The 57,222-nt window shown below is 67.9% G+C and carries 47 protein-coding genes; 22 read left to right on the top strand and 25 right to left on the bottom strand.

Annotated features, from left to right (window positions below; translation table 11 throughout):
- Positions 1–499: 499 nt before the first annotated feature.
- From ABD116_RS11020 to ABD116_RS11005, 4 genes are all read right to left on the bottom strand, one after another.
- Entirely contained in the window at positions 500–943 is a 444-nt protein-coding gene (locus ABD116_RS11020; RefSeq protein WP_343967673.1) for a Fur family transcriptional regulator, read from the bottom strand.
- A complete protein-coding gene (gene topA, locus ABD116_RS11015; RefSeq protein WP_425552072.1) occupies positions 943–3,717 on the bottom strand; it encodes a type I DNA topoisomerase in 2,775 nt (924 codons plus the stop codon). The genes ABD116_RS11020 and topA overlap by 1 nt, the downstream gene beginning before the upstream one ends.
- 158 nt (positions 3,718–3,875) lie before the next feature.
- On the bottom strand, positions 3,876–5,009 hold the full coding sequence (locus ABD116_RS11010) for an alpha/beta hydrolase family protein (protein ID WP_343967671.1): 1,134 nt from the start codon (positions 5,007–5,009) through the stop codon (positions 3,876–3,878).
- Positions 5,010–5,096: 87 nt separating this feature from the next.
- Positions 5,097–6,431, bottom strand: coding sequence for an alpha/beta hydrolase family protein (locus ABD116_RS11005; protein ID WP_343967669.1), 1,335 nt, complete (start codon positions 6,429–6,431; stop codon positions 5,097–5,099).
- Positions 6,432–6,666: 235 nt separating this feature from the next.
- Between ABD116_RS11005 and ABD116_RS11000 the strand changes: the two genes are divergently transcribed.
- The 4 genes from ABD116_RS11000 (at position 6,667) to ABD116_RS10985 (ending at position 15,215) form a co-directional block, all read left to right on the top strand.
- A complete protein-coding gene (locus ABD116_RS11000; protein WP_343967667.1) occupies positions 6,667–10,353 on the top strand; it encodes an NPCBM/NEW2 domain-containing protein in 3,687 nt (1,228 codons plus the stop codon).
- Between the two features lie 387 nt (positions 10,354–10,740).
- Positions 10,741–11,961, top strand: coding sequence for a cytochrome P450 (locus tag ABD116_RS10995; protein ID WP_343967665.1), 1,221 nt, complete (start codon positions 10,741–10,743; stop codon positions 11,959–11,961).
- 79 nt (positions 11,962–12,040) lie between these two features.
- The gene (locus tag ABD116_RS10990; protein ID WP_343967663.1) at positions 12,041–13,618 is read left to right on the top strand and encodes a GGDEF domain-containing protein; all 1,578 of its coding nucleotides are present in this window, start codon (positions 12,041–12,043) and stop codon (positions 13,616–13,618) included.
- 28 nt (positions 13,619–13,646) lie between these two features.
- Positions 13,647–15,215 (top strand): GGDEF domain-containing protein, encoded by a 1,569-nt coding sequence (locus tag ABD116_RS10985; protein ID WP_343967661.1) that lies wholly within the window; start codon positions 13,647–13,649, stop codon positions 15,213–15,215.
- A 1-nt stretch (position 15,216) separates the two neighbouring features.
- Here ABD116_RS10985 and ABD116_RS10980 read toward each other — a convergent pair whose 3' ends face one another.
- Positions 15,217–16,671: a DUF7059 domain-containing protein gene (locus tag ABD116_RS10980; RefSeq protein WP_343967659.1), complete on the bottom strand. Its 1,455-nt coding sequence runs from the start codon at positions 16,669–16,671 to the stop codon at positions 15,217–15,219.
- A gap of 146 nt (positions 16,672–16,817) precedes the next feature.
- Here ABD116_RS10980 and ABD116_RS10975 point away from each other — a divergent pair, with 146 nt between their 5' ends.
- Positions 16,818–18,188 carry a hypothetical protein gene (locus ABD116_RS10975; protein WP_343967657.1) on the top strand — a complete coding sequence of 457 codons (1,371 nt, stop codon included), beginning with the start codon at positions 16,818–16,820 and terminating at the stop codon, positions 18,186–18,188.
- A gap of 37 nt (positions 18,189–18,225) precedes the next feature.
- Here ABD116_RS10975 and ABD116_RS10970 read toward each other — a convergent pair whose 3' ends face one another.
- Positions 18,226–19,167 (bottom strand): class I SAM-dependent methyltransferase, encoded by a 942-nt coding sequence (locus ABD116_RS10970; protein ID WP_343967653.1) that lies wholly within the window; start codon positions 19,165–19,167, stop codon positions 18,226–18,228.
- A gap of 10 nt (positions 19,168–19,177) precedes the next feature.
- Positions 19,178–19,972, bottom strand: a complete 795-nt coding sequence (locus tag ABD116_RS10965) for a DUF2785 domain-containing protein (protein ID WP_343967651.1) — start codon at positions 19,970–19,972, stop codon at positions 19,178–19,180.
- A gap of 202 nt (positions 19,973–20,174) precedes the next feature.
- On the opposite strand from ABD116_RS10965, the gene ABD116_RS10960 reads away from it, so the two are divergent.
- Complete coding sequence (locus ABD116_RS10960) at positions 20,175–21,008, top strand: hypothetical protein (protein ID WP_343967649.1); 834 nt, start codon at positions 20,175–20,177, stop codon at positions 21,006–21,008.
- A gap of 166 nt (positions 21,009–21,174) precedes the next feature.
- Here ABD116_RS10960 and ABD116_RS10955 read toward each other — a convergent pair whose 3' ends face one another.
- The 4 genes from ABD116_RS10955 to ABD116_RS10940 all read right to left on the bottom strand — a co-directional run bounded on the left by ABD116_RS10955 (position 21,175) and on the right by ABD116_RS10940 (position 26,149).
- Positions 21,175–21,918 carry an ABC transporter permease gene (locus ABD116_RS10955; RefSeq protein WP_343967647.1) on the bottom strand — a complete coding sequence of 248 codons (744 nt, stop codon included), beginning with the start codon at positions 21,916–21,918 and terminating at the stop codon, positions 21,175–21,177.
- The gene (locus tag ABD116_RS10950) at positions 21,918–22,898 is read right to left on the bottom strand and encodes an ABC transporter ATP-binding protein (RefSeq protein ID WP_343967645.1); all 981 of its coding nucleotides are present in this window, start codon (positions 22,896–22,898) and stop codon (positions 21,918–21,920) included. The genes ABD116_RS10955 and ABD116_RS10950 overlap by 1 nt, the downstream gene beginning before the upstream one ends.
- A 379-nt stretch (positions 22,899–23,277) precedes the next feature.
- A complete protein-coding gene (locus tag ABD116_RS10945) occupies positions 23,278–25,581 on the bottom strand; it encodes a sodium-translocating pyrophosphatase (protein WP_343967643.1) in 2,304 nt (767 codons plus the stop codon).
- Between the two features lie 238 nt (positions 25,582–25,819).
- Entirely contained in the window at positions 25,820–26,149 is a 330-nt protein-coding gene (locus tag ABD116_RS10940; protein ID WP_343967641.1) for an STAS domain-containing protein, read from the bottom strand.
- A 207-nt stretch (positions 26,150–26,356) separates the two neighbouring features.
- On the opposite strand from ABD116_RS10940, the gene ABD116_RS10935 reads away from it, so the two are divergent.
- From ABD116_RS10935 to ABD116_RS10895, 9 genes are all read left to right on the top strand, one after another.
- Positions 26,357–28,663 (top strand): DEAD/DEAH box helicase, encoded by a 2,307-nt coding sequence (locus ABD116_RS10935; protein ID WP_343967639.1) that lies wholly within the window; start codon positions 26,357–26,359, stop codon positions 28,661–28,663.
- 39 nt (positions 28,664–28,702) lie between these two features.
- On the top strand, positions 28,703–29,161 hold the full coding sequence (locus ABD116_RS10930) for a hypothetical protein (protein ID WP_343967636.1): 459 nt from the start codon (positions 28,703–28,705) through the stop codon (positions 29,159–29,161).
- Positions 29,162–29,619: 458 nt separating this feature from the next.
- Positions 29,620–30,363, top strand: a complete 744-nt coding sequence (locus ABD116_RS10925) for a ricin-type beta-trefoil lectin domain protein (RefSeq protein WP_343967634.1) — start codon at positions 29,620–29,622, stop codon at positions 30,361–30,363.
- A gap of 537 nt (positions 30,364–30,900) precedes the next feature.
- Complete coding sequence (locus tag ABD116_RS10920) at positions 30,901–32,328, top strand: extracellular solute-binding protein (RefSeq protein ID WP_343967632.1); 1,428 nt, start codon at positions 30,901–30,903, stop codon at positions 32,326–32,328.
- On the top strand, positions 32,328–33,251 hold the full coding sequence (locus tag ABD116_RS10915) for a carbohydrate ABC transporter permease (RefSeq protein WP_343967630.1): 924 nt from the start codon (positions 32,328–32,330) through the stop codon (positions 33,249–33,251). Before ABD116_RS10920 ends, ABD116_RS10915 begins: the two co-directional genes overlap by 1 nt.
- Positions 33,248–34,069 carry a carbohydrate ABC transporter permease gene (locus ABD116_RS10910; protein WP_343967627.1) on the top strand — a complete coding sequence of 274 codons (822 nt, stop codon included), beginning with the start codon at positions 33,248–33,250 and terminating at the stop codon, positions 34,067–34,069. The genes ABD116_RS10915 and ABD116_RS10910 overlap by 4 nt, the downstream gene beginning before the upstream one ends.
- Positions 34,069–35,238 (top strand): ABC transporter ATP-binding protein, encoded by a 1,170-nt coding sequence (locus ABD116_RS10905; protein ID WP_343967625.1) that lies wholly within the window; start codon positions 34,069–34,071, stop codon positions 35,236–35,238. Before ABD116_RS10910 ends, ABD116_RS10905 begins: the two co-directional genes overlap by 1 nt.
- On the top strand, positions 35,238–36,485 hold the full coding sequence (locus tag ABD116_RS10900) for a CehA/McbA family metallohydrolase (protein ID WP_343967623.1): 1,248 nt from the start codon (positions 35,238–35,240) through the stop codon (positions 36,483–36,485). Before ABD116_RS10905 ends, ABD116_RS10900 begins: the two co-directional genes overlap by 1 nt.
- A gap of 218 nt (positions 36,486–36,703) precedes the next feature.
- Complete coding sequence (locus tag ABD116_RS10895; protein WP_343967621.1) at positions 36,704–37,324, top strand: response regulator; 621 nt, start codon at positions 36,704–36,706, stop codon at positions 37,322–37,324.
- A gap of 88 nt (positions 37,325–37,412) precedes the next feature.
- Here ABD116_RS10895 and ABD116_RS10890 read toward each other — a convergent pair whose 3' ends face one another.
- Entirely contained in the window at positions 37,413–38,264 is an 852-nt protein-coding gene (locus ABD116_RS10890) for a helix-turn-helix transcriptional regulator (protein WP_343967619.1), read from the bottom strand.
- Between the two features lie 85 nt (positions 38,265–38,349).
- Between ABD116_RS10890 and ABD116_RS10885 the strand changes: the two genes are divergently transcribed.
- Positions 38,350–39,135 carry an SDR family NAD(P)-dependent oxidoreductase gene (locus ABD116_RS10885; RefSeq protein ID WP_343967617.1) on the top strand — a complete coding sequence of 262 codons (786 nt, stop codon included), beginning with the start codon at positions 38,350–38,352 and terminating at the stop codon, positions 39,133–39,135.
- 191 nt (positions 39,136–39,326) lie between these two features.
- Here the strand turns inward: ABD116_RS10885 and ABD116_RS10880 are convergent, their stop codons facing one another.
- From ABD116_RS10880 to ABD116_RS10860, 5 genes are all read right to left on the bottom strand, one after another.
- Entirely contained in the window at positions 39,327–39,737 is a 411-nt protein-coding gene (locus ABD116_RS10880) for a hypothetical protein (RefSeq protein WP_343967615.1), read from the bottom strand.
- A complete protein-coding gene (locus ABD116_RS10875; RefSeq protein WP_343967613.1) occupies positions 39,727–40,122 on the bottom strand; it encodes an Rv3654c family TadE-like protein in 396 nt (131 codons plus the stop codon). Before ABD116_RS10875 ends, ABD116_RS10880 begins: the two co-directional genes overlap by 11 nt.
- Positions 40,115–40,483 (bottom strand): TadE family type IV pilus minor pilin, encoded by a 369-nt coding sequence (locus tag ABD116_RS10870; protein WP_343967611.1) that lies wholly within the window; start codon positions 40,481–40,483, stop codon positions 40,115–40,117. The genes ABD116_RS10875 and ABD116_RS10870 overlap by 8 nt, the downstream gene beginning before the upstream one ends.
- Positions 40,484–40,562: 79 nt before the next feature.
- The gene (locus ABD116_RS10865) at positions 40,563–40,772 is read right to left on the bottom strand and encodes a DUF4244 domain-containing protein (RefSeq protein ID WP_343967609.1); all 210 of its coding nucleotides are present in this window, start codon (positions 40,770–40,772) and stop codon (positions 40,563–40,565) included.
- A 102-nt stretch (positions 40,773–40,874) separates the two neighbouring features.
- The gene (locus ABD116_RS10860; RefSeq protein WP_343967607.1) at positions 40,875–41,729 is read right to left on the bottom strand and encodes an aldo/keto reductase; all 855 of its coding nucleotides are present in this window, start codon (positions 41,727–41,729) and stop codon (positions 40,875–40,877) included.
- Between the two features lie 73 nt (positions 41,730–41,802).
- Between ABD116_RS10860 and ABD116_RS10855 the strand changes: the two genes are divergently transcribed.
- Positions 41,803–42,942 carry an ArsR/SmtB family transcription factor gene (locus ABD116_RS10855; RefSeq protein ID WP_343967606.1) on the top strand — a complete coding sequence of 380 codons (1,140 nt, stop codon included), beginning with the start codon at positions 41,803–41,805 and terminating at the stop codon, positions 42,940–42,942.
- A gap of 34 nt (positions 42,943–42,976) precedes the next feature.
- Positions 42,977–43,276, top strand: a complete 300-nt coding sequence (locus ABD116_RS10850; protein WP_343967604.1) for a YciI family protein — start codon at positions 42,977–42,979, stop codon at positions 43,274–43,276.
- Here ABD116_RS10850 and ABD116_RS10845 read toward each other — a convergent pair.
- From ABD116_RS10845 to ssd, 4 genes are all read right to left on the bottom strand, one after another.
- A complete protein-coding gene (locus tag ABD116_RS10845; RefSeq protein ID WP_343967603.1) occupies positions 43,268–43,888 on the bottom strand; it encodes a type II secretion system F family protein in 621 nt (206 codons plus the stop codon). The genes ABD116_RS10850 and ABD116_RS10845 overlap by 9 nt on opposite strands.
- Before the next feature lie 131 nt (positions 43,889–44,019).
- On the bottom strand, positions 44,020–44,862 hold the full coding sequence (locus ABD116_RS10840; protein ID WP_343967602.1) for a type II secretion system F family protein: 843 nt from the start codon (positions 44,860–44,862) through the stop codon (positions 44,020–44,022).
- Positions 44,862–46,019: a TadA family conjugal transfer-associated ATPase gene (locus ABD116_RS10835; RefSeq protein ID WP_343967601.1), complete on the bottom strand. Its 1,158-nt coding sequence runs from the start codon at positions 46,017–46,019 to the stop codon at positions 44,862–44,864. Before ABD116_RS10835 ends, ABD116_RS10840 begins: the two co-directional genes overlap by 1 nt.
- Positions 46,016–47,155: a septum site-determining protein Ssd gene (gene ssd / locus ABD116_RS10830; protein ID WP_343967600.1), complete on the bottom strand. Its 1,140-nt coding sequence runs from the start codon at positions 47,153–47,155 to the stop codon at positions 46,016–46,018. The genes ABD116_RS10835 and ssd overlap by 4 nt, the downstream gene beginning before the upstream one ends.
- A 249-nt stretch (positions 47,156–47,404) precedes the next feature.
- Between ssd and ABD116_RS10825 the strand changes: the two genes are divergently transcribed.
- Complete coding sequence (locus ABD116_RS10825) at positions 47,405–49,144, top strand: glycosyl hydrolase family 18 protein (RefSeq protein WP_343967599.1); 1,740 nt, start codon at positions 47,405–47,407, stop codon at positions 49,142–49,144.
- 28 nt (positions 49,145–49,172) lie between these two features.
- A complete protein-coding gene (locus ABD116_RS10820; RefSeq protein WP_343967597.1) occupies positions 49,173–50,723 on the top strand; it encodes a glycoside hydrolase family 18 protein in 1,551 nt (516 codons plus the stop codon).
- A 51-nt stretch (positions 50,724–50,774) separates the two neighbouring features.
- On the opposite strand, the gene ABD116_RS10815 is transcribed toward ABD116_RS10820, so the two are convergent.
- Positions 50,775–51,473: an SGNH/GDSL hydrolase family protein gene (locus ABD116_RS10815; RefSeq protein WP_343967595.1), complete on the bottom strand. Its 699-nt coding sequence runs from the start codon at positions 51,471–51,473 to the stop codon at positions 50,775–50,777.
- A gap of 78 nt (positions 51,474–51,551) precedes the next feature.
- A complete protein-coding gene (locus tag ABD116_RS10810; RefSeq protein ID WP_343967593.1) occupies positions 51,552–52,442 on the bottom strand; it encodes a LysR family transcriptional regulator in 891 nt (296 codons plus the stop codon).
- Positions 52,443–52,513: 71 nt separating this feature from the next.
- Between ABD116_RS10810 and ABD116_RS10805 the strand changes: the two genes are divergently transcribed.
- Complete coding sequence (locus ABD116_RS10805) at positions 52,514–53,713, top strand: MFS transporter (RefSeq protein WP_343967591.1); 1,200 nt, start codon at positions 52,514–52,516, stop codon at positions 53,711–53,713.
- Complete coding sequence (locus ABD116_RS10800) at positions 53,710–54,159, top strand: aminoacyl-tRNA deacylase (RefSeq protein WP_343967589.1); 450 nt, start codon at positions 53,710–53,712, stop codon at positions 54,157–54,159. The genes ABD116_RS10805 and ABD116_RS10800 overlap by 4 nt, the downstream gene beginning before the upstream one ends.
- On the opposite strand, the gene ABD116_RS10795 is transcribed toward ABD116_RS10800, so the two are convergent.
- A complete protein-coding gene (locus tag ABD116_RS10795) occupies positions 54,156–55,082 on the bottom strand; it encodes a helix-turn-helix domain-containing protein (RefSeq protein WP_343967587.1) in 927 nt (308 codons plus the stop codon). The genes ABD116_RS10800 and ABD116_RS10795 overlap by 4 nt on opposite strands.
- Positions 55,082–56,785 (bottom strand): chitinase, encoded by a 1,704-nt coding sequence (locus tag ABD116_RS10790; protein ID WP_343967585.1) that lies wholly within the window; start codon positions 56,783–56,785, stop codon positions 55,082–55,084. The genes ABD116_RS10795 and ABD116_RS10790 overlap by 1 nt, the downstream gene beginning before the upstream one ends.
- Positions 56,786–57,222: the final 437 nt, after the last annotated feature.

Below are 57,222 nucleotides of genomic sequence, written 5' to 3'. Positions count from 1 at the left end.
TCCGCCCCGCGCATCACCAGGATCTCGCCGTACACCACTCTGCTGGACTCAACTGCCGAAGGGCCCCGTTGAGTCGCGGGGCTAGCCGCAGCTTGGCTCGTGGCCGCGGCAAGTCGATCCGTTGTCGGTCGAACGTCGACCTGTCCGGCGCCTCGATGCAACGCGCCACTCAACGGCGGCTGCCTCGCCATCCCATCTGCGGGCGCGAGCTGACCCTAACCGTCACAAGCCGGCCCGCCGACCCCCAGCCAACGCAGCCGCCACGCCATCCATCCGCAGGCGCGAGCTGACCCTAACCGTCACAAGCCGGCCCGCCGACCCCCAGCCAACGCAGCCGCCACGCCATCATCCACAGGTGCGAGGTGACGCGAAGCGTCACGAGCCGGGGGCGAAGCTGCTGCCACGCGGGAATCGCAGGTGCGAGGTGACGCCATGCGTCACGAGCCGACTAGTTGGCGGCGGTGCTGCGCCGTTCCGTCGAGAGGGCGAGGTGACTGGGTCAGCTGCTGCAGTCTTTGCAGAGGCCGACTAGGGCGACCTGTTCGGGGGCCAGGTGGAAGCCCAGTTCTCGGAGGAGTTTTCGGCGGACTGGGTCGAGGATGTCGCCGGCTACGTCCAGGACTGTGCCGCATTCGCTGCAGCGGAGGTGTAGGTGGCGGGGTGCCAGATCCCCGGCCAGGTGGTACGTGGTGCCGGCTCGGCCAAGGTGTACGTGGGTTACCAGGCCGAACTCGCCAAGGGCGTCCAGAGCGCGATAGACCGTGGCGCGGTGGATGCCGGGACGCAGTTGTTCGGCACGTTCGCCGATCTGTTCGGCGCTCAGGTGTTCGTCGGTGCCCGCCAGTACCTCGACGACCGCGAGCCTGGCCGGGGTCACGCGTTCGCCTCGTTCTCGGAGGCGTTGCGCGGTGACCTCGGCCGGACCCTTCGCGGTACTGGGCATCAGGCCTTCTTGGCAGCCGTCTTCTTGGCAGCAGTGGTCTTCTTCGCAGCCGTGGTCTTCTTGGTGGCCGTCTTCTTGGCCGCCGTCTTCTTGGCAGCGGTCTTCTTGGCGGCAGTCTTCTTGGCCGGCGCCTTCTTGGCCGTCTTCTTCACCGGTCCACGCGCCCGCTTGTCCGCCAGCAGTTCAGCCGCCCGCAGCAGCGAGATCGTGTCGACCGAGTCGTCCTTGCGCAGGGTCGCGTTGGTCTCGCCGTCGGTCACGTACGGACCGAAGCGACCCTCCTTGACCACCACCGGCTGACCGGACGCCGGGTCCTCGCCCAGCTCCTTCAGCGGCGGCGCGGCAGCACGCCGGCCACGCTGCTTCGGCTCGGCGTAGATCTTCAGCGCTTCCTCGAGGGTGATGTCGAACATCTGGTCCTCGGTCTGCAGCGACCGCGAGTCCGTGCCCTTCTTCAGGTACGGCCCGTAGCGCCCGTTCTGCGCCGTGATCTCGTCCCCGGACTCCGGGTCCTTGCCGACCACCCGAGGCAGCGACAGCAGCTTCAGCGCATCGGCCAGCGTCACCGTGTCCAGCGCCATCGTCGACAGCAGCGACCCGGTCCGCGGCTTCGCGCTCTTCGGCGCGTCCTCCGGCAGTACCTCGGTCACGTACGGCCCGAACCGCCCGGCCTTGGCCACAACCTTCAGCCCGGTGTCCGGCGTAGTACCGAGCTCCAGCTCGACACCCGAAGGCTGCGACAACAACTCACGAGCCTTCTCGACCGTCAGCTCATCCGGCGGCAGGTCCTCAGGCACGTTCGCCCGAGTCTCGTCCGGCCCCTCGACATACGGCCCGTACCGACCGACCCGTACGACGATCCCGCTGTCCGCATCGCCGACCGGGAAGGTCGACATCTCTCTGGCATCGATGTCGCCCAGATCGCTGACCATGGACTGCAGGCCTTCGATCCCGTCGTCACCGAAGTAGAACCGCCCGAGCACGCCCTCGCGCTGCAGGTTCCCGGCGGCGACGTCGTCCAGCACGTCCTCCATCGAGGCCGTGAACGCATAGTCGACCAGCCGGGTGAAGTGCTGCTCGAGCAGCCGCACCACCGCAAAGGCCAGCCAGGCCGGCACCAGCGCCGTGCCCTTCTTGTACACGTAACCCCGCGCCTGGATCGTCCCCAGGATCGACGCGTACGTCGACGGCCGACCGATCTCGCGGTCTTCCAGCTGCGCGATCAGCGTCGCTTCCGTGAACCGTGCCGGCGGCTTCGTCTCGTGCCCCGAGGCGACAACCTCGGTGGCCGGCAGCACATCGCCCTCGGACACGTCCGGGATCTGCGTCTCACGGTCATCGGTCTCCGCGGACGGATCATCCGCGCCCTCGACATAAGCCTTCAGGAACCCATGGAACGTGATCACCCGCCCGGACGAGGTGAACTCGCAGTTCTCCCCCGACGACGCCCGGGCATCGATCTTGATCGAGACGCTGTTGCCGGCCGCGTCCTTCATCTGCGACGCGATCGTCCGCATCCAGATCAGTTCGTACAGCCGGTACTCCGCGCCGCTCAGCCCCGTCTGGGCCGGCGTCTGGAAGTGCTCGCCGGCCGGCCGGATCGCCTCGTGCGCCTCCTGCGCGTTCTTCACCTTGGAGGTGTAGACGCGCGGCTTGTCCGGCAGGTACGACGCGCCGTACAGCTCGCGGACCTGGGCCCGGGCCGCCGTGATCGCGGTGTCCGACAGCGTCACGCTGTCGGTACGCATATAGGTGATGTTGCCGTTCTCGTACAGCCGCTGCGCGATCTGCATCGTCTGCGAGGCCGACATGTTGAGCTTGCGCCCGGCCTCCTGCTGCAGCGTGGTGGTCCGGAACGGCGCGTACGGCTTGCGGGTGTACGGCTTGGACTCGATCGAGCGGACCGTGAAGGTCGACTCCCGCAGCGCCGCGGCCAGCGCGGTGGCGGTCGCCTCGTCCAGGTGGACCGTGTTGCCGCTCTTCAGCTCACCCGTCGACGCGAAGTCGCGGCCCTGCGCCACCCGCCGGCTGTCCACCGAGACGAGCCGGGACGGGAAGATCCGCGGGGTCTTGCCCTCGCCCGCGTCGAGCTTGGCGTCCAGGTCCCAGTACGACGCGCTGCGGAACGCGATCCGCTCCCGCTCGCGGTCGACCACCATCCGGATCGCCACCGACTGCACGCGGCCCGCCGACAGCTTCGGCATGACCTTCTTCCAGAGCACCGGCGAGACCTCGTAGCCGTACAGCCGGTCCAGGATCCGCCGGGCCTCCTGGGCGTCGACGAGCGCGTCGTTGATGTCGCGGGCGCTGCCGACCGCGTCCTGGATCGCCTTCGGCGTGATCTCGTGGAAGACCATCCGCTTGACCGGGATCTTCGGCTTCAGCTCGTCCAGCAGGTGCCACGCGATGGCCTCGCCCTCGCGGTCCTCATCTGTGGCCAGGTAGAGCTCGTCGGCGTCCTTGAGCAGGTCCTTCAGCTTGCGGATCTGCGCCTTCTTGTCGGCCGGTACGACGTACAGCGGGTCGAAGTGGTCCTCGATGTTGACCCCGAGGCGCGCCCAGGGCAGGCCCTTGTACTTCGCCGGGATCTCGTCGGCACCCTTGGGCAGGTCGCGGATGTGGCCGAAGCTCGACTCCACCACGTATCCGGCGCCCAGGAAGCCGGCGATCATCCGCGCCTTCTTCGGCGACTCGACGATCACCAGGCGGCGCTGACCACCGGCAGCCGTCGACGACTTGCCGGACGATGTCTTCGTGCCTGTTGCCCCTGCCACTGCGCTCCTTGCCTGTCAACGCTCCACTGTGCCCAAACGCCTGCGGTCGGACAGCTTGTTCCCCCGAACACAAAACCGACCCGTCCCACGGACAGAGTACGGCCGACAGCAACGCATTTCTCAACGCACGGTAACCGCTCGGGGCGCCATCGGCCTCATCAGGGTTTCAGAAACCGGCCGAAAAACTCGCCCAGCGCATGTCGCGTGAAGGCGACGGACACCTCGGGAGAGACCGTACCGAGGCCCTCCGACAGCCCCGCGGGGTCGATACCTGACGCGCGCGCGAGGCCGGGCAGGGTGAACTGATAGTCACCGAACGACCCGTGCCCGCCGTTCGGCAGCAGCAGCTCGTCCTTCCACCCGCGCTGAACCGTCCAGAAGCTGGACCAGGTCGGGTCCGTACTGCGGGAATGCGCCCCGCCGCCGACCAGAAGGAACGGCCGGTCGAGCCCGCGCCGGCTCACTTCGCTCGGCTCCTCCCCGTCCCGCATGCCGCCGTCCAGGTTCACTCCGGCGTCGATCCGCCGATCCAGCAGCATCGCCGAGGCGGCCGTCGAGCCGCCCATCGAGTACCCGTACATCCCTATCCGGCTCAGGTCCATCGCGTGGCTCAGCCGACGCGGCAGCCCGGGCAGCGAGTCGAGGACGAATCTCACATCCGCCACCCGCGTGTCCGTGGCCTTCTTCACAGCTCCCGGCGCGGTCCACGGCAGCAGTGCGCCCACCACCCGGCCGCCCGGGAACTCGACCGGCGCCTCCCCCGTGTGGTCAATGGTCACCACTACGTAGCCCCGGCTGGCCAGCTCCTCAGCCTGGTTCGTACCGATCACCCGGGAGACGGCGGACGGGGGTGAGTAGAGCAGTACCGGGTGCCTGCGGCAGGGCTTGGCATGGCGCCGGGCGTGCGTAGTACTGGCGCCCAGGTCGACGGTCTCGCCGGGCAGCCGCAGAAGAGAGGCCATGTCGGCGCCAAGCGCCGGGGCGACGGCCGGCCCGGCGTACGGGGCGAACTGCCGGTGAATACCTCGCGTCGGGTACCAGACGCTGACCATCAGCTCCCGCCGCTTCCCCGGCTGCCACGGATCCGCGCGCCGGGAGTCCGTCAGGTGCACCTCGGTCATCCCGATCCCGTACGGCCCTGTCGGCTCCGGCAGTACCACCCTGTACGGCGTACTGGCGGCCGCAACCGGGGCTGCCGTGGCCACCGGAGGGCTGACGCGGGTGGCGACGGGTACTGCGAGCGCTGCGAAGGCGGTCGCAAGGGCGGCTGCGATGATTCGGCGCTGGATCATCCCTCCAGCCAATCCCAGCAGCCGCCCCGGCGAATCGTCCTAAGGCGTGATCTCCAGGTCATCCCTAGGTATCACCCGGCTGCCCGATCAGGACACGAACTGGACCTCCGGGAAGGCCTGGGACTGCTTCTGCAGCAAGGGCTGCTGCTGGCCGCGCAGGAACTGGTCGAAGAAGGCCGTCAGGTACGTCCGCTGGGACAGCAGCATCCGGTGCCGGTCGAGGATGCCGCCGACGTTCGCCTGGACCTGGACGGCGCCGTCGTCATCCCCGGTGAGCCCGTAGAAGATGTCGTAGAAGAAGAACTGGTAGTCCGAGAAGCCGAGGTGATTCGTCCCCGGCAGCTGCAGGTTGACCTTCCACCCCTTCTGCGTCTGCCAGAAGGTCGCCCACGACAGGTCGAAGGTATCCGTGTTGCTGGGATCCACCCGCTGGCTCCCGTCCGACCCGAAGAGCATGAACGGCCGGTCCAGGCCGTGCAGAGCGGCCGGCCCGACCGGGCCCTTCTGCATGTCGTAGGCCAGCGTCCCGTCGAGGTCCACCCCAGCCTTGATCCGCGGGTCGGCCAGCATCGCGTTCGCCGTCGTGTGCCCGCCCGCCGAGAAGCCGAACATCCCCACCCGGTTGATGTCGATCGCCTGCCGCAGACCACGCGGCAACTGACGTCGCTCGGCGTCCGGGTTGAGCCCGAAGGCCAGCAACGAGATCTTGTCGAGCACGAACCGCGCGTCAGCCACCCGGGCGTCGACCGCAGCCTTGGTCTCGTCCGCAGTCGGCAGCAGGACGTCCGTACCCGGTACGAACCGCCCGCCCGGGAACTCGACCGGACCCTCGTGCGTGTGGTCCATCGTCACCACGATGTACCCGCGGCTGACCAGCTCCTCCACCTGCGCGGTCCCGTAGAACCGGCTGAGCGGATAGCCCGGTGAATACAGCACGACCGGATGCCGGCCGAACTGCGCCGGTACGCCGACCTGGGCGTGCGTGTCGCTGCCCGCGAAGTCGAAGACCGGGTCCTTGAGGCCGAAGGCGGCCATGGCCAGGCTGTGGCTCAGCACGTCCGCGGTCTTCGGCGGCATGTACTTGGCCGGCGGACCCTCTGCGCGAGGCCGCGCCGGGTACCAGACGCTGACCATCAGCTCGCGCTTGCCACCCGGCGCGCTCGCGTCGTCGCGGACCTGGTCGATCAGGTGCAGCTCGACCGTGCCGATCTTGTCCGGCCCGGTCGGAGCGGGCACGTGGATCTTCGTCGGCGGGTACGTCGTCGTGGTGCCGGTCGCCGCGAGGGCGCCGCTGACCGACGGTCCGCTGTCACGCTCGCCGATCGGGTACGCCTGAGCCAGCGCGGGGACCGACAGGAAGACGCTCGCCGCCAGGCCGGCACCAAGGACCCGGCGGCGGCTGAAGCTTCGATAGTTCGTCATGCGAATCATCAAAGCCCTCGGGACCCTCGGCGCGAGCCCACCACCCGATGGAGTCCCCATCTCAACTTCATGACAACAGCGGCGGCCGAACTAGTGACAACCGGTGCGCCGGTGGGTTATCAATAGCGCAATCCTGTTCATAGATGCGTGAAGTGAGGCACTCGTGAGCATCTTTGTCCGCGTTAAACGTTCAGCAGTCATCGCCGGGACATCCCTGGCCTTAGTAGCGGGTGCCATGGCCAACGCGGTCGGCCCCGCCAGCGCAGAACCGGCCGCAGCCGCAGCGGGTACGTCGCTGGGCGCAGTGACCGGCTTCGCCGCCGACGGCGCGCAGTACACGCTGACTGCCGGTACTGCGAAGGTGCGGGTCGTCTTCGTCAAGGACGACGTCTTCCGGATCTGGCTGGCCCCGGACGGTACGTTCACCGACCCGGCGAACACCCCACCGACCGACCCGACGGCCCCGGCGTCGAACATCGTCACCAAGACCGACTACGCCAAGCCCGCGACGGGCTGGACCGACCAGGGCAGCTACTACTCGCTGACCACCGGCAAGATCGAAGTACGGGCGAACAAGTCGCCGCTGCGCTTCTCGCTCTACCGGGCGGGCGGCCAGCAGGTCTGGTCCGAGACGGCACCCCTGTCCTGGACCGACAGCTCCACCACCCAGTCGCTGAGCCGTGGCGCCAACGAGCAGTTCTTCGGCGGCGGCATGCAGAACGGCCGCTTCTCCCACCGCGACCAGACCATCACGGTCGCCAGGGACTTCAACTGGGAGGACGGCGGCAACCCCAACGCCTCTCCGTACTACATGAGCACTGCCGGATACGGCGTACTGCGGAACACCTTCGCCCCTGGTAGCTACAGCTTCACCGACCCCGTCGTCACCAAGCACGACGAGAAGCGGTTCGACGCGTACTACTTCGTCGGCGACCTCAAGACCTCGCTCAACCGCTACACCGAGCTCACCGGCCGGCCGTTCATGCCGCCGATCTACGGGCTCGAGTACGGCGACTCCGACTGCTACAACCGCGGCCACTACGCGACCGATCCGGACCCCAGCAACGACTGGAAGGTCAACCCGGAGAAGACGACCACGCTGGACGCCGTCAAGGTCGCGCAGAAGTTCCACGACAACGACATGCCCGGCGGCTGGATGCTCGTCAACGACGACTACGGCTGCGGCTACTCGGCCAACACCGACTCCGAGCAGGTCGACGGCACCTGGTGGGGCAAACGGGACATCCCCGCGCTCAAGCAGACCGGCGACGAACTGCGCAAGCGGAACATCCAGATGGGCCTGTGGACCCAGTCCTCGCTCGACCGCCAGCCTGCCGAGGTAGGCGACGCAGGAGTTCGCGTACGCAAGCTGGACGTCGCATGGGTCGGCCCTGGCTACCGGTACGCGCTGAGCGCCTGCGACACCGCGCACGACGGCATTGAGCAGTACAGCAACGCCCGTGGCTACGCCTGGATGGTTGAGGGCTGGGCAGGTGCGCAGCGGTGTGCAGTGCAGTGGACCGGCGACCACAGCGGCTCGCTGGACGCCATCAAGTGGCAGATTCCGGCTATCACCGGCTCCGGCAACTCCGGAATCGCCTACAGCGCAGGGGATGTCGATGGCATCTTCGGCGGCTCCCCGGTCAGCTACACGCGAGACCTGCAGTGGAAGACCTTCAACCCGGCCTTCATGACGATGTCGGGCTGGGCGACCCCGGCATTCAAGCAGCCGTGGACGTACGGCGAGCCCTACACCTCGATCAACCGCAAGTACCTGAAGCTGCGCGAACGTCTGCTCCCCTACTTCTACTCGTACGCCGCTGAGGCCCACGCGACCGGTGCTCCGCTGGACCGTTCGCTGGTGCTCGAGTACCCGGATGACCCGAACACCTGGGGTGACGCCGCGAAGTACGAGTTCCTGGCCGGTAAGGAGTTCCTGGTCGCACCGTCCTGGAGCGCCGACGACGTCAAGAGCGGCATCTACCTGCCCAAGGGCAACTGGGTCGACTACTGGACCGGCGAGGTCTACACAGGCCCGACCACGGTCAACGGCTACCACGCACCGCTCGACACCTTGCCGCTATTCGTCAAGGCAGGCGCCGTAGTACCGATGTGGAAGAGCGGCATCAACAGCGCCGCCGAGCAGGGCTTCGGCGACCGGCTCACGGTCGACGTCTACCCCGAGGGCAAGTCGTCCTTCAGCCTCTACGAGGACGACCGCGTCACCCGCGACTACAAGCAGGACAAGTCGGCCTCGCAGCTCCTGGAGGTCACCGCCCCCGTCGCGGCCCGCGGCGACGTCACCGTCAAGATCGGCGCCAGCAAGGGCTCGTACGCCGGTAAGCCGAGCACACGTCCGTACGAATTGACCGTCCACACCGGCACCGCCCCGCGCGATGTCTCCGTGGACAACGTCCAACTCACCAAGCAGGCCAGCAAGGACGCGTACCTCGCAGCCGCCACCGGCTGGTACTACGAGAACGGCGTCGTCCTCGTGAAGACCGCGTCCATCTCTACAGCTGCCACCGCAACTGTCCGTCTGGCCGGCACCACCTCCGTCGGCGGCGGCAAGGCCGTCCTGGAGTCCACCGGTACGCCGGAACTCTCCTCGCCGGCCCTGTGGAACGCACCCGGCCAGGCCACCGAACTGACGGCCGGCTTCACCAACCCGACCGCCTCGACGATGCGTGACGTCAAGCTCGCGCTGGACCTGCCGGCCGGCTGGACCGCAACAGGCACGAGCACCTTCGCCAAGGTCGACCCGGGCAAGACCGTCACCACCAAGCTCGCGGTGACGCCCGCGGCCTCGGTCAAGCCGGCGAGCTTCACCCTGCGGCTAGACGCGACGTACCAGGTACACGAGGACACCTACAGCAACAGCGCGGTGGCGACCGCACAGTTGCCCTATGCATCGTTGTCGCAGGCCGCGACCGTGGTCGGCGTCAGCGACGCGAAGAGCTTTGGCCAAGGCAACTTCGACGGCTCGGGCAACAGCTTCAACGGTGAAGCGCTGGCCGCGGCCGGCTACTCCCCGGGCGCCAAGGTCACCGTGCAGGGCGCCGACTTCACCTGGCCGACCGGAGCGCCCGGTACGCCGAACCTGGTGAAGAACCAGTCCGCGCCGATCCTCGTCTCCGGCACCGGATCGTCGCTGGCCCTGCTGGGCGCGGGCGCGAGCCTCAACGCCAAGGGCGACGTGACGATCATCTACTCCGACGGCAGCGAGTCGAAGTCCGCGCTGCAACTGCCGAACTGGTGCTGCCAGGACCCGACGACCGGTGGCGCGAAACTCGCCGTCTCGGTGAAGGGCCGGTATACACAATCCGGTCTGGCCAACACCACCACGGACTACCGGGTCTTCTACACCGCCGTACCGGTCACCCCGGGCAAGACGGTGAAGGCGATCAAGCTGCCCGGCGGCGGACTCGGCTTCTTCGCGGCGACCCTGGCGGACAAGCCGTTGCCTCCGGCTCCGACCGGGCAGCCTTGGGTGAGCGATCTGGAGTTCGTCGACTCGAGTAACGGCTGGGGTCCGGTCGAGCGGGACAAGAGCAACGGCGAGGACGCGGCCGGTGACGGCGCCACCCTGACGCTCGACGGAACGCAGTACGCGAAGGGACTGGGTACGCACGCGCCGTCGTCGGTGACGGTACGGCTGGGCGGCAACTGCACCGGGTTCACCGCGAAGGTCGGGGTCGACGACGAGATGGAGGACCGGGGCAAGGTCAGCTTCAAGGTGCTCGTCGACGGTGTGGCGAAGTACACATCGGACCTGCTCACCGGAACCTCGCCCACGGTGCCCGTCAGCGTCGACACGACCGGTGGCCAATTACTCACGCTGCAGGTGACCGATGCGGGTGACGGCGTCACCAGCGACCATGCAGACTGGGCGGAGGCGCGGTTGACCTGCAAGAACGCCTGAGCCTGCAGCCGGCCCGAGTCCGCGCAACCGACTTTCGGCTGGACTTTCCCTGAGCTACCCCGGAACCCACCTGTCACTCGTCCCAGGGGACGGTACAGGTGGGTTCCGGTGGTATCTCGGCCCTCGTCCATGACAAGGTCTGAGCTGGCATCACGTAGCAGCGCCATGGCCCCCTCCCATGGTGGTGCCAACGCCACTGCACAAGTAGTGCCAACACCATCAGATTCGGTCCTCGATACGGCTAACTTCGAAGTAGACGAAAGCCGTCGGGGGCAGTGGTTTCAGAGAGGGCGCGTGGGAGTCATGGTTGCGACATACCTGAAGAGATGGGTCGGCAGCCGAGTCTTGAGCCGGACCACTCGCAAGGGTGGTCTGAACTTGTCCAAGATGCGGGTCTTTCCCCGCCAGGTCTCGATGCCGCTGCGGCGGGTCGGCCTCGACCCGGTGCCCGAGATGGCCGCGATCCGCGAGATCGAGCCGATGCACAAGCTCGCCAACCTGTTCGGGCTGAACGTCTGGATGGTCTCCGGCCACGCCGAGGCCAAGGTCGTGCTGGCCGACTCGATCAACTTCAGCAACGACATCCGGCCGATGATCGGCTCGGACCCGAACAAGCCGTCCGAGGGCATCGGCGGCCTGGGCTTCACCGACCCGCCGGACCACACCCGGCTGCGCAAGCTGCTCACGCCCGAGTTCACCAAGCGCCGGCTGGCCCGGCTGGAGCCGATGATCGAGAAGATCGTCAACGACCAGCTCGACCTGATGGAGGCCAAGGGCCCGGTCGTCGACATCGTCACCGACTTCGCCTTCAACGTGCCGTTCCTGCTGATCGCCGACCTGCTCGGCGTCGAGGAGCAGGACCGCGATCGGTTCCGCGCGCTCGGCCCGGCCCGGTTCGACCTGTCCGGCGGCGGCATCGGCGTGTTCGGCTCGGCCAGCGAGTCGCGCGAGTTCCTCTTCGAGATCGTCGGCAAGCAGCGCGCGAACCCCGGCGACGGCCTGATCGGCTCGATCATCCGCGAGCACGGCGACGGGATCGACGACATCGAGCTCGGTGGGCTCGCTGACGGCGTCTTCCTCGGCGGCTACGAGACCTCGGCCAGCATGCTCGCGCTCGGCACCCTGGTACTGCTCCGCGATCCGGAGATCTTCGCCCAGCTGCGGACCGAGCCGGAGTCGGTCGACGCGATCGTCGAGGAGCTGTTGCGTTACCTGACAGTCGTCCAGGTCGCCTTCCCGCGGTTCGCCAAGCACGACCAGGAACTGTTCGGCCAGCAGGTCAAGAAGGGCGACCTGGTCGCCGTCTCGCTGTCCGGCGCCGACCGGGACAAGGCCGTTTTCGGCCCCGACGCCGAGGATTTCTGGCCTCGTCGGGCCCCCGCCGCCCACCTTGCCTTCGGCCACGGCATGCACCGCTGCGTCGGCGCCGAGCTGGCCCGGATGGAGCTCCGCGCTGCCTTCCTCGCGCTGGCCAACCGCTTCCCGGACCTGTCCCTGGCGGTCTCCGAGGACCAGCTCCGGTTCCGCGACTTCTCCATCGTCTACGGAGTCGAATCGCTGCCGGTCCAGCTGCACGCGGCGGCCAGTACACAGCAGGCGGCCGGCTGAACCGGACTGACCGGAACCTGCCAGCTCGTGACAGCGGCCCGCTGCGCCGCCACAATGGGCGGTCTCACCTGGACGGTGGGTGACGACGAGGGAAGGGCGGGCGATGAAGGCGGGGCGGTTGTCCGCACAGATCGCGGGAGCGATGACGCTTGCCCAGTCCGGCGGGCACGTCGTCGCCGCTGCCCAGATCGACGCCATCCGCGCCGAGCTCGCCGGCGTACCGAGTTATGAGCTGGCCGCGGCGGAGTATGTGCGCGGAGTGACCGCGCACCACGCCAGCGATGCCGACGAGTCCCTGGCGGCGGTGGAGGAGTGCCTCGCCGTCGCGCGGGCGATCGACGAGCCGGGCTGGGAGGCCAACGCGCTCGCGATCCGGATCATCACGCTGGCCCGGAGCGGTCGCGGCGGCGACACGATCAACGACCTGGTCGCCGCCGAACACGCGTTGGGCCGGACATCGGATCCTGGCCTTCGCGGCTGGGGGCACACCGGGCTCGGCTACGCGTACGACGTACTGCGGCTGTTCGAGCTCTGTATCCCGCACTACGAGATCGCCGTGGGGATCGAGGACGACGCGCTGCCACTGCCCGAGTCGCCGGCCATCGACCGGCTCAACCTGGCCGAGACGCAACTGCGCTGGGCGCACGAACTCGAGCGGCTCGGCGATCCGTCGTACCGGGCCGAGATCGAGGTGCGGCTCGCGTCGGCCGCGCATTGGGCCCGCGAGGCGGAGACGGTGATCGTCGACGACGAGAGCCAGGAGTTCTGGCGGCTGAGCGCGCGGCTCTGGCTGGCCGCGGCCGCCACCTCGACCGATCCGGCCACCGCGGTCAAGGACCTGACGGAGTGCCGCGACGAGATCAGCAAGCTCGGTGAGACCGAGCGGCTGTCGATCGCAGGCTCCTACCTGGCAAGGGCTTTCGCCCAGCAGGGCGATTTCGAGCAGGCGCGGATCGCGGCCGATCGCGCGATCGAGGATCTGATTCCGCTGTCCGATCCGTCGACCGAGCTGCTCGTCCTGCAGACCCGGTCCGAGCTCGCGGTCCGGCTCGGCGAACCCGGCGCGGCGGCTTCGCTCGACTACGCCCAGTCGGTGGCTCGCGCCTGGTGGAAAGAACGCCAGCGGGGGCTGAACGCAGTACGGCAGGCTCTGGTCGCGCACGACCTCTCGGCCCGCCACGATGCCGAGTGGCACGCCGCGCGGCAGGACGCGTTGACGGGGATCGGCAACCGGCGCGCGATGGACGAGCGGCTGACCGCGGCGCGCGACTCGCAGCGCGCGGTGACCCTGCTGGCCATCGACGTCGACGACCTCAAGATCGTGAACGACACCTTCGGGCATGCCTGCGGGGACGAATTACTGCAACTTGTGGCAGATCTGCTGGTAGAACAGGCACGTGCCACCGATGCCGTGATTCGATCGGGAGGGGACGAGTTCTTCGTGGTACTGGACCAGCCGGACGCCAAAGGCGGCGCGCAGCTGGCCGAGCGGATCCGCGCCGCGGTGGCCCTGGTGGCCGCCACGACGCCGAAGCCGTGGCTCAGCAAGCTGGGTCTGAGCATCGGGTACGCCGCGACCGCGGAAGGCGTGCCCGTCGAGCTGCTGATCCCGATGGCGGACAGCCGGCTGTACGAGGACAAGCGCCGTTCCAGGTAGCCAGAGCGGAATACAAGGGGGAAGCCGGGTGCGGGAGACGTCGGGGGTGACCGCGCGGATCGCGGCTGCGATGACGCGCGCCCAGTCGGGCAACCCGGCCGGAGCGGCCACCGAGATCCGCCTGCTGCTCACCGAGCTCGGTCCCGAGCCGAGTAGCGAGCGCGCGGCCGCGGAGTACGTCCGGGCCGTCGCTGCCCACTACACCGCCGACGCCGAGACCGCGCTGGACGCCGTCGACGGCTGCATCCGGGTGTCCCGCGCGATCGAAGAGCCCGGCTGGGAGGCCAACGCGCTGGCGGTACGGATCGTCACATTGATCCGCACCGGGCAGGGCGGTGACTCGGTGGCCGACCTGGTCGCGGCCGAGAACGCCCTGGCGAGGACGAAGGATCCGGGGCTGGCGAGCTGGGCGCATACGGGACTGGGTTATGCCTATGACCTGCTGCGGTTGTTCGAGTTGTGCATCCCGCATTTCGAGTTCGCCGCCGCTGCCGGGGTGGATCCGCTCGGGCTGCCCGAGTCGCCGGCGATCAACCGGATGAACCTGGCCGAGTCGAACATGCGGTGGGCGCACGAGATGGAGCGGCTGGGCGATCCGGAGTACGACGCCGAGATCGTCCGCCGGCGCCAGGCGGCCAAGCACTGGGCGGCGGAGGCGAACGAGATGATCGTCCGCGCCAACCTGATCGGCTACTGGCCGATCGCCGGGCGGATGTGGCTCGCGGCCAGCGATTTCGAGGCGGATCCGGCGGAGGCCGCGGTCATCCTCAAGGACTGTCGCGACCAGTTGGTGAAGCTGGGTTCGCCCGAAATGGCCGCGATCGCGGGTGCGTATCTGGCGCAGGCCTACGCGGCGACGGGCCGGTTCGACGAGGCGACGGAGGCGGCCGAGCGGGCTGCGACGGATCTGCCGCCGACCTCTGACCCGCCAGTCGAGGCGCTGGTGCGGCATACCGCCGTACGGATCGTCGCCGACTCCGGTGATGACGGCGCGTCGTCAGGTCTGCAGTACGCGCGAGCGATCACGCGCGGCTGGTGGGCCGAACGGTTGCGCGGCCTGTACGCCGTACGCAGCGCGCTCGAGACGCATGAGCTCTCCAAGCGGCACGACGCCGAGTGGCGGGCTGCGCGCGAGGATCCACTGACCGGCGTCGGCAACCGCCGGGCGCTGGACGAGCGGATGGGCGCCGCACTCGAATCCGGCCGCTCGATCGCCGTCCTCGCGATCGACGTCGACAACCTCAAGGTCATCAACGACAGCCACGGCCACGCCTGCGGCGACGAGGTCCTCCGCCGAGTAGCCCAGCTCCTCACCGAACAATGCCGAGCCGACGACGTAGTCGCCCGAGCCGGCGGCGACGAGTTCGTCATTGTCCTCGACAACCCCGACGACCGAGGCGCCGGCGAACTGGTAGAACGCATCAAGGCCGCCGCAGACCTGGTAGCCCGAGGCGCCGCCCACCCCTGGTTCGCCATGCTCCGCCTATCCATCGGCCAGGCAAGCAGCACAGACGGCACCTCGATCACCGAACTCCTGACCATCGCCGACCGCCGAATGTACGAAGAGAAACGCCATCGCCGAACCTCCCTGAGCTGAACTACGCCGTCAGGAAGCCTTCGGTGATCAGGTTTGCGATCTTTGGCAGGTAGTCGGCGTGGAGGTCTTCGCGTTCCAGGAGGCTGGCTAGGGCGTCGAGGATTTGGCCTACGGTGAGTTCGCCGTCGCAGGCGCCGACGAAGCCGGCCAGGACGGTGTCGACCTGCTCGGCGCGGCGCATGCCGCGTTGGCGGCGGAGGACGATCGTCGCGGGGTCCTCGGCGCCCGGCTGGCCTGCCGTCTCCTGCACGAGGTCGTCGGCCATCGTCAGGTACAGGCCGGTCAGATCGGCCGGCAGCCCTTCGATCCGCTCGAACCGATCCAGCACATGCGGACCGATCGGCTGCTCGATCTCGTACGGCCACTCCTCCGCATCCAGGCTGCCCGCGACGTTGTGCAGGTTGATCCAGCCCATCCCGATCGCCTCGACCTGTTGCTCGTCGAGCCATCGCAGCCAGGCGTCGTACCGGCTTGTGTACTCCGGACGCCCCTGCAGACCCGCATCGCGCAACCACAACTCCACGTACTCCGCTGGGTCGAGCTGCTCGCGCTGCACCGCCCAGCTGGACCGATCGCCGGTCCAGCCGGCGATCCGCTCCTGCCAGTCCTGCCCCCGGACGCAAGTCCAGTTGGCAAGCAACTGACACCAACCGCCGTCCGTCAGATGCTGCGGAGCCTGCCGAACCAACTGCTCGACAACGGCATCCCCCGCAAACCCCGTCTCGCGATAAGTCAGCCGCGCATCGGCCGCCGGCGGCGCGATCACGTACGGCGGGTTGCTCACGATCAGATCGAACTGCTCCCCCGCGACCGGCTCGTAAAGACTGCCATCGCGCACGTCAAGGTCGACCCGATTGAGCGCTGCCGTCCATCGAGTCAGTCGAAGCGCCCGCGGATTCACATCGGTGGCAACGATGTGGCCGACCCGGTCAGCCAGATGCAGCGCCTGGATGCCACACCCCGTCCCGATGTCGAGCGCCTTCTCCGCCTTGATCGGCACGGTCAGCTTGACCAGGCTCAGGCTCGCCGGCGCGATCCCCAGCACATAGTCCGGCCGCATCGGCTCACGCCGGCCGTCCAGCCCCGGCGTCAGATCCGCGATCACCCACCAGTGCCGATCGTCCTCGGCATACGGCCGGACATCGAGCGCCGCCGCGACCTGATGCCCCGCTTCCCGTAAGATGCCCAAGGCAAGCAGCTGGGTCGTATCACCCGGGAATGCTTTCTCCACAAGGTCTCTGGGCACGGCCCGTTGCAGCAGGAACAGCCTGATCATCGTGTCGAGCGAGTCACCGGCAGCCGTCCGCTGGAAAGCGAGGGTGGTTTCATTGCGCGCCAATGCATTGTTGGCCGACACGCCCAGCCGCGCCGCAACCCCTTCCACCGTGTACGCCGCCGCCTCGAAGGCGGCACGCAGCCGATCGACCAGACCCGCAGCCAGCTCTTGCTCTTCCATGTCGCTATCCTCGCAGGCCGTCGCCGACACGTCGGCGCGGTTATCCACAGGTTTGCGAACGCCCGGTCCGGAGGCCCCGTGAACTGGCAGGATTTCAGGTGTCGGAGGTCGGCAAAATCAATGCTCGTCGAACGAGGGGAAACGCGATGAAGACGCGAGTGGGTGTCGCCCTGGCCGCGGGGCTGGTGGTCGTGGCAGGTTGCGGGGCGTCGGGTCTGGAGACAGGCGCCGGAACGGTCGAGAAAAAGACCGCCTCGGCATTCCTGACCACCACCGAGGGCGACTGGCACAAGGAGGTCGACGCCGAGTCCAACAAGAACCTCGACCAGTCGGCGCGCTGCTACTTCGTGACCGGTGCCGATGGCAAGCAATCGCTCGGCACGCTGGCCTGCGGCCCGATCCGCCGGCTCGGCACCCCCGAGCGCCAGGTGTGGGACGTGCTGGCTATCCAGACGACCGGCGGCGACAAGCCCGGCTTCGAGCCGGCCGATACCGATCAGTGGCAGAAGTCCCAGGTGCGCCCGGGCAACAGCGCCTTCTGGCGGCCGGACGACAAGAAGGCCGACGACAACGCGGACGCGCTCGCCGCGCCGCCGGCGCCGGCCGCCCAGGCCGGACTGACCACAGTCAGCGACAAGAGCGAGAAGCTCGACCTCAAGCCGGCCACCGGCAAGTTGATCGTCCCTGACGGCACCCTCACTCTCAAGGGGCTCGCGACGCCGGAGACCATCGGCACGGGCACCGAGGTGAAGGCACCCGCCAGCGGCGAGAAGTTCGTCGTCGCCGTCTTCAGCACCACGCCGACCATCGACCCGCTGATCGGGGCCTCGGCGGTCAACGCGGGCACCGCCAAGTCCTCCCTGACCAAGTGGACCGTCACGGTCGGCAGCGAGCAACGCCCGGTCGAGGTGCTCCCCGGCGTGGGGGCGGAAGCCTCCGCCGCCGAGCGGACCTTGCTGGTGTCTGTTCCGAAGGACACCTCCGACCTGACGCTGACAGCGACCAACGCCGGCGTCGTCCAGAAGCTCTCGCTCACCACCGGCGAGCGCACGACGACCGATGTCGCGGCGGCGTACTACCGCACCGGCGTCGTGGCCAACCTGAACAAGTCGTTCCCGCTCACCGTCCGGAACATCGGGGTCTACTACAAGAGCTCCTACCTGCTCTCACTCCAGAAGGCGGTCTTGACCCCCTGGGATCCGGACAAGGGCTGGGCCCCGGCCGGCAAGGCGTGGTTGCGGGTCCAGACCGAGTCGAAGCTGGACTACAACTACATCCTGTACAAGACCACCTGGGTGGCGCCCTTCCTCACGGTCACGGCCGACGGCGCCCCGATCCCACCGGTCCCGGGCGCCGAGACCCTCGACGTGATCCCGGTCCCCGTCCCGGCCACCACCAAGGTCGTCCAACTCACCGCGAAGAGCGTCCTCTCCTACACCGCCATCGACTCCGGTGCCACCCCGACCTCGGGCACGGTGACGTTCCCCACCCTGACCGCTACCGCAACGTTCCAGTGATCAGCACCATCCTGTGAGCAGCCCGCTCTGGCAGTGATCAGGTCGCTCTGGCGGTCGCGTAGAGGACTGTGCCGGACTCGATGAACGCATCGGGATCCAACCGGCCCAGCTCCTCCTCCGCGACCGCCAGGCACGCCGTACGCCGGTCCGGCGGGAGCTGCCCGATCCGCCGGGCCATCGCGCCGATCACCTGCGAGTGCGCGAGAAACTCGCTCGCTGTCGGCTGGTGCCGGAACCGTTCGACGGTGATCTCGACCTCGCCGAAACCCGCCGCCTGTAAGGCGTTCCGGAGCTTCGCCGGATCGGAGGTGATGTCGTTCGAAGGCATCTGCGGCGACGGATCCGGCGGAGCACCGTGCTCGTCGATCACCCGCACCCACACGTCGTACGCCGGATGCGGATCATGCCCTGCCCAGGTAACCGCCCCGAACGCCCCGCCGCTCACCAACACCCGCCGTACTTCAGAAAGCGCCACCGCCAACGCCGGCAGATGGAACAACACAAACGGCATCACCACGGCGTCAACCACCCCGCTCCCGAACGGCAACGTCTGGGCGTCCCCAACCACCCGCCCAAACCCCGCAGGAGCCTGCCGCAACATCTCCTCAGTCTCAACCCCCACCACCCGAGCCCCCGGATTCACTTCACCCAGGTGCCGAAGCACCAACCCCGGCCCACACCCCACCTCCACAACCCAAGGCCCACTCGCCCGCCCCACCACCCCTGAGCCCACCCCAGCCGTGGCTGCACCGGTAACGGCTTCACTGGCCGGGATTGCTGCAGCAACTGCGGCTGCCGCACCGGTTACGGCGCTGGGTGTTTGCCGATTGAGCGCTAGGCGGTCGGCCAGGGCTCGGCCGTGGGTTGCCAGGGTTTCTGCCCATTGGCCTGCATACGTCCCGGCGACCCGCGCGTAGTTCGCCCGGATCGCTGCCGTGGTTGAGTCGGGCGCTGGGGGTGGGGCCGGTTGCGGGGGCATGCCGGAGGGTTCAGAAGTAGTACGGGGTGGCGGTGCGGAAGAGGTCCAGGAGTTTGGATTTGACCTGGTCGCGGTGTGGGAGTTGGGCGTTCGGGTGATCGTCGTCGAGGCGGACGCCGTGGTCGGCCAGGAGGTAGACGACTCTCAGGGTGCGGAGGGTGTTCGTCTGCTCGGGGCGGAAGCCGGCCGCCGGTAGCGTGCCGAAGGCGCGGATCGCGGGATCGAGCCAGCCGACCGCGTCCTCTTCGGACAGGTCGTGCCGGGTCAGCGCCACGGCGAGGGCGAACCCCAGCCGGTCGTCCTCGAGATCGCGCAGCACATACTCGGTGGGCGTCAGGAGCCGTCCGATGCCCAGCCGGAGCATCTGCACCGGCTCGACGGCCGGGACCCGCGCCAGCGCCCCCAGGAGGTCGCTCCCGTGCGCCACGGCGTGCAGCCACCCGAGCTTGGGGTCGAAGCCGCGCAGATCCTCCTCAGCGACGTACCAGCGCTCGAACGGCGGCACCCAGGACGGCTCGAAGACGCCCTGGGAGACGATCGAGTCGAGGATCAGCGGCGCGAACGTCCGCGCCTGGATCTCCGAATCGGCGAACCGGCCGACCATGTCGTCCCCGAGCGCCCGCAACTCGGCCGGCCCGAGCACTCCGTTGCCGATCCAGGTGGCCAGCGTCGAGTACGCCTGCGCGTCCCGGATCAGCGGATCGGGCGACCGCAGCATCGCCGAAAGCTCGGTGACCAGCTCATCGACCGGACGACCAGCCGGTACGGCGAACCCGTCCGCGCGCACCTGCGCCCAATCGGTCATGCCCCGCAGGCTAACAAAGCCCGCGGCCGCCCGGCAGCCCAGTCAGGTGAACAGTCGTGACGACCGCAAGCCCGGCCACATTGCGGTTCCGGCTCGATCGGAGCATTCAACGCCGAATATCTGCAGCTTGCTGCAGAAAAGGTTGCCACCTCCCAAAGCATTCTCCTTAGTCTCCGAATATCACTTCGGCAAAGGAGCAGAAATGAAATTCATTCGGGGGATGGTTTCGATTGCGGTGACGTTCGGCGTCATTGTCGCCGGCAGCCAGGTGGCCAATGCGAGCCCGGACACCGAAGCGGTCGTCGGCAAGGCGCTGGCGGCCCGCGGCGCGGAAACGGCCGGACCGGCCCGGCCGGCCGTCGAGGTCCGCGACGCCACGAAGAGCGTGACGGTCTCGTCGGCCGGGGTCTCACACACGATCAGCGCCAAGGACCGGCGCAACTCGGTCGTCCGGCAGCTCCCGGACGGTGGCCAGGTCATCACCGTCCTGCGCAGCGGCGACACCGCACGGTACGAACTGGGCCTCGCGCCCGGCTGGCGGCTCGAGCAGGCCGGGCCGGGCTACCAGGTGACGAAGCCCGGAACAGACGTCGTAGGCGTGCTGGAGGCCCCCTGGGCGGTAGATGCCACCGGACGCGCCCTCAAGACCTGGTACGAGGCGTCCGCAGGCAATGAGCTCGTGCAACGCGTCGACACAGCCGGCGCCCAGTACCCGATCACGATGGACCCGAAGCTGACGTACGGCCGCGGCATCTACCTGAACATGCTGGGCGCCGAGATCCAGTTGACGCTCGGCGCGCTGATCGCCGCCGGTGGCGCGGCCGCCTACGTCACCTGCAAGGGCATCGCCAAGCTGCCCGGAGGGGTCCAGAAGATCGTCAAGGTGATCTGCGACATCGCGCCGGCGATCTCGCTGAAGGGCCTGTTCGACACGATCAAGAGCCTCGGCCAGATCCAGGCGAATTCCTGCTACCAGCACCGGATCGTGCCGAACACCGGAAACTGGAAGATCGTCGGCCAGAAGAACTGCCGCTGACCGACTGAATCCCGCCGGGCCGCAAAAGCAGAGCGGCCGGCGAAAAGGAACCGGCTCGTGAAATATCCGGATCACTCCGGATATTTCACGAGCCGTGGCGGCCAGGACCCCTCAGCCCGGCCGGGCCTCGCACCGCCGGGCGGGATACCCACCCGGCGGCCGTCTGTCAGGCGTCGCGCTTCTTCGCGACCGCCAGAGCGATCACCAGCAGTCCGACCGCCCAGCCGGCGAAGTAGACCAGCGACCAGCCCGGCGACATCAGCGCGTCGGCGGCGTCGGGCGCCTTCGGGTCGCCGGTGATGAACCAGCTGGCCCGGGAGAACGGACCCCAGTCGGCGATGAAGTCACCGACCTTGGGGATCGCCAGCCCGATGCCTTCCAGCAGCAGCGGCCAGCAGATCGCGATGGCGATCGCGCCCGCGCTCTGCCGGACCAGGATGCCGATCGCCACCGCGATCAGCGCGGCCAGGAAGTAGACCAGCCCGACGCCGGCCACTGCCCGCCAGTCCGCGCCGGTGCTCAACTGCAGGCCCGACGAGTCCTTGACCAGCACCTTGCCGAGCCCGAAGGCGCCGAAAGAGGTGACCAGGCCGACGACACCGGCCAGAGTGGCGGCCACGAGTGCCTTCGAGATCAGGATCGGCAGCCGCTTCGGCACCGAAAGGAAGCTGGTCCGGATGGTCCCGAACCGGTACTCCGTCGTGACGGCGAGCGCGGCCATCACCATCATCACCATCAACCCGAAGATGTAGGTGCCCTGGGTGTCGGTGGTCTTCCAGACGGTGTCGTCCGGGGCGAAGATGAAGCCGAGCGTGACGAACCCGTCGGCCAGCGCCAGCGCCAGCACCATGCACCACCAGGGCGACCGGGTACTGAAGAGCTTGATCCGCTCCACGGTGATCAGGGACATCAGTTCTTCTCCTCTTCGGCCACGACGACCTCGGCGGCCGCCAGCGGCGGAGCCAGCTCCGAGTCGTGCGCGTGGTACTGGACCGAGTCACCGGTCATCTGCATGAAGGCGGCCTCCAGCGAACCGCGCTGCAGGCTCAGCTCGTGCAGCACGATGCCCTGCTCGGCGGCTGCCTCACCGATCGAGTCGGTGGTCACCTCGCCGTCGACGAACAACACCTTGCCCTCGTCCTCGACGTCCTCGATCCGGGTGACCAGATCGCGTTGCTGCAGCAGGCTCTGCAGCTGGTCCAGCTGCGGGCTGCGGACCTTGATGCTGCTGCCGCTGGCGTTGTCGACGAAGTTCTTGGTGCTGGTCTGCGAGATCAGCCGTCCACGGCCGATCACCACCAGCTCCTCGGCGGTCAGCGCCATCTCGGACAGCAGGTGGCTGGAGACGAAGACCGTACGGCCCTCGTCGGCCAGCCGGTGCATGAACTTCCGGATCCAGACGATGCCCTCGGGGTCGAGGCCGTTGACCGGCTCGTCGAAGAGCAGGATCTCCGGGTCACCCAGCAGCGCTCCGGCGATGCCGAGCCGCTGGGACATACCGAGCGAGAAGGCACCGGCGCGCTTGCCGGCCACCTCGGTCAGGCCGACCGCCTCGAGCACCTGGTCGACTCGCGTCTTGGGCAGCTTGTTGGAGGCCGCCATCCAGGACAGGTGGGCACGTGCGGACCGGTTCGGGTGCACCCACTTGGCGTCCAGCAGCGCGCCGACCTTGCTCAGCGGCTGCTTGAGGTCGCTGTAGTGCTGGCCGTCGATCCGGACGTCGCCGGAGGTGGGGGTGTCCAGGCCCAGGATCATCCGCATGGTGGTCGACTTGCCGGCCCCGTTCGGGCCCAGGAAGCCGGTCACCTTCCCCGGCTTCACCTCGAATGAAAGGTTGTCAACGGCAACGGTATTGCCGTATCGCTTGGTGAGGCCTTTTGCCTCGATCATCCCGTACTCCTCGTTCGGTGGCGCGCCAGTGAGTTAATGGGCGGGCGGTTGTCCACCTCAGTATCGAGGCCCGGACGGGTCATCACATCGGACCCCGGGCGGATCCGGTGTGTCCACCCTTAGGTGGATTCTGCCGCTCGCCGGACCCGGGATGCCATCGGTTGACCCCCTGACCCGACCCCGACGATCCCGTACTCCGGCACCCGGCGCATCCGACGAAAGTCGACAGCCGATGGCCGAACGTCTTGTCTGCCGGCAAACGAACGTGACTTCCAGCTGATCGTCGATCCCACGACCACCGCCGGGCAGACGAAGAGGCCCGCCGGAGCGAACTCCGGCGGGCCTCTCGGCGTACTGCGTCAGTACTTGGTCAGAACAATCAGGCGGCGATGCTGGCCTCGGCCGGGGTGTCGGAGATGACCGACTCCCGGCGCTTGGAGACCACCACGGCCGCGACGATGATGACGAACGCGACCAGCGCGATGATGATCCGCAGCGCCGTGTTCTTGTCCTCACCGATCGACGACATCCCGACGACGGCCGGCGCGATCAGCACCGAGACCAGGTTCATCACCTTGATCAGCGGGTTGATGGCCGGGCCGGCGGTGTCCTTGAACGGGTCGCCCACGGTGTCACCGATGATGGTGGCCTCGTGTGCCGGCGAGCCCTTGCCGCCGTGGTTGCCGTCCTCGACCAGCTTCTTCGCGTTGTCCCAGGCGCCACCGGAGTTGGCCAGGAAGACGGCCATCAGGGTGCCGCTGGCGATCGCGCCGGCCAGGTAACCGGCCAGCGCCGAGGCGCCCAGCCCGAAGCCGACGGCGATCGGGGCCGCGATCGCGAGCAGACCAGGAGTGGCCAGCTCACGCAGCGAGTCGCGGGTGCAGATGTCGACGACCTTGCCGTACTCCGGCTTGCCGGTGCCTTCCATGATCCCGGGGATGTCGCGGAACTGGCGACGGACCTCGTAGACGACCGCACCGGCGGCGCGGCCGACGGCGTTGATCAGCAGTCCGGAGAACATGAACACGACCGCCGCGCCGATGATCAGGCCGACCAGCGTGGACGGGTCGAAGACGAGCGCGTCCATGTTGAACGCGGCGTCGCCGGCGTCGTTCAGCACGGCGTAGATCGAGTCCGTGTACGACCCGAACAGCGCGGTCGCCGCGAGTACCGCGGTGGCGATCGCGATGCCCTTGGTGATCGCCTTGGTGGTGTTGCCGACGGCGTCCAGCTCGGTCAGGATCTGGGCCGCCTCGCCGTCCACGTCGCCGGACATCTCGGCGATGCCCTGCGCGTTGTCGGAGACCGGGCCGAAGGTGTCCATCGCGACGATGACGCCGACGGTGGTCAGCAGACCGCCACCGGCCAGCGCGATCGCGAACAGCGCGAGCACACCGGAGCCGCCGACCAGGAAGGCGCCGTAGACAGCAGCGGCGATCACCAGGGCGGTGTAGACGGCCGACTCGAAGCCGACCGAGATACCGGACAGGATGACGGTGGCGGCACCGGTCAGCGAGGTCCGGCCGACGTCCTGCACCGGCTTGTCCTCGGTACCGGTGAAGTAGCCGGTCAGGGCCAGGATGATCGCGGCCAGCACGATGCCGATGATCACCGAGACGGTGGCGATGACCCGGGGGTCGCCGTCCTGCGCCGCGATCGCCGCGGTCGCGCCGGTCAGGTCGGCGAACTTGCTCGGCAGGTAGGCGAACGCCGCCACCGCGCACAGCACGGCCGAGATCGCCGCGGAGATGTAGAACGCCCGGTTGATCGTCCGCAGACCGTTCTCGCCGGCCCGCGGCTTGGTCAGGAAGACGCCGATGACCGCGGTGACGGCGCCGATGGCCGGCACGATCAGCGGGAAGATCAGGCCCTGCTCGCCGAAGGCGGCCTTGCCCAGGATCAGCGAGGCGACCAGCATGACGGCGTACGACTCGAACAGGTCGGCGGCCATACCGGCGCAGTCGCCGACGTTGTCGCCCACGTTGTCGGCGATCGTCGCGGCGTTGCGCGGGTCGTCCTCGGGGATGTTCTGCTCGACCTTGCCGACCAGGTCCGCGCCGACGTCGGCGGCCTTGGTGAAGATGCCACCGCCGACCCGCATGAACATGGCGAGCATGGCGGCACCGAAGCCGAAGCCCTCCAGCACGGTCGGGGCGTCACCCTTGAAGAGCAGCACCACCAGCGCGGCGCCGAACAGGCCGAGGCCCACGGTCGCCATGCCGACGGTTCCACCGGTCCGGAACGCGACCCGCATGGCGGGCTCGCGGCCTTCGTCGCGGGCTGCCGCGGCGACCCGGACGTTGGCGCGGGTCGCGAGCCACATCCCCAGGTAGCCGATGGCCGCCGAGAAACCGGCCCCGACCAGGAAGAAGACCGATCGGAAGATCTTCAGCGTGGTCTCGTTGCCGCCGTCACTGTGCACAGGCAACAGGAACAGCAGCAGGAACGCCACCACGGCGAAGATCGACAACGTCCTGAACTGCCGGGACAGGTAGGCTGCGGCGCCTTCCTGGACCGCCTGGGCGATGACCTTCATGTTCTCGGTGCCATCGTTCGCGGCAAGCACCTGACGACGGAACACCAAAGCGATGGCGACCGCGAGGATCGCGATCACTCCGACAACGGCGACCAGCGTGGTGTTGCTCGACGAAAGATCCACCGCTTGTACAGCAAGCGACGACATCCGTCCTCCTTGTAGGCAACCCCTCAGGGCTGAACGGCCCCCGTACTGCCGCACACCGAAGGGTTGAGAATTACGACACAGCGCCAAAGGCCTGGCGCGGTGGGTCACTCTAACGGGTCAACTACCAGACCTGATGACAGGGTGGTCTACGTCATACCCCGCCGCCGACGGCCGACAGCTCACCGTCTGTGATCGTGGGGACACCTTTTCCCTTGCCCCGCGATCGGACCGGGCCGCCTCAGATGGCCGAGGCGACGTCCGGATGGATCTCGAAAGCCTTGTCCAGATGCGTGATCCGGAAGATCTTCAGCAGCCGCTCGCGGGTGCAGACCAGCGACAGCGAGCCATCGTGGGCCTCCATCTTCCGCAGCGCGCCGACCAGCACGCCGAGCGCGGCGGAGTCCATGAACTCCACCCTTTCCAGGTCGACGACCAGCTGGTGGTTGCCCGCCTCGATCAGCTGGTCGAGTTTGTCGCGGAGCTTCGGCGCGGCGAACGCGTCGATCTCCCCACCCACCTCGACGACAATGCGCGCGCCTTCCGCGCGCGTCGCCAGCGACAGATCCACTTCGGCCTCCGATCCCGTGAACTGTTGCATTCAACCATGTACGGACCGTGAGTAGGGCCGTGTGCGAAAACTCTTTCATTTCGGTGCATCCCGCGTCGAGCCGCGTGTCCAAAGTGACGCGTGCATCCGCATTTGCACACGCGTTGCGCATTCGCCCGTGCACTCTCGGATCGCAACCTGTCCGTGGCTCTGACTAAGGTCGGCACCGTGAGTGAGGCAGCCGAGATCCTGAAGCGGCTCGCCGCGGGACCGGGCCGCGCCGAGCGGCTGACGCATGTGGAATCAGTGCCACCCCGACTGGGTCAAACGAGTGAATGGCCGCGCTGGTCCCCACCCGAAGTGATCAGCCAGCTGGCCGACGCCGGCATCACCGCGCCGTGGAGCCATCAGGTCGCGACGGCCGAAGCGGCGTACTCCGGCAAGCATGTGGTGGTCGCGACCGGTACTGCGTCCGGCAAATCGCTCGGCTATTTGTTGCCCGCCTTCGCCACCCTGAGCATCGCGCACGCGGCGTCACCACATCGGCGGACCGCGTCTGTTCTGTACTTGTCTCCCACCAAGGCCTTGGCCCATGACCAGTTGCGCGCAGTGTCGGCGTACTCCGTGCCCGGCTTGCGTGCGACAACTCTCGACGGCGACTCGGAGCGGACCGAGCGGGACTGGGCTCGCGACCACGCCACCTATGTACTGAGCAACCCGGACATGCTGCATCGGTCCGTCCTGCCGAACCACCAACGCTGGGCACGGTTCCTCGGATCGCTGCAGTACGTAGTGGTCGACGAGTGCCATCACTACCGAGGTGTGTTCGGCGCACATGTCGCCGGAGTCCTGCGCCGGCTGCGGCGGGTCTGCGCGCAGTACGGGGCGCACCCGATCTTCGTCTGCGCTTCGGCGACCGTGGCGGAGCCTGCGGTCTCCGGGGAGCGACTGACCGGCGTGCCGATGGTGGAGGTCGTCCAGGACGGCTCACCCCGAGGCGGCATCTCGTTCGGCCTCTGGGAGCCGCCCCTGACTTCCCTCCGAGGTGAGAACGGAGCGCCGGTACGCCGGTCCGCCCCGGCCGAGGTTGCCGACCTACTGACTGACCTGGTGGTGTCGGGCGTCCGGACCGTCGCATTCGTCAGGTCCCGCCGCGGAGCCGAGTCCGTCGCCATGACTGCTCGCCAGAACCTCGCGGAGGTCGACCCGGCGCTGAGCGAGCAGGTGTCGGCGTACCGGGCGGGCTATCTGCCCGAGGAGCGGCGGCGGCTCGAGAGCATGCTGCAGAGCGGTGAGCTGACCGGAGTGGCCGCGACCAACGCGTTGGAGCTCGGCATAGATATAGCCGGGCTGGACGCAGTATTACTGTCCGGCTGGCCCGGGACGCGCGCCTCGCTGTGGCAGCAAGCCGGTCGAGCAGGACGATCAGGTGGCGATGCCCTGGCACTCCTGGTGGCTCGGGACGACCCACTGGACACCTACTTGGTCCGGCACCCGGCCGCGATCTTCGGGAGGCCGGTCGAGGCGACTGTCTTCAACCCGGAGAACCCGTACATCCTCGGCCCGCAGCTCTGCGCCGCCGCACAGGAAGTGCCGCTGACTCCGGACGACTACGAGATCTTCGGCGCCACCACCGAGACCGTCATCAAGCAACTCGTCAAACAGGGCCTGCTCCGGGAACGGCCGCACGGCTGGTTCTGGACCCGGCGCGACCGGGCGGTCGACGCGATCGACATCCGCTCGGCCGGCGGTAAGACGGTGCAGATCGTGGAGGACCAGACCGGGCGGCTGCTCGGTACCGTCGACGGCGGCTCGGCCCACGCGAGCGTGCACGCCGGCGCGGTCTACGTGCACGCGGGCGAGTCGTACCTGGTCCGCACGCTCGACCTCGAGAACCACGCCGCGATCGTCGAGGCGGCGTCGCCGGACTACACGACGTTCGCTCGCGATGTCACCGAGATCAGCATCTTGGCCACGGAGGAGACCCGGCAGTGGGGTGCGGCCGAGTTGTCCCGGGGTTGGGTCCAGGTGACCAACCAGGTGATCTCGTTCCAGCGCAAGCAGCTCGTCACCGGCGATGTGCTCGACGAGCAACCTCTGGATCTGCCCGAGCGCACACTGCGGACCAAGGCGGTGTGGTGGACGATGCCCGACCAGCTCGTCGAGGAGCTCGGGCTGAGCGACGTACCGGGGGCTGCTCATGCCGCCGAGCACGCCTCGATCGGACTGCTGCCGCTGTTCGCCACCTGCGACCGCTGGGACATCGGCGGCGTCTCGACCGCCAAGCACGCCGACACCGGCCGGCTCACCGTCTTCGTCTACGACGGGCACCCGGGCGGGGCCGGTTTCGCCGAGCACGGGTACGCCGCGGCGCGCGAGTGGTTGACCGCGACACGGGAGGCGATTGCACACTGTGAGTGCGTGGACGGCTGCCCGTCGTGCGTACAGTCACCCAAATGTGGGAACGGGAACAACCCGCTCGACAAAGGTGGCGCAGTAGCGCTGCTTACCGCACTCCTTCGCAGTGAGGCCTGAAACCTCCAGCACCAGGCTGCTGGAAGAAAGGCAGCGATCATGCTGGCTCTCGGAATCGTCCTGATCGTCCTTGCCGTCCTCTTCGGCCTGGGCGTCTCGGTCTCGTCCGGCGACTCGACCACGATGTCGGTGTTCGGCGTCGACTTCGGACTCGCCGTCCCCACCCTGTTCTTCCTCGGTGCCGCCGCCGGCATCGCCATCACCCTCGGCCTGTGGCTGACGAAGAAGGGACTCGGCCGCGGTTACCGCCGGCACAAGGAAGTCCGTCAGCTCCGGCAGAAGGTCGCCGCGGTGGAACCTGACTCCTCAGCTTCCGACCGGGTCGACGAGCCGGTCGGGCGGCACGCCGCCGATCCGGCTGCGACCGGCTCCAGCACCTCGACGAACCTGCCCGACGACGACCCGGACAGCCGGACCGTCGACGTCGCCGACGGCGAGCGACTGGCCGCCGATCGGCACATCGTTGCCGATGGCACCGATTCGAAGCAGCCGCACTGAACCAGGCCGGATTGAGCCGGTTTCACCTTTTCCAGAAGGTGAAACCGGCTCAGCCAGGGAACGTGCCCCGAAACGGTTCTCGTTGTAATATCTCAGTCCAGGCACAGCCGCCGCTCAGCCGCGGCACGGCGATCACCCAGCCGTATATCGATGCCTAGCGCAACAATTCATCCGTGGCAGTTAGTTGCCATTGGCATCAAGTTCCCGCCGATCTCGATAGCCACTTCCGACGGTCCTGTGCACTACTGGTCGTGGCGTCAACGTCGCGTTGAGTCACCGCCGGCCTTCCGGGCCACACCGCCTCCTCATCGGGGGATCGACCCGCAGCTCGCCCCACGCGCAATGGGGTGTTCCTCGCGGTTCCCGGAACCAGGCTCGGCCGCTCTCGCCTCGGGGTCCCGACGACCTGACGCCGCGAGATAGCACGACCTCTGGAGGTTGTCTTGATCATCCGTAGAATGTTGAGTCGCACCGGCGTGGCAGTCCTCGCCGTCAGCGTCGCCCTGGCCACCGCGATCCCCGCTCAGGCGGCGCCGGTTCCGGCCGACCCACCGGGCGTCGAGGTCGGCGTGGTGAAGCAGATCGCGAACCGCGCGGACACGCGCTACTGCCTCACCTTCGTCACGTCCAACAAGGTCCCGATGGCGGTGATGATGGCTTGCGCTCCCGGCAAGGAGGGCAAGACCCAGCAATGGGTGCTCACCGACAAGGGCCAGCTGCAGGTCGCGATGAGCAAGAGCGTCGGTGGCGCCCTTGCGAAGACCGGCGCCTGCCTGGACACCGGTGCGGACCTGGTCACCACGCCGAAGAACGCACCGGTCCTGGTGCTGCCCTGCCGCAGTGGTGACGGCCAGAAGTGGAACTACGACGAGTCATCCGGCTCGTTCGTCAACGCGGCGAACGGAATGGCACTCAGTTCGCTGCTCGGCAAGGGCGTGAAGAAGCAGGCGCAGCCGACCGGTATCCAGTCGGCCAGCGGAGCGAAGTACCAGGGCTGGAGCGCGCTGCCGCTGCCGGGCCTGGACATCCTCGGCGCTGTCCTGGCACTCGTGAACGCACTACTGGCATCGCTGGGCCTGGCCCTGCCGCTGCCGATCGCGAACGCCGCGTCGAGCCTGTTCAGCCTGCTGCAGGCGAAGACTCCGGTACCGGCCCAGATGACGACTCTGCCCAAGCAGATGATGCAGCTGGCTCAGAAGTAACGAGGAGGATCCTCAGCCACACAGAGGAGGGCCGGTCCCGAGATCTCTCGGGACCGGCCCCTTCCTTTCGGTTCATGAACCGCGGTGGTCAGATCCTCAGTGTTCGCAGTGCTGGGCGATCCGCTGCTTGCGCGTCAGCGGAGCGGCCCGGTCGGCCGATCACCACCAGCAGTGGTGGTGCCAGTGGTGCCAGTAGCAACCACCGAGAAGGTCCTCGAGAAGTCCGAGCAGCATGTTCTTCACCTCCGCTCCGATGATCCGATCGGCACTGACGCTACCTCGGAACATCACGGTCTGTATCTAGACAGCTACCCTTTGTCATACAACCGCGAGCGAGCTTTAACTCTTCCGCAATGCGCGCCGCTCGGATCCGATTTGACGGCTCCGGGCCGGCCCGGCGAGGTAGCCGAGGGCAACCACTTGACGTTGGAAATTAACAACGTTTCGCTCTCCTCCGTTTAAAAGTCTTCACAAAGTTCCCGTCGAGTGCCAAGGTGAACCGGCACTGGCTGCACTGACCCCGCAAGGAGCCCCCTGATGCGACGTATCCCGCGCTTGTTCCGGCTGGCCGTACTAGGAACGGCCGCCACCGTGCTGCTGACCGGCTGCCTCGGCTCGTCGGACTCCGGCAGCGGCGACCAGGACGCGAACCGCAACTCAGACGCCAAGTCGGTCGAGCTGGTGATCGGCTCGAACTCGGTGAAGGGCGGCAAGAACAGCGCCGGCGCCGAGTTCACCGAGGACGTGCTGATCCCGAAGTTCGTCGAGGCGCAGAAGGCCAAGGGCGTCGACGTCACGGTGAAGTTCCAGGGCGACGGCTCCGACGACGAGGTCTACAAGCAGAAGCTCGCGCTCAGCCTGTCGAACAAGGCCGGCCCGGACCTGTTCAGCATCGACGGCATCTGGGTCGGCGAGTTCGCCCAGGCCGGCTACCTCAAGCCGCTCACCGACACCGTCGGCGACGCCGCCAAGGTCGACGGCTGGGACGGCTGGAAGCAGATCCCCGACTCGGTCCAGCAGCTCGGCAGCTTCGACGGCAAGCGGTACGGCGTACCGGGTGGAACCGATGGGCGGGTGCTGTACTTCAACAAGAAGCTGTTCGCGCAGGCCGGGCTGCCGGCCGACTGGCAGCCCAAGTCGTGGGACGACATCACCGCGGCCGGCCAGGCGCTGAAGAAGCTGGCCGGGGTGACGCCGATCCAGATCAACGCCGGCACGGCGATGGGCGAGGCCACCTCCATGCAGGGCGTACTGCCGCTGCTGGTGGGCACCGGCGCGACCATCAACACCGACGGCAAATGGCTGGGCAACACCCCGCAGATCCGCCAGGTGCTCGACTTCTACAAGTCGATCTACGGCGGCGGGCTGGGCGACCCGATCCTGCAGCGCGAGGCCAAGGGCCGGGACAAGTCGTTTGCCGAGTTCGCCGCGAACAAGATCGGCATCCTGCTCGAGGGCGACTATTTCTGGCGCAGCGTCGTCGAGCCCAAGGCAGGCGTCGCGAAGATGGCGGACCGCGACACTGCGGTCGGCTACGCGCTGATCCCGGCCAGTAAGCCCGGTGCCGGGGTGAAGGGCCAGGACTTCGTGTCGATGTCCGGTGGCGGCGCTACCGCGATCAACCCGAACACCAAGTTCCCCCAGCAGGCCTGGGAGCTGCTGCAGTTCATGAACTCGGCCGAGATGGTCAAGGCGTCACTGGCCGGGGCTGCCAAGATCACCCAGCGGACGGACGTCAACACCGAGGTACTGGCCAGCGACCCGATGCTGACCTTCGTGGCGACCAAGGTGCTGCCGCTGACGCAGTACCGGCCGGGCCTGGCGGAGTACCCGAAGATCTCGGCCGCACTGCAGCAGGCGACCGCGGACGTGGTCGGCGGCAAGTCCACCGACGCCGCGGCCAAGAGCTACCAGACGGCTGTCGAGGCCGCCGCGGGTAGCAAGGACAAGGTCACCAGCAACTGATGGCGTCCGTCACCGAACCCGTGCCGGGCCGCCCGGCACGGGTCCGCGGTCCGGCCCAGGACGTCGCGGGGCTCGGCATCGGCCGGGCCCTCGGCTTCGTCGCGCCGGCCCTGCTGCTGATCGGGGCCTTCCTGGTCTTCCCGGCGATCTGGACGATCTACATCGGCATCACGAACTACCGGCTGACCGGTGTCGAGGCCGTGTCGCCGTCCATCGTCGGGCTGTCGAACTACACGAAGGCGCTCAACGACGCGCTGTTCCACAACGCGCTGTGGCTGACGCTGCTGTTCGTGCTGGGCTCGGCGATCATCGGGCAGAACATCCTCGGCTTCGCGCTGGCCTGGACGATGCGGCGGGCGCGCCCGGCTGTACGGCGTACCGTGGAAGGCCTTGTCCTGCTGGCCTGGATCCTGCCGTCGACCGTCGTCGCGTACCTGTGGATCGCGTTCTTCGACCGGGACACCGGCACGCTGAACAGCATCCTCGGGACGCAGGGCACGGCCTGGCTGATCGACTACCCGATGGTCTGCCTGGTGCTGTTCAACACCTGGCGCGGTACGGCCTTCTCGATGATGCTCTACTCGTCCGCCCTGCAAGCGGTACCGCCGTCGCAGCTCGAATCGGCGCGGATGGTCGGGGCGTCGGGCTGGCAGACGCTGCGGGACATCGTGTTCCCGCACATCCGCGGGCACGTGCTGACCAACACGCTGCTGATCTCGCTGTGGACCGCGAACGACTTCTCACCGTTCCTGCTGACCCGCGGCGGACCCAACCACGAGTCGGAGACCGTGCCGGTCTACATCTACAACGTCGCGCTGCAGGGCGGTGAGCTCGGCTACTCGTCGGCGATCTCGTTCCTGCTGCTGATCGCGAACCTGCTCGTCGCACTGCTCTACCTGCGACTGCTGCGGAGGCGCTCATGAGCCCCGCGTACGTCGTCCGCCGGATCGGCTTCTACGTGATGATCTGCGTCATCACGCTGTTCTTCGCCGTACCGATGCTGTGGATCGCCTCGGCTCCGTTCGACTCGTCGCCGGGACTCGGGGTGCACTGGCCGGACTGGACGCTCGACAACGTCCGCAAGACGTTCGAGCATCCGTATGCGCTGCACTCGATGGTCAACTCGCTGCTGATCTGCGGTACTACGGCTGTCGCGGTGACCGTGTTCGCGGCGCTGGCGAGCTATGCGCTGTCGCGGGTGCGGATCCCGGGCCGGGACGCCTTGCTGTACGGGCTTCTGCTGCTGTCGTCGGTCGTCACCGGGACCGCGGCGATGGTGCCGATCTTCGTGATGATGTTCCAGCTCGGGCTGATCGACTCGCGGTTCGGGGTCGCGCTGGTGATGACCGGCGGCCTGTTGCCTGCGGCGATCTTCATCCTGAAGGACTTCGTCGACGCGGTGCCGAAGTCGTACGAGGAGTCCGCGCGGGTCTTCGGCGCCTCGCCGCTGCAGATCCTGCGGGATGTGGTGTTGCCGGTGGCCCGGCCGGGGCTGGCGACGATTCTGGTCTGGGCGTTCGTGAACTCGTGGGGCAACTTCCTGGTGCCCTTCCTGCTGATCCGGTCGATCGAGCTGCAGCCCGGGCCGGTGCTGATGCAGACCTTCACCGACGAGGGTGGCAGCGTCAATCTGCAGGTTCTGCCGGTGTTCTCGTTGCTGTTCTCGATCCCGGTCGTCGTGCTGTATCTGCTGGTGAACTCGCGCTATGGGTTCCGCTTCCACGGAGGGATCAAGAGCTGATGGCCGGTATCGACATCGAGGGCCTGGCGACCGTCTACCCGAACGGCGTCCGCGCCGTCGACGGGCTCGACCTGAGCGTCGCCGACGGCGAGTTCTTCGCGCTGCTCGGACCGTCGGGGTGCGGCAAGACGACGCTGTTGCGGACGATCGCCGGGCTGGAGTCGGCGACGGAGGGGTCTGTTCGGATTGATGCGGCCGACGTGACCCGGCTGGAGCCGGGCAAGCGTGGGGTGGCGATGGTCTTCCAGGACTATGCGCTCTTCCCGCACATGACCGTCTCGGACAACATCACCTATCCCTTGAAGGTACGCCGGGTTGCTGCGGCCACTCGTTCTGGTGTTGCTTCGCGCACGGCGGGCGAGCTGTCGTTGCAGGGCTTGCTCGAGCGGCGGCCAGGGCAACTGTCGGGTGGTCAGCAGCAGCGGGTGGCGCTGGCACGCGCGATCGCGTCCGAGGGCAAGGTGCTGTTGCTTGACGAGCCACTGTCCAACCTGGATGCGCGGTTGCGGCTCGAGGCCCGCACCTTCCTGAAGAAGCTGCAGCGGGATCTGGGCATCACCACCGTCTTCGTCACCCACGACCAGGCCGAGGCGCTGGCACTCGCTGACCGGATCGCGGTGATGCAGACAGGCAAGCTGGTCCAGCTCGGCACACCTCGCGAAGTCTTCGCCCGCCCCTCCAACACCTTCGTAGCAAACTTCATCGGCTCAACCCCCATGAACCTCCTCCCCGGCACCGTCACGGACGGCGCAGCAGTGAGCTCAGCAACCGCCCCGAGCGCCAGCGAGTCCGGCCCGGGCGCCGTCGGAGCCGGCTCGGGTGGTTCTGGGGTGGTTTCGGTGGCTGGCGGGTGGTTGCCTGCGGCTACTTCGGCTGTGCCGGCGGGGGCCGAGGTGACGGTTGGGATCCGGCCGGAGTACCTCAGCTTGTCCACTGGCGACATGTCCGGCCCGTCCATCCGCGGCACCGTGGTGGTAGCGGAGAACCTGGGGACGATGTCGCTGGTCAGCGTCGACTGCGAGGGGACGCTCGTCGGGGTGACTGTGCCGGAGGAGGATGAGCCGGCGCCGGGGACTCCCGTGGTACTGACTGCTCCTGCGCAGCGGGTTCTCTTGTACGACAGGGAGTCCGGCGACCTGCTGGCCCGCCAACCCGCCATGGTCGACTGATGGCCGTCACGACGTACCGGCAGAGTTGGACGCTGGACGACCGGGCAGCGTCGGTCTGGCACTCCCTGCCGGTCGACATCCCGCCCGGTTGTCCTGGGCTGTCGGTGACCCTGACCGTGCCCGCCGTCGAAGGCGCGGTGATCGACCTCGGGTGCGAGGGCGCCGGTGGGTGGCGCGGCTGGTCTGGTGGTGCGCGACAGTCTTTCGCGATCACCCCGTTTGCTGCGACCCCCGGCTACGTGGCCGGCGAGTTGGAGGAGGGCACCTGGTTCGTGGTGATCGGGCTGCACCGGGTCCCGGTCGAGGGCGTCGAGTTGGTGGTCGAGGCGGTGACCGGACCGATCTCGGTGATCCCGGGACTGGACGAGTACGCCGCGTTGACGGCTGCTGTCGGCGTACCGGCTCGGCCACCGCGCCGAGTGCTGCCTGCCGCCGACGGGCTTCGCTGGGTGGCAGGTGACTTCCATGCGCACTCACTGCACTCGGACGGCTCGACACCGGTCGCCAACCTCGCCTCCCTCGGGGTATCGGCCGGGCTGGACGTCATGGCGATCACCGACCACAACACCGAGGCACACCACGCAGAGCTGCCTGGGTTGAGCCGCCAGTTCGGCATCGGCCTGATCCCCGGCCAAGAGGTCACCACGGACATCGGCCACGCCAACGCCTTCGGCGCTATCGGCACGATCGACTTCCGCCAACCAGCATCCACCTGGGTGACGGAGGTAGCCCATCGCGGCGGCTTGCTCTCCATCAACCACCCCCTGGGCGGAGACTGCTCCTGGCGCCACCCCCTCCCGGAACACCCACCACTGGCGGAGATCTGGCACTCCTCCTGGCTAGACCACCGCTGGGGCGGCCCAGTCGCCTGGTGGCAGGCATGGGGCCTCGGTACCACCCCCATCGGCGGCAGCGACTACCACAACCCGTCCTCACTGACCACGCCCGGAATCCCCACCACGTGGATCGCCATCGACGCCGCAGCCGAAGGCCCTGACGAACTGGTGCCTGCCGTGCTCGAGGGACTCGCAGCCGGCCGCACCGCGATCTCCGCCGGCTACGACTCCCCAATCGTTCTCCGCAACGGCAACGAGCTGGTTGTCATCGACGCCCCTAACACCCTGCTCGTGACGGGCGACGGCACCACGCACGCCGTCCGCTCCGCCTACGAGTCCATACCGGCTCCTGCCGAGCCCGGTACGGCCCTTGTCACTCACGACAACCGCTTCCTGTCGCTGACCAACTGATACCCGGACCGCCTCCGCCGTACCGCCCAAGCGCTGCACCGGGCGTGCGTTTACTGGGCATGGAGACCGTCTGGTCGCGATCTGGTCGCAATCTGGTAGAGATGTCGCGTTGATGTGGACGCGCTGAGTTTCAGGGCTCCATGATCTGGAACCGACGTCATGCTCATCTCCTCCCGGACACACTTCCCCGGTGCCCGGACGGTCCCCCGGAGGCTCGTTTGCCCGACCGCATCCGGCTGTTGCTGGTCGACGACCAGATCCTCAGCCGAGGCGTGCTCAGAAGCGGTCTGGAACGCGAACAAGACTTGGAGGTAGTGGCCGAGCTCCGCCGTTCCGACGACGTCGTCGGCGCCGCGAAACAGCACCGCGCCAACGTCGCACTGCTCGACGCCGCCGGCCCCGGCGCCAACAGCCTCAGCGTCACCAGCCGGCTGCGCACCTCGATGCCGGAGTGCCGCGTCGTCATCCTCACCACGTACGGCCGACCCGGCCACCTGCGCCGCGGCCTGGAAGCCGGCGCCAAAGGCTTCGCCCTCAAAGGCAGCCCCGCACCCCAACTCGCCGACGCCGTCCGCCGCGTCCACCTCGGCCTGCGCGTCGTCGACGCGAACCTCGCCGCCGAGACCCTCCGGTACGCCGACAGCCCCCTCAACGACGGCGAAACCGAAACCCTCCGGGCAGCCCGCGAAGGCGGCACCATCGCCCTGATGGCCCGCAACCTCCAGGTCTCCGAACGCGTGGTCCGCACCCGCCTCTGGTCCGCCATCGGCAAAACCGGCGCCCGAACCCGAGCCGACGCCATCCAAACCGCCGAACAGAACGGCTGGCTCCTCGACTGACCCTGCAACCACCCCGTCTGGGCTCCCCCGGGCGCCTCCCCCGGGCGCCTCCTCGGGCGGACTGCCTGGGTGAGCTGGGCTGGGTGGGTTATGGGCGGTAGTTGCTGGTTTCGGTGCCGAGGACGTTGAGGAGGGCCAGGGCTTCGGCGTCTCGGGAGCCGGCCGGTGCGCTGTAGAGGACCAGGTGCTGGTCGCGGTCGGTGAGGGCCAGCGAGTCGCAGTCGACGGTGACCTCGCCGACCACCGGGTGACGGAAGGTCTTCGTGAGCATCGGCGCGGCCTGTACGTCGTGTTGCTTCCAGAGCCTGGCGAAGTCGGAACTGCCGTTACGCAACTCTTCGACGAGGTCGGTCACCGCGGGGTCGGACGGGTAGCGGGCGAGGGTGGAACGGAGCTCCATCACGACGTGCTGTCTGAACTCCGTGGCGTCGGACACTCCATAAAGCGGCAGTCCGTCGTGTGTCGGTGCGAGGAAAGCCCGGCGAGCGAGATTGCGATCCTCCGGAGCGACCTCGCCGAAGTCCTCCATCAGCGCGGCCGCGAGATCGTTCCACGCCAGCACCTCGAAGATCGCGGACGTCACGAACCCAGCCGTCTGCGGCAACCGCTCAAGCAGCGTGCGGATGCTCGGCCGCACATCCCGCCGATGCAATCCCGTCCGAGTGGGCGCAGTACCCGCAAGCACATGCAGATGGTCCGACTCAGCATCCGTGAGCCTCAACGCCCCCGCGATCCCAGCAAGTACCTCCCCCGACGGCCGCGGCGCCCGCCCTTGCTCGAGCCGCACGTAGTACTCGGTGGAGATATGCGCCAGCACCGCCACCTCCTCGCGCCGAAGCCCCGGCGTACGCCGCCGAGCCCCCGACGGCATCCCAACATCTTCCGGCCGCAACCGCTCCCGCCGGCTCCGAAGGAACGCTCCGAGTTCCTGCTTGTCCATGTCACCAGTCTGCCCGCTGCGCGACGGCGGATCCTGGTACAGCCTGTGCCTGTCTCCGGATCGGCTACCGCCTGACGCTGGGGACATGACCACGAATATCGAGAACACACCCATCGGCCTGCTCAGCGGCAAGGTCGTATTCATCACGGGGGCCAGTCGCGGCATCGGGGCGGCCGCAGCGCGCTTGTTCGCCTCGGAGGGAGCCGCCGTCGTGCTTGCTTCCCGCAGTACTGACGTTCTTCAGAAGCTCGTTGCCGAGATCCGCGAGGACGGCGGAGTTGCGGATGCCGTCACGGTGGATCTCGCCGACCGGGCGAGCGTTCGCGCGGCCGTCGACCGGGTCGACGAGTTGCATGGGCGGTTGGACGGGGCGTTCAACAACGGTGCGGCGATTCAGCGGGCGCCTGGGCCGCTCGACACGACGAGCGATGAGGACATCGAGGAGCAGTTCGAGGTGAACTTCCGGGCGCACTGGACTGCGATGAATGCCGAGTACGCGCTGATGCGACGAGGCGGTGGTGGAGCGATCGTCAACACCTCGAGCATCGGAAGCCGCCGTGCGAACCCGGCCCTCCCCGCGTACGGCGCGATGAAGCGCGCACTCAACAGCATCACCGAGACAGCCGCCGTGACGTGGGCGCCGCAGGGAATCCGCGTCAACGGCATCACGCCCGGAGGCACGGCAACGGAGATGATCGACACCTGGGAGGCAGCCACTCCAGGAGTCGTCGACCGCATCAACGCAAGCACCCCGCTCGGCCGGATGGCAGACCCCCGCGAGATCGCCGAACTAGCCGCCTGGCTCCTCAGCGACCGCGCCTCAGTAGTAACCGGCGCCATCATCCCGATAGACGGCGGCGCCGGCGCCTGACCAAGCTCCCCGCCCACTCACCCATCGGAAGGCTGATGGGCTGGCAACGCCCGGGGTGGGCTGAGGCCGAGCTGGGCTAGGCCCGCGGTGGCGTGGTCCGGGTCCGGGTCCGGTTGGCCGGGGTGGGCGGGGCCTGGTGGCCGGGGTGGGGTGGGGTGGGTCGGGAGTGGTGGGGGTCGGGATGTGGTGGGTCAGGAAGGGAGTTGGGGCCAGAGCCAGGTTGGGCCGACGGATTGGGCGCCCAGTTGGTCCAGGCGGGTGCGGAGGCCTCGGTCGGCGGTTACCACGGTGATGGGTCGGTTGTTGTTTTGGGCAACGGCTTCGGTGACCAGGGCGACGATGGCGTCGTCGCCTGAGGCTTGCGCCAGGACTATCCGCAGGTCCGGGAAGGCTGGGTCGGGGACGGATTCGACTGCGGCTTTGGCTGCTCCTTCCAGGACTACGGCGATCTCCGTGGGGGTTTCGAGTCGGGCTGGGAGGGTTTGCAGTTTGGCGAGGAGGCGGCGGGCCGCTCCTGGGCGGTCGCGCCACCAGCCGTCGGGGCGGGAGCCGATCACATTCGCGGCGTCTATCACCAGTAGTTCAGTCGAGTCATCCGTCACCTGGCCAGTCTGCTCCTTCGATCGGTCCGGCGCGGGCCCCGCTGGTCACCAGCGGCGTGCCGAAGACACCTAGGTGGAGTCTTACGGTGACGGCGACTGTGACCGTGTCCGCCTCGGCGTGGCAGTACTTCAATGAGACTCCTTGGGCGTCGGTGATTCGGGTGGCGGTGGTGCAGGCTTGGCCGGGGTCGGATTGCTGGGCTTGGGCTGCGCTGAGGGCTGCTAGGTCGGCCGCGGTGTCGGCTCGGTGGTGGGCTACGGATACTGCGGCCCACAGCACTCCCAGGACGCACGCGCCCAGTAGGACGGCTGCGATGCCGAGGGACAGCAGGGTGGCGCTGCCGCGATCTGTTCTGCCAGTCCTCGGGCTCGGCCGGTCAGTCATCGGGCTCAGCCGGCTCAGTTTGAATGATGGCGGTGGCTTTGGGGGTCGGGTGGGGTAGGGCGGCGAGGAGGCCGCGCGGTTGGGATGTGGTGGCGGTGACTTCGACGTGGATGGTGACGTCTTGTCGGGTGATGGTGACGGTGGCACCTGGTGGTGCTGCGCGTCTGCCTAGTTCGCGGGCTGACTCCAAGGACTCGCCGCGGGCGACGGCTCGGGCGGTGTCCCGAGCCGCGTCGATGCAACGGACATTGGTGATGACGGTGCCGACCAGCCAGAGGCCGAGGGCCAGTACGGCAAGTAGTACAGGGAAAACGAAGGCAGCCTCGGCGGTGACTGAGCCGTTCTCGTCTCGGATGCGCATGTGGCAGGTCCTTCCAGGCGGGGTGGGCCGGCCGCGGCGGTGAGGGGAGGCGCCGCGGCCGGATGGTTACTGCGGTGCGTCAGAGGTGCACGCCGTCCACACCCGCCGCCTTCAGCGCATAGTTGATGATTGCCTTGAGCAACGTCAGCATCGCCGGCGACTTGAAGAGCGCGATGAGGATGCCGGCGATCCCGCAGGCCGCGACCATGGTCACGGCGTACTCCGCGGTGGCGGCGCCGCGCTCGGTGCGGTTGCGGGATCGGCGGGCCAGTACCAGCGCCTTGGACATGTCGAACCTCCTGATCTGCCGCCCGGCTGCTCCGGCACGGCTTACTGACAAGATGCCGTCGCCGGAGGCCTTGCAGAAAAGGAGTTTTCAGCCTGGGGACAACTACCGCCCGCCGGCCGCCGACAGGCGTTCGAGCTGCTCCGCGGTCAGTTGGATCCGGGCTGCCGCCACGTTCTCTTCGAGGTGTTCGGCCGACTTCGTTCCTGGGATCGGGACCACGACAGGCGAGCGATGCAGTAACCAGGCAAGGGAGATCTGCGCGGGCGTGGCCTCCAGTTCGGCGGCGAGATCGGTCAAGATCCGCGACGAGGCATGGTCGCCGTTCGCAATGGGGAGCCAGGGAACGAAGGCTGTTGATCGCTCCGCGCAATGATCCAGGACGGCTTCGTGTTCGCGGTCGGTCAGGTTGTAACGGTTCTGGACGCTGACCACGTCGATCACTTGGCGCGCCTCCTCCAGTTGCTCGACCGTCACCTCTGACAGGCCGAGGTGCCTGACCTTGCCTTCTGACTGCAGTTGCGCCAGGGCGCCAAGCTGATCCTGAAAAGGAACGGTGGGGTCGATGCGGTGCAGCTGCAGCAGGTCGATCCGCTCGACCTTCAACCGTCGCAGTGACAGCTCGGCCGCCTGTCGCAGGTACTCGGGGCGACCCAAAGGCGTCCATTCGCTCGGCGACGGCCGGGTTCGTCCGACCTTCGTGGCGATCAGCAGGTCGTCGGTGTACGGATACAGGGCCTCGGCCAGCAGGTCCTCGTTGGCGCCGACGCCGTAGGAGTCGGCCGTGTCGATGAAGTTCACGCCGAGCTCGACGGCTCGCCGGGCCACCTTGATCGCCTCGGTACGGTCCTCGGCCGGCCGGAACCCGGTCAGCCGCATCGCGCCGAACCCGAGCCTGTGTACCTCCAGGTCGCCGATCATCATCGTCGGCTGAACTGAGCGTGTTGATTCCAGAGTCATGCGGACAGACTCGCCGCGATCGGGCGGGCTTCTGCAATGATTTAGCTACTACTAAATCGACAAGGCGACAGAGATGCTGACGATCACCTTCACCGTGGAGGACCTGGCCCGGACGCGGCTGGCGGTCTCGCCGTTGTGGGAGGTGGTCGCGAGCATCCGGTTGCTGAAGACGCCGCGGTCGCAGACGTTCCATCGGCGCTGGGCCGAAGCGACGACGGAACGGATCGATCGGTCCGGTGCCGAGTTCGGACTGCTCTTCGATCTGGTCGATCCGCGCGTCTGGTATCTCGTGGACTTCCTCACCCCGCCACCACAGACACCTGCACCTGACCTGACGACGGACCTGGGCGCGTTGCGCCGAGTAAGCGCCGACCAGGTCCGCGCCGACCTCGATGTCCTCGCCTACGCCTGGAAGAACCCGATCGGCTCCCTCGACGAGGTCACCCTCCCCCGCCGACGGCGAGATGCCGGGGTCGGCCCCAGCGCCCGCGGAAGCGCGAGTGCCCGCGGAAACGCGAGTGTCCGCGGCACCACGAGCGTTCGCGGTAGGGCAGGCGGTATGCCGACGGTGGCGATCGCTGAGCTGTATGGCGATCCGCTGGGTGGCATCGAGCGATTGGCCGGGCAGGTGGAGGCGTACTGGGAACTGGCGATCGCTCCGCATTGGGGGCGGATCCGGGCGTTGCTCGAAGGGGATCTGCTCTATCGGGGACGAAGGCTCGGGCAGGCGGGGCATACCGGGCTGTTCGATGATCTGGCCGACACCGTGAAGTGGCGCGACGGGTCGTTGCAGATCAGGCACCGGCGCTTCAAGGGTGTGCGGCAGCTGGCGGGTGAAGGGTTGCTGTTGATGCCGTCTGCCTTTGTCTGGCCGACCGTGTACTCGAGCACGATCCCGCCGTGGCAGCCGGCGCTGACCTATCCGGCTCGTGGAGTGGCGACGCTTTGGAGTGAGTCGGTACGCGGGACCTCGGCCGGCTTGGCCGCTGTACTGGGTCGGTCTCGGGCGGAGGTGTTGATGCAGCTGGACTCGCCGCGATCGACGACGGAACTGGCTGCGCGCATCGGGATGACCGCTGGCGGTGTCTCGCAGCACCTCAGCGCGTTACGGGCGGGCGGGCTGGTCACTCCGCATCGGGTCGGGCGGGTTGTTCTGTATGCGCGGACGTCGGCAGCGGAGTCGTTGCTCGAGGCAGCCGAACAGGGCGAGTGACAACAGCCAGTACAACCGGGTTAGCGTGATCGACATGTTTGTCCTGGAGCTGACCTATACCGTGCCGCTCGATCGTGTTGACGGATTCATGGCAGATCACCTGAGCTGGGTGAAGGCGCAGTACGACGCGGGGGTGTTTGTGGCGTCGGGGCGTAAGGAGCCGCGGGATGGCGGCGTGATCCTTGCCGTTGGCGATGATCGGGCTGCAATGGAGGAGTTGGTGGCCGGCGACCCGTTCTCTGTTGCGGGAATTTGCGAGTACCGGGTCACGCAGTTCCTGGCGACGAATGTCGCGGCGGCGCTGGAACCGTATCGGGAGAAGCCGTCAGCCTAGGAAGCTGAGCAGGCCGGACAGAGAGCTGGCGATGGTGGGGACGATGCCCAGCAGCATGAACGCTGGGAGGAAGCACAAGCCGAGCGGGACGACCGAGCGGGATTCGACTGCACGGGCGTGGGCTTCGGCGGACCAGCGGCGGGACTGACGGACCTCGTTGGCTTGGTGTTCGAGGATCTTCGCCAGTGGGGCGCCGGAGCGAAGGGCTCGCTGGGTGGCGCGGGCGAAGGCTGCGCAGGACGGTTCCTTGAGGAGGGTGGACCAGGCGTCGATGGGGTCGGCGCCCAGGTTCATCCGACCTTCGACTTCGGTGAGGAGGTCGGCGAGCGGGCCGCCGAGGGATTGGGCGACGACGCTGATCGCGGCTTGGGGCGGGCGGCCGGCTCTTAGGCAGGCGGCTAGTAGGTCGACCGCTAGGGGGAGGTCGGCGGTTAGGCGTGCCGTGCGTTGGCGGGTGGCTGCGGGTTCTAGTCGGCTGAGGGCTATCGGGGTGGCGAAGAACGCGACGGCTGCTGGAATTGCGCCGGTTGGGATGCCGAGCAGGAGGAGCAGAGCGGCTGCGGCGATGGCGGCAACCGCGAGATGAGCGCGTCGAGTGGCTGGCGGTACCACCGTTGTCGTTGCGAGGTTGAAGGGCCAGCGCGTGCCAAGCGGACGATGTCTGGCGAGTCGGCGAGCTGGTGGGCTTGGTAGCAGCAGAACTACCGCAAGAGCTGCTGCGAGCGCGGGCAGAACGGGTTCGGTCATCGCATTCCAAGGCTGGGTGGTTTGGTTTGGGTGTTGGTCCAGTGGAGGCCGAGGGTGGAGAGGGCTAGGCCCAGGGCGAGACAGAGCCAGCCGGGTGGGGTTTGGGTGAGGAAGGCCAGCGGGTTCGCGCCTAGGGCGTAGCCGAGGGCTGTGCCGAAGAGGGGGAGGACGGCCAGCAGGCGGGCGGTGGCTCGGGTGCCGGCCATACCGGTGGTGATTTGCCGGCGGATGGATTCGTCGGCGCGGAGGGAGTCGGCCAGCCGTTCGGTGATGACGGCGAAAGCGGCGCCGGATTCGTCGGCTACTCGCCAGGCCGCGGCCAGAGCTCGGAGGCCTTCTGCTCCTGGGGTTTCGGCGATCAGTTCCAGCAGGGTTGGGACGTCGCCGCCCAGCTTGGCGGCTGCTGAGGCGACCTGGAGGTCTGGGCAGACTGTGGCGGCGCCTTCCAAGGCGGCTGCTGGTGGGCGGCCCGCGGTCAGTTCGGCTGAGAGGACGTCGCAGGCTTCGATCACGGTGGCGCGGCGAGCGGCTGCGATCCGGGCTTTGGTCGTTCGAGCCCGTTGGCTGATCACCACCAGCGCGACGACACCGATGGTCAGCGCGATCACGACCACCGATGGGTCGGTCGATATCGCGATGACGATGCCGATGGCAACTATTGCTGTCAGGGCTCCCAGGCGGCGAGTGGATGATCGGGCGAAGGCTGACCCACCGCCGGACAGCTGGGACTGGCTGCGCGGTCGCGGGGGTGGTGCGCTGAGGCGGTGGAGGGCTCGGCTTGGAGTCGGGAGCAGGGTGAGGACCGTGACCGAAGCCAAGAGAGCGGTCAGGGCTCGCATCAGGCTGCTCCGGCTAGGTGGTGGGTGAGGAGAGAGGCGGCTTGGTGGAGTTTGGGTGGGCCGGTGGGGAGGAACTCGATGGCGGGTACAGCGATGGCCTGGCCGGTGTGGGTGCGGGTGACGGCTCGGATTTCGGTGATTCGGCGGGTGCCGGTCGGCGTGCGGGTCAGATGGATTACGGCGTGGAGGGCGGAGGAGATTTGGCTGTGGATTGCTTCGCGGGTCAGGCCGGCCATGGCGCCCAGGGCTTCGAGGCGGGCGGGGATGTCGGCGGCGGAGTTGGCGTGGACGGTTCCGCAGCCGCCTTCGTGGCCGGTGTTCAGGGCGCTGAGAAGGTCGACGACTTCAGGGCCTCGGACTTCGCCCACGACCAGGCGGTCTGGGCGCATCCGGAGGGCTTGGCGGACCAGGTCTCGGAGGGAGATCTCGCCGGCGCCTTCTACGTTCGGCGGGCGGGCTTCGAGACGGACCACGTGGGGATGGTCGGGGTAGAGCTCGGATGCGTCCTCGACCAGGACCAGGCGTTCGGATGGATCTACCAATGAGAGCAGTGAATTGAGGAGGGTTGTCTTGCCGGTGCCGGTGCCGCCGCTGATCAGGAAGGCGACGCGGGCGTCGAGGAGGTCTCGGAGTACGGAGGCGCCACTTGGCGGGAGGGAGCCGGCGCTGACCAGGTCGTCGAGGGTGAAGACCTTTCGGGAGGGGACTCGGAGGGAGAGGCAGGTGCCGGGGGCGGCGATCGGGGACAGGACGGCGTGGAAGCGGGTGCCGTCGGGGAGCCGGACGTCGACGTACGGGGTGGCGTCGTCGAGGCGGCGGCCGGCTGCGGCGGCGAGGCGAGTCGCCAGACGGCGTACGGAGGTTTCGTCGCCTGTTCGCAAGTGGATGCGTTCGAGGCCTGCGCCGCGGTCGACGTAGACCTCGTTGGGGCCGTTGACGAGGATGTCGGTGATGCCGGACTCGGACAGCAGGCCGTCCAGGGGGCCCGCGCCCATCGCTTCGCGGTGGAGCGCCGCCACGACGGCGAGCACGATCGAGTCGCCGACGAGGGTGCCGTCGGCGCGCAGAGCGGCAGCGACCAGGGCTGGGGTGGGCTCGGATCCTTTCTCTGCAAGGGTTCTGCGGACGCGTTCGAGGAGCTCGGGTGAGACGGTCATGCGGCGAGCAGGGCGTGGAGTCCGAACAGGTCGAGTACTTCGTTTGCCGCGCGACCCAAGGCACTCCGGGGGCGTGGGTCGAAGCGGCCGTCGTCGAGTGCCGTCGCCAGATCCCGTTCGTAACCGAGCTTGGCGGCTAGAGGCAAGGACAGATGGTCGGCTACATCCAGGGCGGAGAGTCCGTTGAGTCCGGGCTCGCGGGCAACTACTCGCAGGTCGTGGGCGACCTCCCGCAACGGAGCGACCAGGCGAGCTGCGGCGGCGCAGGAGCGGACGTCGCGGGGGACGACCACCAGCGTCGAGGTTGCTCGGACGAAGGCTTCTTCCGCAGCTGGGTCTGAGCGGCGCGGGAGGTCGACGACGACGAGGTCGCTGCTGCGTTGGGCTGCGCCGAGGACTGAGCGCATCGCTTCTGGCGGCAGGGCTGTCACGTCGGAGCGGTCCCAGGAGAGGACCGCGAGGCCGTCTACTGAGGGGAGGGCGGCTCGGAGGGCGCTGGCGCTGACTCGGCCGGCGGCGTTGAGGAGGGCGGGCCAGCGGGAGCCTTCGTAGTCTTCGGTGCCGAGGACCAGTTCGATGCCGCCGCCCAGTGGGTCGCCGTCGATGAGCATGCTGCGGAGGCCTCGGCGGCCGGCGGTGATGGCGAGAGCTGCCGCCAAGGTGGTGGCGCCTGCGCCGCCGCAGCCGCCGACGATGGCGAGGGTGATTGCTGTGCGGGTGCCACCGTCCAGGGCGTCGGAGAGTTTGGCGCTGAGTGCTGCTTCGTCGGTGGGAAGGACAAAGGCACCTTCGGCGCCGATCGCGAGCGCGAGCCGGTAGGCGTCGGGCGCACCAGCAGGTGCGGAGTGCGCGGGGTGGGTAGTGGCGCGGGTGGCTACGAGGACGCCTGGGCGGCGGGGTGGCTGGGTTTGGGCCAGGGGGCTGGCGAGGTCGTCGCCTACTACTACGAGGGTGGCGGTCTGCCAGTTGCGGCGGAGGCCCAGCAGGTCGTGCTCGACGTGAGGGGTCAGCTCTGCGGCGGCGGCCAGGCGGAGTAGGTCGTCGAGCAGCAGGTCGTCGGTGGTGGCCAGCAGAACGGCTGGTAGCGGCGTGGGCTGGGTGGGGATCGGGGCGCGGATCGGGAGGAGGTTGTTCATGTCTTAGAAGGTGCCGTCGTTCCGGCGGGCGGCGGGAAGAAAAACCAAGGCTGTGGAGAACTGTCGGATATCCGTCAGCAGCGGCAATCCGCCATCGCGACCCGGCGACCTGCGGGCGGTGAAGAGCTACGGTTCCTTTCGAAGCGTCCTTAACTAAGTTTCTCTCAGAACGCTCGGCAAGCGTCCATTCGTGGACACCTGCTGGACACCCGTGCACTCCTCACCGCTCCTTGCTGGAGGTCCGCCCCCATGAGTCGAATGCGCAGCGCCGCTGCCGCGGCCACTGTGGCCGCAACCGCCCTGATCGCCGTCGCCGGCGTCTCGGTCGCCACCGCCCAAACCCAAGCCCCCGATGCCCAGCCACAGCCCCTGGCCGCCAGCAGCGGTGGGGTGAAAACGGCCTACTTCACCCAGTGGGGCATCTACCAGAACGCGTTCTATCCCAAGAACCTGATCACCACCGGGGTCGCGAGCAAGCTCGACTTCCTCAACTACGCGTTCGCGAACATCCACCCGACCAGCCACACCTGCTTCATGGCCAACCAGGCCGCCTCGCAGGACGAGAGCAACCCGAACGCGGGTGACGGCGCGGGCGACGCGTTCGCCGACTACGGCAAGTCCTACGGCGCGGACATCAGCGTCGACGGCGTCGGCGACGTCTGGAACCAGCCGATCCAGGGCAACTTCAACCAGCTGAAGAAGCTGAAGGCCAAGCAGCCGAACCTGAAGATCCTGATCTCGATCGGCGGCTGGACCTACTCGAAGTACTTCTCCGACGCGGCCTCCACCGACGCCAAGCGCAAGGCCTTCGTCACCTCCTGCGTGAACATGTTCATCAAGGGCGACCTGCCGGTGGTGGACGGCTTCGGCGGTCCGGGCAGCGCCGCGGGCATCTTCGACGGCGTCGACATCGACTGGGAGTACCCGGGCTCGCCCGGCGGTCACACCGGCAACCACTGGAGCGCGGCAGACAAGGGCAACTTCACCCTGCTGCTGGCCGAGTTCCGTCGCCAGCTCGACGCCTTCGGTGCCGCGAACGGCGGCAAGAAGATGTGGCTGACCGCCGCGACGCCGGCCGGGCAGGACAAGATCAAGACGATCGAGACCGACAAGATCGGTCAGTACCTCGACTACAACAACGTGATGACGTACGACATGCACGGCGGTTTCGAGCCGACCGGTCCGACGAACTTCCAGGACCCGCTGTACCAGGCCCCGGGCGACCCGAGCAACCCGATCCCGCCGGGCACCAAGAAGTACTCGGTCGACGGCGCGATCACCGCCTGGACCACCGGCGACTCGGCGTACGGGATCCCTGGCGGCTTCCCGGCGAACAAGCTGACCATCGGATACCCCTTCTACTACAGGGGTTGGAAGGGCGTGCCGGCCACGGCCAACGGCAAGTACCAGACGGCCACCCAGCCTGCTGACGGTCACGCGCTGAGCGGCAACGTGCCCGGCGTCTCCTTCTACAAGGAGCTGACCGGCTTCGTCGACAACCCGTCGTCCACCTTCTTCGACGACGCCAGCAAGTCGTCGTGGTTCTACAGCAACGGCACCTTCTGGACCGGCGACAACGCCCGGTCGATCAAGGAGAAGGCCGACTACGGCCACTGCAAGGGCCTGGCCGGGGCGATGATGTACAGCCTGGAGGCACTGGACCCGGCCGTCACGCTGTTCAACAACGTCGTCAACTCGGTCAACGCGGACACCCCTGGCTGCAGTGGTCCCCCGACCACACCTCCGACCACCCCGCCCACCACACCTCCGACGACCCCGCCGACGACGCCGCCGACCACTCCCCCGACGACACCTCCCACCACGCCGCCGACCACCCCTCCGACGGCAACCCCGTGGGCCCCGAACACGGCGTACGCGACCGGCTCGCTGGTGTCCTACAACGGCATTACCTATCGGTGCATCCAGGGCCACACCTCGCTGACCGGATGGGAACCGCCGAACGTCCCCGCACTCTGGGGCCGGGTCTGATCACGTACCGCCCACTGATCGGAGCATGATGAAACGCAAGCGCATTTCTGTCGCCGTCGCGGCGATAGCAGCAGTGGTGATGTCCGTCCTCTTCATCCCCGCGGCCTCGGCCGCACCGGTGAGCGCGGCCTTCACGAAGGTGTCCGACTGGGGCAGCGGATTCGAGGGCAAGGTGACCGTCACGAACGGCACCACCGCCTCGATCAGCACCTGGTCGGTCGCCCTGGACTTCCCATCCGGCTACACCATCAGCAGCTCGTGGGACGCGACCCGTGTCAGCAGCGGGCAGACCCACACCTTCACACCGCCCAGCTGGGCGGGACCGCTCGCACCCGGCGCCAGTGTCACCTTCGGCTTCAACGGGAGCCCGGGCAACTTCCCCGGTATCTCCGCCTGCCGACTGAATGGCGGCTCCTGCACGGGCGGTGGCGGCGGCACAGTGCCGGGCGCACCGTCAGGACTGGCCGGTACCTCCACAGCGAACTCGGTAAGCCTCACCTGGTCGGCGGCTAGCGGCGCCACCAGCTACAACGTCTACCGCAACGGCACCAAGGTCGGTACGCCGAGCGGCACGTCCTACACGGACTCCGGGCTGAACGCCAGCACCGCGTACAGCTACCAGGTCAGCGGCTCGAACAGCGCTGGCGAAGGACCCAAGACGGGCTCCGTCTCGGTAACCACCAAGCCTGGTGGCACCGACCCGGCTCCTGGCCGTACGGCCGCGCCGTACCTCTGGCTCGGCTGGGGTGACCCGCCAAGCCCGACGACGGTCATGAACGCCACCGGCATCAAGTGGTTCACGATGGCCTTCATCCTGTCGTCCGGCGGCTGCAACGCGGCATGGGACGGCAACAGGCCGCTCCAGGGCGGCGTCGACGCCACTGCGATCTCGCAGATCCGGGCGGCCGGCGGCGACATCGTCCCGTCGATCGGTGGCTGGCAGGGCAACAAGCTCGGCCCGAACTGCAGCACGCCGGAGGCACTCGCCGGCGCTTACCAGCAGGTCATCAGCGCCTACAACCTGAAGGCGATCGACATCGACATCGAGAACACCGACGAGTTCGAGAACGAGGCCGTCCAGGACCGGATCCTGAACGCGCTGAAGATCGTCAAGCAGAACAACCCCGGGATCAAGACGATCCTGACCTTCGGCACCTCGACCACCGGCCCGAACTACTACGGCAACCGGCTGATCGAGCGGTCGCAGGCACTGGGTGCGAACATCGACATCTTCACCCTGATGCCGTTCGACTTCGGCAGCAGCAACATCTACAACGACACGGTCGGCGCGTCCACCGGCCTGAACAACAAGCTGAAGTCCGTCTTCGGCTGGACCACCGCGCAGGCCTACGCCCACCAGGGCATCTCCGGGATGAACGGTCTGTCCGACCAGCAGGAGATGACCACCACGGCGACCTGGCAGAACATCACCACCTGGGCCAAGAACAACGGCCTGGCCCGGCTGGCGTTCTGGGGCGTGAACCGTGACCGCGGTTGCGCGGGCGGCGGCGTCGTCTCCAACTGCAGTGGTATCGCCCAGGGCGACTGGGACTTCACCCGCATCACCGCAGGGTTCTGACCGGTACTGCGGCGGGCTGGTACTCCGGCCCGCCGCAGTGCTCAGTACAGGTCAGCCGGCCTTGACCGCCTGGACGATGAGCTCGTTGCGGGCGTCCTGCCCGTAGGGGACCGAGGTGTGGATCCCCTTGCGCAGATAGGTGTTGAGCCGCGAGGGCTTGGCCGCCAGCCATTCGGCCCAGCGGACGATGCGCAGGTTCGAGTGCCGTCGCTGCGCCTCGGCCAACTGCAGGTTGACCCAGGCGCTGTTGCGCTGGTCGGCCAACAGCATCGCGTTTCCCAGGCCAGTGCGGGCCACCTGGGTGTTCACCCAGAACACAGTGGTCCGCTGGCCGACCAGGCTCATCGCCCGGTCGATCTGTGCCGCCATCACGGGCGGGTTGAAGATGTCGTTGGTGCCGCACGCCATCACGATCCGGCGCGGCAGCCCGTAGTTGGCCCGCCAGTTGGCCAGCGCGTCGACGGTGTCCTTCGTCGGCCGCCCCGACCAGTTGTTGACAGCGAGCTCCAGCCCCAGCTTGCTCTTCAGGCGCAGGGCGAGCGCCTTGCCGTCCTGTACGCCGAGGCTGTCGCCGAACATGAACACCCCGTTCACCGACAGCACCCGCTCGATCGTCGCCCCGGTCGCGACAGCCTTGGACAGACCCTTCCACTCGCCGAGATTGCCCGACCCGTACGGACCGGGGTCAACGGCAGCGGCAGCCGTGCCGGTGGTCGCGACCGTGGACGCCGCCGCAACCGCCCCTGCCACGAAAACTTGTCGCCTGTTCGGCCTGACCCCACTCAATAGCTTCCTCACCGGAGGAACTTTATAGACGCCGAGAGTCTTTCAGGTTTCAGACGGTTGTCCCGGCGAAGTGACGAAAGCCCGGAAGCGTTGGGCCGCCGGCGACAGCGTCCGCCCCAGCCGCCAGGTCAGGCCGATGTCGCGGCGAGCCTTGATGCCGGCCAGCGGGACCGGGGTAGCTCCGCTGTCGGTGCCGCGAACCGCACCGGCAGGGAGTACCGCGACCCCCAGACCGGCGCCGACGAGGCGATCGATGGTCGAGAGGTCGGTGGACTCGAAGGCGGCCACCGGGGTGAAGCCGGCCGCCCGGCACAGTTCGTCCACGACACGACGGAATCCGAAGCCGGGGCGAAGCCCGATGAACGGCTCGGCAGCGGCCTCCGCGAGCCCGACCTGTTTCCGGCCGGCCAGGGGATGGTCCGGTGGAACGTAGAGACAGAGCCGCTGGCGTTCGAGCAGATGCCAGCCGAAGACCTCCGGGTCCGGCCGAGGACCGGTGACCGCGAGCTCGGCTTCGCCGGACTCGAGGTCGCGGACGATCTCGTGCGACGGCTCCTCCCGCAGGGCGAAGCGGATCCGGGGAGCCGTCGCACGGAAGGACTTCAGCAGGTCGGGCACCAAACCGGTGGCGACCGAGTGGAGGAAGGCCAGCCGGACCGTGCCGGACTCCGGGTCCTGCAGTGCCTCGATGGTCGACCTGGCCGCATCCACCGCCGTCGTCCCCGTCCGGGCCGCTTCGAGGACCAGGCGGCCGGCGGGATTGAGCCGCAAGCCTCGATGCTCGCGTTCGAACAGTCGCGCGCCGAACGCGGCCTCGACCCGGCGCAGCGATCGGGACAGCGTCGGCTGACTCGTCCCGAGGACGGCAGCCGCGTCGGTCAGATGTTCGGTCTCCGCCAGAACGACGAACCAGCGCAGATCCTCGACATGCATACGGTTATCGTATCGATCTGCTCTGTTCATGACATTTTACGCATGTCAGAACATCTGGCACCGTCAGCACCATGCAGACCGTCGCCGTCCGCGGCTACCTCCCCGGCGAGGCCGGCTATCGCCGCCTGTCGGCGGCGTTGTTCGCGGCAGGACTGGCCACCTTCGCGATGCTCTACAGCACTCAGGCGCTGCTCCCCGAGCTGGCGCGGGTGTTCCGGGTATCGCCCAGCCAGAGCGCCTTCAGCGTGTCGCTGGCCACGCTGGGCCTCGGAGTTGCCCTGCTGGTCGCAGGGCCCGCCTCTGAGGTCATCGGGCGCACCAAGCTGATGCGCTGGTCGGTGGCCGCGGCAGCTGCCATAGCTGTCCTCTGTGCCCTCGCGCCGAGCTGGCCGATCCTGCTGGCGCTCAGAGGTCTACAAGGCGTAGCGATGGCAGGGCTCCCGGCCGTTGCGATGGCCTACCTGCGCGAAGAGATCCACGACGACAGCCTTGCCAGAGCAAGCGGCCTCTACATTGCCGGCACAGCAGTAGGCGGTATGACCGGCAGGCTGGTCGCCGGTGGCCTCGCAGAGCTAGGTGGCTGGCGAGCGGCGCTCGGCGGCATCGCTTTGCTGGCCGTCGCCTGCGCAGTACTAGTAGCAGTACTACTGCCCGACTCACAGAACTTCACCAAGGCCACAGGCAGCCGTCAGACGCTCCGGGTACTCAAGGATCCCGCATTGCTCGGGCTCTACGGCACAGCCGCCACCGCGATGGGTGCCTTCGTCGCTGTTTACAACGCGACGGGCTTCAGGCTTGCGGCTGAGCCGTACGGGCTCGGGCCCGGCCTCGCAGGCCTGGTGTTCACGGTCTACCTGCTGGGCTCGGCATCGTCAGCTGTGGCCGGCAGGCTGGCCGACTCGTACGGTCGCCGCGCCGTAGTCCCCGTCGGTTGCCTCGTGACTATGGCCGGCGTGGCGCTGACTCTCGCGGGACCGCTGCCACTGGTCATTGCTGGTCTCGCAGTAATGACGGCGGGGTTCTTTGCGGTCCATGGAGTCGCCAGCGGATGGGTCGCCGTCCGGGCTCATGCGGGTGGCGGTGGTACCGGTCAGGCGGCCAGCTTCTACCTCTTCGCGTACTACCTGGGCTCCTCGGTCTTCGGCGGTCTGGCCGGTACTGCGTGGACGCACGCCGCCTGGCCCGGAGTGGCAGCCGAGGCCGGTGGCCTGCTCCTCATCACCTTGGTCCTGGCTCTGCTGTTGAGGCGCAGTGCGAAACTGACGACATGACGCGAGCAACCGAGGCGGCGGACTCAAAAGGCCTGGCCTACGAGGTCACCAAGCACGGTCGGGTGAACTCACTGGAGGAGGCCGCGGCCGCCCGTGGCATCGAGCCGGCCAAGCTGATCAAGACCATCGTCGTCCGGCTCTCCGACGACGACTACCGGTTCGTCCTGGTTCCCGGCGACCGGGAGATCGCCTGGCCCAAGCTGCGCGCGCTGCTGGGCATCAACCGCATCTCGATGCCCAGCGCCGACACGGCCCTCGAGGTGACGGGGTATGTCCGCGGCACGATCACCCCGCTCGGCAGCACCAACGCCTGGCCGGTGATCGCCGACGACCGGATCACCGGGACGATCTCGATCGGCGGCGGCGAGCACGGAGTCGGCATGACAGTGAACGCCGAGGACTTGCTCAAGGCCCTCGACGCCACAGTCGCTGATGTAACCGACTAGGTCAGCAGACCTCGCTGACCTGCCCGGAGACCCGCTTGGAAGCGGGTGGTCGCGTCCAATGCCTTCAGGATTCGCTGCATCCGCCGCTCGACAGTGCGCTGAGCAACACCGAGGCGGCGAGCAATCGCCTGGTCGGTGAGTCCAGCCGCAGCCAGGGCCAGCAGTTGCTGGTCCTCGAAGGTCAGCGGTCCGTCCGAGGCCGATGGTGACAGCGGAGTCGCCTGCTGCCACAGCAGCTCGAACAGTCGCAGCAACGCATCCAGCAGAGTCGACGGCCCGATCTCGATGAGCTCGTGCCCTGTCTGCATCAACCCGATGCGCTGATCGGCGACCACCAGCTTCAGCGGTACGTCGCGCAGCATCCGACAGCTAGGCCCAGCACTACGCGCCGCCGCAATCTCTGCAGGCTCCACCAGAGCAGACATGTCATAGACAGTCCGGTAGGAGACTCCGTGAGCCCGTCGCGGCTCAATCGGCAGTACGACGAACGGTGGCTTGTCGAGCACCAGTACTTCGGTCTGGGCACTCTGCTGCGCTTGGTAGAACCGTTGCGCCATCGCCTGCTGCCCACGGATCACCGTGAACGGTCCAGCGTCGCCGCGAGCCCGGAACTCCGAGGTCAGTGCAGCCGCACCGAGACGCGCTTGCACGATCGCCGCCTGCTTGCGGAGCGCCAGGAGCTCCACAGCAGCCTCGGGCACCGCAGGGGTGTAGCGGGCCGGGCGCCCCGGAGTACGGGATGCCAGACCCAGCGACAGGAGTGACCGAAGGTGCCGGGCCACCCGTGCGGTGGCCCAGCCCGTGTCAGCTACCAGTTCGGTCGTAGTTGCTTCCGGCCGGGCCAGAAGCGCCCGGTAGAGCTGCTCGTCCTCCGAGCAGACGCCGAGTGCTTCCAGCACCGGAGCAGGTCGATAGTTGTGCATCAGGGCAACGCGTGGACGTGAGAGCCGACCTGGTTCGCGAACCCGCCCCCGTTGAGCGCATCCCAGTTGGTCGACCAGGTCATCGCGCCGCGCAGCGTGGGCCACGTGGTGCTCGGCTTGAAGCTCCCGCAGTTGGTGCCCCTGGCCAGGCAGTCCAGTGCGTTGTTGACGATGGTTGGCGACACATAGCCGCTACCGGCCGCCCGGCTCGAGGCCGGCAGGCCCAGACCGACCTGGTCGGGACGGAGCCCGTTCTGCAGCATGATGCAGGCCTGTGCGGTGATGAAGTCGACCGTGCCCTGCGAGTACACCTGCCCGTTGCAGCCGTTCATCGAGCCGGAGTTGTAGTACTGCACGTTGACGATGGTCAGGATGTCCTTGATCGCCAGCGCCAGCTTGAAGTACTCGAACGTGGTCGCCTGCATGTCGATCGTCTGCGGCGCCATGGTGATGATCAGGCCACTGCCGAAGCTGTTCCGCAGGCTCTGCAGCGCCTGGCCCATGTACTGCGCGTTGACGCCGTTCTCCAGGTCGATGTCGATCCCGTCGAAGCCGTACTCGCGCAGCAGCGAGAGCGCGCTCGACGCGAAGTTGGCGGCCGCTGTCGCGTTGGCGACCGAGACGGTGCCGTTCTGGCCACCCACGGACAAGATGACCTTCTTGCCGGCCGTGTGCTTGGCGGCGATGTCCGCCTTGAACTGCGCGACGGTGTATCCGCCCAGGCCCGCACTGTCGAGGTTGAAGGTGATCGCACCCTGCTGGGCGCCGGTGTCGGCGAACGCGACCGCAATCAGGTCGTAAGCGGCCGGCACGTCGGAGATCTTCTGCACGGTCGCACCGTTGTTGAAGTTCTGCCAGTACCCGGTCAGCACGTGCTTCGGCAGGGGGCCGGGCGGCGGGTCAGTCGGCCCGCTGGAGGTCGTACCGGACGCAGTGGCCCCGTACGCCGAGCAGTTGCCGGCCGCGTCGCAAGCACGCACCTTGAAGCTGTAGGTCGTACTCGGGCTGAGCCCCGACGCGGTCCAGCTGGTGACGTTGCCCACGCTCTGCGGGGCGTCGGTGCCGCGGACCACGTCGTACCGGCTGACGCCGTTGGCGTCCGAGGAGGCCGACCAGTTGAGCTGCAGCGAGCTGGAGGTCGGGCTACCGACTGTGAGGCCGCCCGGGACGGTCGGCGGCGTCGTGTCCGGCGGCGGACCGGTACCACCCGGGCCGTCCAGTACTACGTCGTCAGCCTGGTACGCCGGCAGGCCGTACCACCCGTGCGTGTAGACGACGACGCTGCTGGTCGACGCGCTGGTGGTGAAGGTGGTGCTCAGCTGGGCCCAGCCGGTGCTGGTCGTCCAGGTGCTGGTGCCGCCGTCGGCACCGAGGTACACGTTCGAGCCCTTCACCCAGGCCGACAGCGTGTAGGTCGAGCTCGGCTTGACCGAGACGGTCTGGCTGCAGCGGGCGATGTCGTTCGAACTGGGGCTGCCCTGCAGCGCGTAGGTGCCGGTGTGGGCCGAGCCACTGACCGCGGCGCCGGATCCGGCGGTGCAGAACCAGCCGGCGAGGGTGCCGGTCTCGAAGGTCCCGTTGGTGACGAGGTTGGTCGCGGCGGAGCTGGTCTGCGTGATCAGGACCAGACCGGTGACCGCGAGAAGCAGGGCTGACAGGACTGAGATGACCGCGGCGTGGGGGCGGTTCGTACGCGGGTTCATGTGACACAAAGTGTGACCAGTCAACTACATTGTCAAGACCCTGCATAAAGTGGGAACGCTCTCACGCTCAACAAAAGTGAAAACTATATGGCTTTTTGAGGTTCGGCGGCCGACATCTGCCCGGCAGCGGGCAGGAAAGGCCATTTCGGTAAGCGTTTGCAGCCAGTGAAAGAGGGAGCCCGAAAGGGCTCTACCTGCAAAAGGAAAGGCGACGGCCCCCGGCGGGGGGGTGACCGGGGGCCGTCTTCGGCCACGGGCTCGGGGGGAGGAGCCGGGGGCCGATCAGGAGGCGACAGTCTGCCACTGTCGAGAGGTATGTACCCCCCGAGTCCGGATCTCACACATCTCAGTTCTATTGCAACTGAGCGCCTGATCAACCGGCGCCTGAACCTCGATCAGAGGCTTTCAGGCCAGTGTCACTGTCACACTGCTCAACA

The organism is Kribbella koreensis, assembly GCF_039525325.1.
GTDB classification, from domain to species: Bacteria; Actinomycetota; Actinomycetes; order Propionibacteriales; family Kribbellaceae; genus Kribbella; species Kribbella koreensis.
Note: the sequence above shows the minus strand (reverse complement) of the source record. Positions and strands in the feature narration are given on the sequence as shown.

Excerpts from the sequence above, each read along its gene's own strand:
- ABD116_RS10915 (WP_343967630.1), top strand. The coding sequence starts at position 32,328 with ATGGCGTCCGTCACCGAACCCGTGCCGGGCCGCCCGGCACGGGTCCGC.
- ABD116_RS11020 (WP_343967673.1), bottom strand. The coding sequence starts at position 943 with ATGCCCAGTACCGCGAAGGGTCCGGCCGAGGTCACCGCGCAACGCCTC.
- ABD116_RS10860 (WP_343967607.1), bottom strand. The coding sequence starts at position 41,729 with ATGACTCTGGAATCAACACGCTCAGTTCAGCCGACGATGATGATCGGC.
- ABD116_RS10890 (WP_343967619.1), bottom strand. The coding sequence starts at position 38,264 with ATGGACAAGCAGGAACTCGGAGCGTTCCTTCGGAGCCGGCGGGAGCGG.
- ABD116_RS10955 (WP_343967647.1), bottom strand. The coding sequence starts at position 21,918 with ATGTCCCTGATCACCGTGGAGCGGATCAAGCTCTTCAGTACCCGGTCG.
- ABD116_RS10920 (WP_343967632.1), top strand. The coding sequence starts at position 30,901 with ATGCGACGTATCCCGCGCTTGTTCCGGCTGGCCGTACTAGGAACGGCC.
- ABD116_RS10995 (WP_343967665.1), top strand. The coding sequence starts at position 10,741 with ATGCGGGTCTTTCCCCGCCAGGTCTCGATGCCGCTGCGGCGGGTCGGC.
- ABD116_RS10840 (WP_343967602.1), bottom strand. The coding sequence starts at position 44,862 with ATGCGAGCCCTGACCGCTCTCTTGGCTTCGGTCACGGTCCTCACCCTG.
- ABD116_RS10875 (WP_343967613.1), bottom strand. The coding sequence starts at position 40,122 with ATGACTGACCGGCCGAGCCCGAGGACTGGCAGAACAGATCGCGGCAGC.
- ABD116_RS10980 (WP_343967659.1), bottom strand. The coding sequence starts at position 16,671 with ATGGAAGAGCAAGAGCTGGCTGCGGGTCTGGTCGATCGGCTGCGTGCC.
- ABD116_RS10805 (WP_343967591.1), top strand. The coding sequence starts at position 52,514 with ATGCAGACCGTCGCCGTCCGCGGCTACCTCCCCGGCGAGGCCGGCTAT.
- ABD116_RS10855 (WP_343967606.1), top strand. The coding sequence starts at position 41,803 with ATGCTGACGATCACCTTCACCGTGGAGGACCTGGCCCGGACGCGGCTG.
- ABD116_RS10865 (WP_343967609.1), bottom strand. The coding sequence starts at position 40,772 with ATGTCCAAGGCGCTGGTACTGGCCCGCCGATCCCGCAACCGCACCGAG.
- ABD116_RS11000 (WP_343967667.1), top strand. The coding sequence starts at position 6,667 with ATGGCCAACGCGGTCGGCCCCGCCAGCGCAGAACCGGCCGCAGCCGCA.
- ABD116_RS10820 (WP_343967597.1), top strand. The coding sequence starts at position 49,173 with ATGAAACGCAAGCGCATTTCTGTCGCCGTCGCGGCGATAGCAGCAGTG.
- ABD116_RS10810 (WP_343967593.1), bottom strand. The coding sequence starts at position 52,442 with ATGCATGTCGAGGATCTGCGCTGGTTCGTCGTTCTGGCGGAGACCGAA.
- ABD116_RS10835 (WP_343967601.1), bottom strand. The coding sequence starts at position 46,019 with ATGACCGTCTCACCCGAGCTCCTCGAACGCGTCCGCAGAACCCTTGCA.
- ssd (WP_343967600.1), bottom strand. The coding sequence starts at position 47,155 with ATGAACAACCTCCTCCCGATCCGCGCCCCGATCCCCACCCAGCCCACG.
- ABD116_RS10885 (WP_343967617.1), top strand. The coding sequence starts at position 38,350 with ATGACCACGAATATCGAGAACACACCCATCGGCCTGCTCAGCGGCAAG.
- ABD116_RS10950 (WP_343967645.1), bottom strand. The coding sequence starts at position 22,898 with ATGATCGAGGCAAAAGGCCTCACCAAGCGATACGGCAATACCGTTGCC.
- ABD116_RS10900 (WP_343967623.1), top strand. The coding sequence starts at position 35,238 with ATGGCCGTCACGACGTACCGGCAGAGTTGGACGCTGGACGACCGGGCA.
- ABD116_RS10970 (WP_343967653.1), bottom strand. The coding sequence starts at position 19,167 with ATGCCCCCGCAACCGGCCCCACCCCCAGCGCCCGACTCAACCACGGCA.
- ABD116_RS10975 (WP_343967657.1), top strand. The coding sequence starts at position 16,818 with ATGAAGACGCGAGTGGGTGTCGCCCTGGCCGCGGGGCTGGTGGTCGTG.
- ABD116_RS10790 (WP_343967585.1), bottom strand. The coding sequence starts at position 56,785 with ATGAACCCGCGTACGAACCGCCCCCACGCCGCGGTCATCTCAGTCCTG.
- ABD116_RS11005 (WP_343967669.1), bottom strand. The coding sequence starts at position 6,431 with ATGACGAACTATCGAAGCTTCAGCCGCCGCCGGGTCCTTGGTGCCGGC.
- ABD116_RS10795 (WP_343967587.1), bottom strand. The coding sequence starts at position 55,082 with ATGCACAACTATCGACCTGCTCCGGTGCTGGAAGCACTCGGCGTCTGC.
- ABD116_RS10930 (WP_343967636.1), top strand. The coding sequence starts at position 28,703 with ATGCTGGCTCTCGGAATCGTCCTGATCGTCCTTGCCGTCCTCTTCGGC.
- ABD116_RS10965 (WP_343967651.1), bottom strand. The coding sequence starts at position 19,972 with ATGACCGATTGGGCGCAGGTGCGCGCGGACGGGTTCGCCGTACCGGCT.
- ABD116_RS10850 (WP_343967604.1), top strand. The coding sequence starts at position 42,977 with ATGTTTGTCCTGGAGCTGACCTATACCGTGCCGCTCGATCGTGTTGAC.
- ABD116_RS10945 (WP_343967643.1), bottom strand. The coding sequence starts at position 25,581 with ATGTCGTCGCTTGCTGTACAAGCGGTGGATCTTTCGTCGAGCAACACC.
- ABD116_RS10960 (WP_343967649.1), top strand. The coding sequence starts at position 20,175 with ATGAAATTCATTCGGGGGATGGTTTCGATTGCGGTGACGTTCGGCGTC.
- ABD116_RS10870 (WP_343967611.1), bottom strand. The coding sequence starts at position 40,483 with ATGCGCATCCGAGACGAGAACGGCTCAGTCACCGCCGAGGCTGCCTTC.
- ABD116_RS10910 (WP_343967627.1), top strand. The coding sequence starts at position 33,248 with ATGAGCCCCGCGTACGTCGTCCGCCGGATCGGCTTCTACGTGATGATC.
- ABD116_RS11010 (WP_343967671.1), bottom strand. The coding sequence starts at position 5,009 with ATGATCCAGCGCCGAATCATCGCAGCCGCCCTTGCGACCGCCTTCGCA.
- ABD116_RS10800 (WP_343967589.1), top strand. The coding sequence starts at position 53,710 with ATGACGCGAGCAACCGAGGCGGCGGACTCAAAAGGCCTGGCCTACGAG.
- ABD116_RS10825 (WP_343967599.1), top strand. The coding sequence starts at position 47,405 with ATGAGTCGAATGCGCAGCGCCGCTGCCGCGGCCACTGTGGCCGCAACC.
- ABD116_RS10905 (WP_343967625.1), top strand. The coding sequence starts at position 34,069 with ATGGCCGGTATCGACATCGAGGGCCTGGCGACCGTCTACCCGAACGGC.
- ABD116_RS10925 (WP_343967634.1), top strand. The coding sequence starts at position 29,620 with ATGTTGAGTCGCACCGGCGTGGCAGTCCTCGCCGTCAGCGTCGCCCTG.